This is a genomic window from Methyloversatilis sp. XJ19-49 (assembly GCF_024580145.1).
Taxonomy (GTDB): Bacteria; Pseudomonadota; Gammaproteobacteria; order Burkholderiales; family Rhodocyclaceae; genus Methyloversatilis.
In genome coordinates, this window is sequence record NZ_JANINI010000005.1 from 1 (window position 1) to 57177 (window position 57177).

52 protein-coding genes and 1 tRNA gene (1 of these 53 only partly in view) are annotated in these 57177 nt (G+C 66.4%); 32 read left to right on the plus strand and 21 right to left on the minus strand.

Going from position 1 to position 57177, the window contains the following annotated elements:
* From NMQ16_RS07360 to NMQ16_RS07370, 3 genes are all read right to left on the minus strand, one after another.
* The coding region (locus NMQ16_RS07360; RefSeq protein ID WP_257079890.1) for a hypothetical protein at window positions 1–209 on the minus strand (209 nt) is incomplete at its 3' end.
* Window positions 210–355: 146 nt separating this feature from the next.
* Window positions 356–916 (minus strand): PEP-CTERM sorting domain-containing protein, encoded by a 561-nt coding sequence (locus NMQ16_RS07365; RefSeq protein WP_257079891.1) that lies wholly within the window; start codon window positions 914–916, stop codon window positions 356–358.
* Between the two features lie 305 nt (window positions 917–1221).
* Window positions 1222–1854 (minus strand): response regulator transcription factor, encoded by a 633-nt coding sequence (locus NMQ16_RS07370; RefSeq protein WP_257079892.1) that lies wholly within the window; start codon window positions 1852–1854, stop codon window positions 1222–1224.
* 15 nt (window positions 1855–1869) lie between these two features.
* Here NMQ16_RS07370 and NMQ16_RS07375 point away from each other — a divergent pair, with 15 nt between their 5' ends.
* The 5 genes from NMQ16_RS07375 to NMQ16_RS07395 all read left to right on the plus strand — a co-directional run bounded on the left by NMQ16_RS07375 (window position 1870) and on the right by NMQ16_RS07395 (window position 11774).
* Complete coding sequence (locus NMQ16_RS07375) at window positions 1870–3240, plus strand: HAMP domain-containing sensor histidine kinase (RefSeq protein WP_257079893.1); 1371 nt, start codon at window positions 1870–1872, stop codon at window positions 3238–3240.
* 415 nt (window positions 3241–3655) lie between these two features.
* Window positions 3656–6544, plus strand: coding sequence for an adenosylcobalamin-dependent ribonucleoside-diphosphate reductase (locus tag NMQ16_RS07380; protein WP_257079894.1), 2889 nt, complete (start codon window positions 3656–3658; stop codon window positions 6542–6544).
* A gap of 147 nt (window positions 6545–6691) precedes the next feature.
* Entirely contained in the window at window positions 6692–7579 is an 888-nt protein-coding gene (locus NMQ16_RS07385; protein WP_257079895.1) for a transporter substrate-binding domain-containing protein, read from the plus strand.
* A 13-nt stretch (window positions 7580–7592) separates the two neighbouring features.
* Window positions 7593–10346: a bifunctional diguanylate cyclase/phosphodiesterase gene (locus tag NMQ16_RS07390; protein WP_257079896.1), complete on the plus strand. Its 2754-nt coding sequence runs from the start codon at window positions 7593–7595 to the stop codon at window positions 10344–10346.
* A gap of 99 nt (window positions 10347–10445) precedes the next feature.
* Window positions 10446–11774: a DASS family sodium-coupled anion symporter gene (locus tag NMQ16_RS07395; protein ID WP_257079897.1), complete on the plus strand. Its 1329-nt coding sequence runs from the start codon at window positions 10446–10448 to the stop codon at window positions 11772–11774.
* 61 nt (window positions 11775–11835) lie between these two features.
* Here NMQ16_RS07395 and NMQ16_RS07400 read toward each other — a convergent pair whose 3' ends face one another.
* Both NMQ16_RS07400 and NMQ16_RS07405 read right to left on the minus strand, forming a co-directional pair.
* Complete coding sequence (locus tag NMQ16_RS07400) at window positions 11836–14040, minus strand: VIT and VWA domain-containing protein (protein ID WP_257079898.1); 2205 nt, start codon at window positions 14038–14040, stop codon at window positions 11836–11838.
* Window positions 14024–14443 (minus strand): helix-turn-helix domain-containing protein, encoded by a 420-nt coding sequence (locus NMQ16_RS07405; RefSeq protein ID WP_257079899.1) that lies wholly within the window; start codon window positions 14441–14443, stop codon window positions 14024–14026. The genes NMQ16_RS07400 and NMQ16_RS07405 overlap by 17 nt, the downstream gene beginning before the upstream one ends.
* A 483-nt stretch (window positions 14444–14926) precedes the next feature.
* Here NMQ16_RS07405 and NMQ16_RS07410 point away from each other — a divergent pair, with 483 nt between their 5' ends.
* Genes NMQ16_RS07410 through NMQ16_RS07455 form a run of 10 tightly spaced genes read left to right on the plus strand, consistent with a single transcriptional unit; the run spans window position 14927 to window position 25437 of the window.
* Entirely contained in the window at window positions 14927–16696 is a 1770-nt protein-coding gene (locus NMQ16_RS07410; protein WP_257079900.1) for a DUF2341 domain-containing protein, read from the plus strand.
* A gap of 35 nt (window positions 16697–16731) precedes the next feature.
* The gene (locus tag NMQ16_RS07415) at window positions 16732–17136 is read left to right on the plus strand and encodes a biopolymer transporter ExbD (protein ID WP_257079901.1); all 405 of its coding nucleotides are present in this window, start codon (window positions 16732–16734) and stop codon (window positions 17134–17136) included.
* A complete protein-coding gene (locus tag NMQ16_RS07420; RefSeq protein WP_257079902.1) occupies window positions 17136–17933 on the plus strand; it encodes an energy transducer TonB in 798 nt (265 codons plus the stop codon). The genes NMQ16_RS07415 and NMQ16_RS07420 overlap by 1 nt, the downstream gene beginning before the upstream one ends.
* Window positions 17920–19287 (plus strand): V-type ATP synthase subunit B, encoded by a 1368-nt coding sequence (locus tag NMQ16_RS07425; RefSeq protein ID WP_257079903.1) that lies wholly within the window; start codon window positions 17920–17922, stop codon window positions 19285–19287. The genes NMQ16_RS07420 and NMQ16_RS07425 overlap by 14 nt, the downstream gene beginning before the upstream one ends.
* Before the next feature lie 5 nt (window positions 19288–19292).
* Window positions 19293–19907 carry a V-type ATP synthase subunit D gene (locus NMQ16_RS07430; RefSeq protein ID WP_257080124.1) on the plus strand — a complete coding sequence of 205 codons (615 nt, stop codon included), beginning with the start codon at window positions 19293–19295 and terminating at the stop codon, window positions 19905–19907.
* Window positions 19904–21703 carry a hypothetical protein gene (locus NMQ16_RS07435; protein WP_257079904.1) on the plus strand — a complete coding sequence of 600 codons (1800 nt, stop codon included), beginning with the start codon at window positions 19904–19906 and terminating at the stop codon, window positions 21701–21703. The genes NMQ16_RS07430 and NMQ16_RS07435 overlap by 4 nt, the downstream gene beginning before the upstream one ends.
* Window positions 21682–22149, plus strand: coding sequence for an ATP synthase subunit C (locus NMQ16_RS07440; RefSeq protein WP_257079905.1), 468 nt, complete (start codon window positions 21682–21684; stop codon window positions 22147–22149). The genes NMQ16_RS07435 and NMQ16_RS07440 overlap by 22 nt, the downstream gene beginning before the upstream one ends.
* Complete coding sequence (locus NMQ16_RS07445) at window positions 22146–22907, plus strand: hypothetical protein (RefSeq protein WP_257079906.1); 762 nt, start codon at window positions 22146–22148, stop codon at window positions 22905–22907. Before NMQ16_RS07440 ends, NMQ16_RS07445 begins: the two co-directional genes overlap by 4 nt.
* A complete protein-coding gene (locus tag NMQ16_RS07450; RefSeq protein ID WP_257079907.1) occupies window positions 22904–23617 on the plus strand; it encodes a hypothetical protein in 714 nt (237 codons plus the stop codon). The genes NMQ16_RS07445 and NMQ16_RS07450 overlap by 4 nt, the downstream gene beginning before the upstream one ends.
* The gene (locus NMQ16_RS07455) at window positions 23614–25437 is read left to right on the plus strand and encodes a V-type ATP synthase subunit A (protein ID WP_257079908.1); all 1824 of its coding nucleotides are present in this window, start codon (window positions 23614–23616) and stop codon (window positions 25435–25437) included. Before NMQ16_RS07450 ends, NMQ16_RS07455 begins: the two co-directional genes overlap by 4 nt.
* A 70-nt stretch (window positions 25438–25507) precedes the next feature.
* On the opposite strand, the gene NMQ16_RS07460 is transcribed toward NMQ16_RS07455, so the two are convergent.
* Window positions 25508–25595 (minus strand) — tRNA-Ser (locus NMQ16_RS07460).
* Window positions 25596–25743: 148 nt separating this feature from the next.
* Here NMQ16_RS07460 and NMQ16_RS07465 point away from each other — a divergent pair.
* Window positions 25744–26433: a Bax inhibitor-1/YccA family protein gene (locus NMQ16_RS07465; RefSeq protein ID WP_257079909.1), complete on the plus strand. Its 690-nt coding sequence runs from the start codon at window positions 25744–25746 to the stop codon at window positions 26431–26433.
* 70 nt (window positions 26434–26503) lie between these two features.
* Here the strand turns inward: NMQ16_RS07465 and rlmD are convergent, their stop codons facing one another.
* Complete coding sequence (gene rlmD / locus NMQ16_RS07470) at window positions 26504–27823, minus strand: 23S rRNA (uracil(1939)-C(5))-methyltransferase RlmD (protein ID WP_257079910.1); 1320 nt, start codon at window positions 27821–27823, stop codon at window positions 26504–26506.
* Window positions 27824–27907: 84 nt separating this feature from the next.
* Between rlmD and NMQ16_RS07475 the strand changes: the two genes are divergently transcribed.
* From NMQ16_RS07475 to NMQ16_RS07485, 3 genes are all read left to right on the plus strand, one after another.
* Window positions 27908–29035, plus strand: a complete 1128-nt coding sequence (locus tag NMQ16_RS07475) for a cupin domain-containing protein (RefSeq protein WP_257079911.1) — start codon at window positions 27908–27910, stop codon at window positions 29033–29035.
* A complete protein-coding gene (locus NMQ16_RS07480) occupies window positions 29028–29516 on the plus strand; it encodes a hypothetical protein (RefSeq protein ID WP_257079912.1) in 489 nt (162 codons plus the stop codon). The genes NMQ16_RS07475 and NMQ16_RS07480 overlap by 8 nt, the downstream gene beginning before the upstream one ends.
* 62 nt (window positions 29517–29578) lie before the next feature.
* On the plus strand, window positions 29579–29962 hold the full coding sequence (locus tag NMQ16_RS07485; RefSeq protein WP_257079913.1) for a hypothetical protein: 384 nt from the start codon (window positions 29579–29581) through the stop codon (window positions 29960–29962).
* Window positions 29963–30107: 145 nt separating this feature from the next.
* On the opposite strand, the gene ccmI is transcribed toward NMQ16_RS07485, so the two are convergent.
* The 9 genes from ccmI to ccmA all read right to left on the minus strand — a co-directional run bounded on the left by ccmI (window position 30108) and on the right by ccmA (window position 36946).
* Window positions 30108–30959 (minus strand): c-type cytochrome biogenesis protein CcmI, encoded by an 852-nt coding sequence (gene ccmI / locus NMQ16_RS07490; RefSeq protein WP_257079914.1) that lies wholly within the window; start codon window positions 30957–30959, stop codon window positions 30108–30110.
* Window positions 30956–31429 (minus strand): cytochrome c-type biogenesis protein, encoded by a 474-nt coding sequence (locus NMQ16_RS07495; RefSeq protein WP_257079915.1) that lies wholly within the window; start codon window positions 31427–31429, stop codon window positions 30956–30958. The genes ccmI and NMQ16_RS07495 overlap by 4 nt, the downstream gene beginning before the upstream one ends.
* 1 nt (window position 31430) lies before the next feature.
* Complete coding sequence (locus NMQ16_RS07500; RefSeq protein ID WP_257079916.1) at window positions 31431–31958, minus strand: DsbE family thiol:disulfide interchange protein; 528 nt, start codon at window positions 31956–31958, stop codon at window positions 31431–31433.
* Entirely contained in the window at window positions 31955–33970 is a 2016-nt protein-coding gene (locus NMQ16_RS07505; protein ID WP_257079917.1) for a heme lyase CcmF/NrfE family subunit, read from the minus strand. The genes NMQ16_RS07500 and NMQ16_RS07505 overlap by 4 nt, the downstream gene beginning before the upstream one ends.
* Window positions 33971–34021: 51 nt before the next feature.
* A complete protein-coding gene (gene ccmE / locus NMQ16_RS07510) occupies window positions 34022–34468 on the minus strand; it encodes a cytochrome c maturation protein CcmE (RefSeq protein WP_257079918.1) in 447 nt (148 codons plus the stop codon).
* Window positions 34465–34662 carry a heme exporter protein CcmD gene (gene ccmD / locus NMQ16_RS07515; RefSeq protein WP_257079919.1) on the minus strand — a complete coding sequence of 66 codons (198 nt, stop codon included), beginning with the start codon at window positions 34660–34662 and terminating at the stop codon, window positions 34465–34467. The genes ccmE and ccmD overlap by 4 nt, the downstream gene beginning before the upstream one ends.
* Window positions 34659–35456 (minus strand): heme ABC transporter permease CcmC, encoded by a 798-nt coding sequence (gene ccmC / locus NMQ16_RS07520; RefSeq protein WP_257079920.1) that lies wholly within the window; start codon window positions 35454–35456, stop codon window positions 34659–34661. Before ccmC ends, ccmD begins: the two co-directional genes overlap by 4 nt.
* Before the next feature lie 177 nt (window positions 35457–35633).
* Complete coding sequence (gene ccmB, locus NMQ16_RS07525; RefSeq protein ID WP_069039838.1) at window positions 35634–36302, minus strand: heme exporter protein CcmB; 669 nt, start codon at window positions 36300–36302, stop codon at window positions 35634–35636.
* Complete coding sequence (ccmA, locus tag NMQ16_RS07530) at window positions 36296–36946, minus strand: cytochrome c biogenesis heme-transporting ATPase CcmA (RefSeq protein ID WP_257079921.1); 651 nt, start codon at window positions 36944–36946, stop codon at window positions 36296–36298. The genes ccmB and ccmA overlap by 7 nt, the downstream gene beginning before the upstream one ends.
* A 528-nt stretch (window positions 36947–37474) precedes the next feature.
* On the opposite strand from ccmA, the gene NMQ16_RS07535 reads away from it, so the two are divergent.
* The 5 genes from NMQ16_RS07535 (at window position 37475) to NMQ16_RS07555 (ending at window position 43330) form a co-directional block, all read left to right on the plus strand.
* Window positions 37475–38911, plus strand: coding sequence for an ATP-binding protein (locus NMQ16_RS07535; RefSeq protein WP_257079922.1), 1437 nt, complete (start codon window positions 37475–37477; stop codon window positions 38909–38911).
* Entirely contained in the window at window positions 38908–40320 is a 1413-nt protein-coding gene (locus tag NMQ16_RS07540; RefSeq protein ID WP_257079923.1) for a sigma-54 dependent transcriptional regulator, read from the plus strand. Before NMQ16_RS07535 ends, NMQ16_RS07540 begins: the two co-directional genes overlap by 4 nt.
* A 139-nt stretch (window positions 40321–40459) precedes the next feature.
* Entirely contained in the window at window positions 40460–41623 is a 1164-nt protein-coding gene (locus NMQ16_RS07545) for a PAS domain-containing sensor histidine kinase (protein WP_257079924.1), read from the plus strand.
* Entirely contained in the window at window positions 41620–42282 is a 663-nt protein-coding gene (locus NMQ16_RS07550; RefSeq protein WP_257079925.1) for a response regulator transcription factor, read from the plus strand. Before NMQ16_RS07545 ends, NMQ16_RS07550 begins: the two co-directional genes overlap by 4 nt.
* Window positions 42283–42565: 283 nt before the next feature.
* Window positions 42566–43330 (plus strand): TIGR01458 family HAD-type hydrolase, encoded by a 765-nt coding sequence (locus tag NMQ16_RS07555; protein WP_257079926.1) that lies wholly within the window; start codon window positions 42566–42568, stop codon window positions 43328–43330.
* 319 nt (window positions 43331–43649) lie between these two features.
* On the opposite strand, the gene NMQ16_RS07560 is transcribed toward NMQ16_RS07555, so the two are convergent.
* The 4 genes from NMQ16_RS07560 to NMQ16_RS07580 form a co-directional block, all read right to left on the minus strand.
* Window positions 43650–45014, minus strand: a complete 1365-nt coding sequence (locus tag NMQ16_RS07560) for a replication-associated recombination protein A (RefSeq protein WP_257079927.1) — start codon at window positions 45012–45014, stop codon at window positions 43650–43652.
* A 23-nt stretch (window positions 45015–45037) separates the two neighbouring features.
* Entirely contained in the window at window positions 45038–45676 is a 639-nt protein-coding gene (gene lolA / locus NMQ16_RS07565) for an outer membrane lipoprotein chaperone LolA (RefSeq protein ID WP_257079928.1), read from the minus strand.
* Window positions 45677–45678: 2 nt separating this feature from the next.
* On the minus strand, window positions 45679–47907 hold the full coding sequence (locus NMQ16_RS07570) for a DNA translocase FtsK (RefSeq protein ID WP_373566767.1): 2229 nt from the start codon (window positions 47905–47907) through the stop codon (window positions 45679–45681).
* Window positions 47908–48050: 143 nt separating this feature from the next.
* Window positions 48051–48674 (minus strand): Crp/Fnr family transcriptional regulator, encoded by a 624-nt coding sequence (locus NMQ16_RS07580; RefSeq protein ID WP_257079929.1) that lies wholly within the window; start codon window positions 48672–48674, stop codon window positions 48051–48053.
* A gap of 416 nt (window positions 48675–49090) precedes the next feature.
* Between NMQ16_RS07580 and trxB the strand changes: the two genes are divergently transcribed.
* Together trxB and NMQ16_RS07590 are read left to right on the plus strand one after the other, a co-directional pair.
* Entirely contained in the window at window positions 49091–50047 is a 957-nt protein-coding gene (gene trxB / locus NMQ16_RS07585; RefSeq protein ID WP_257079930.1) for a thioredoxin-disulfide reductase, read from the plus strand.
* 22 nt (window positions 50048–50069) lie between these two features.
* Window positions 50070–50648, plus strand: a complete 579-nt coding sequence (locus NMQ16_RS07590) for a Smr/MutS family protein (protein WP_069039829.1) — start codon at window positions 50070–50072, stop codon at window positions 50646–50648.
* 31 nt (window positions 50649–50679) lie between these two features.
* Here NMQ16_RS07590 and NMQ16_RS07595 read toward each other — a convergent pair whose 3' ends face one another.
* Window positions 50680–51018, minus strand: a complete 339-nt coding sequence (locus tag NMQ16_RS07595) for a P-II family nitrogen regulator (RefSeq protein WP_069039828.1) — start codon at window positions 51016–51018, stop codon at window positions 50680–50682.
* A 100-nt stretch (window positions 51019–51118) separates the two neighbouring features.
* Between NMQ16_RS07595 and NMQ16_RS07600 the strand changes: the two genes are divergently transcribed.
* The 6 genes from NMQ16_RS07600 to NMQ16_RS07625 form a co-directional block, all read left to right on the plus strand.
* Window positions 51119–51667: a heme NO-binding domain-containing protein gene (locus tag NMQ16_RS07600; protein ID WP_257079931.1), complete on the plus strand. Its 549-nt coding sequence runs from the start codon at window positions 51119–51121 to the stop codon at window positions 51665–51667.
* Window positions 51664–53028, plus strand: coding sequence for an ATP-binding protein (locus NMQ16_RS07605; RefSeq protein ID WP_257079932.1), 1365 nt, complete (start codon window positions 51664–51666; stop codon window positions 53026–53028). Before NMQ16_RS07600 ends, NMQ16_RS07605 begins: the two co-directional genes overlap by 4 nt.
* Before the next feature lie 94 nt (window positions 53029–53122).
* Window positions 53123–53956 carry a DNRLRE domain-containing protein gene (locus NMQ16_RS07610; protein ID WP_257079933.1) on the plus strand — a complete coding sequence of 278 codons (834 nt, stop codon included), beginning with the start codon at window positions 53123–53125 and terminating at the stop codon, window positions 53954–53956.
* Window positions 53953–54501 carry an exosortase/archaeosortase family protein gene (locus NMQ16_RS07615; RefSeq protein ID WP_257079934.1) on the plus strand — a complete coding sequence of 183 codons (549 nt, stop codon included), beginning with the start codon at window positions 53953–53955 and terminating at the stop codon, window positions 54499–54501. The genes NMQ16_RS07610 and NMQ16_RS07615 overlap by 4 nt, the downstream gene beginning before the upstream one ends.
* Window positions 54498–55127 carry a hypothetical protein gene (locus tag NMQ16_RS07620; RefSeq protein WP_257079935.1) on the plus strand — a complete coding sequence of 210 codons (630 nt, stop codon included), beginning with the start codon at window positions 54498–54500 and terminating at the stop codon, window positions 55125–55127. The genes NMQ16_RS07615 and NMQ16_RS07620 overlap by 4 nt, the downstream gene beginning before the upstream one ends.
* Window positions 55128–55401: 274 nt before the next feature.
* Window positions 55402–57177 carry the 5' portion of a hypothetical protein gene (locus NMQ16_RS07625; RefSeq protein WP_257079936.1) on the plus strand. 1638 nt of this gene lie beyond the right edge of the window, so 1776 of the gene's 3414 nt are visible here — the first part of the coding sequence; the start codon lies at window positions 55402–55404; its stop codon lies off the right edge, out of view.

A 57177-nucleotide genomic window follows, 5' to 3' on the forward strand; every position in this document is an offset into this window, starting at 1 on the left:
ATCGTGCCGGTCCGGATGTCCGTCACCGCTCCGGCCGTGCTCACCGTCGTCAGCGTCCGGCCATCGGCCTGGATCGCCTGCGCCCACGCCGCCGGTGACATCAGCAGCGGCAGGCTCGCCATGCCGATCGCAAGTCCGTGCGGGCGATGCAGATTGGCCACCAGAGTGCGCAACCTTGGCAGGTTGCGACGACGTTGCGTACTTTTCATGGTGTGGCTCCCGGTTACTGCCGCGACCATGCTTTGCGGTCGCTCGTAGGAATAATTCCTACATGATTGTAAGCTGATGTGACAGTGGTGGTGCTCAATACATCACGTCGGGTTTTCGACGACACCGCATCCCGACGCCGTATATGTCAATTTCTGCAAGGTGGCCCTCTGCGTCGCCGCATCGCCTGAAGCGCCGCGACCGCGAGCCCCGTCAATTGCAGTGAGCCTGGTTCGGGCACGGTCGTCACGAGCGGATCGGCCAGCTCGAAGGTCGCGCGCACATCGCGGAAGTGGTACAGGGGTGTGTTGGCCAGAAACTGCACCGACTGGGTGCGCAGCGGGTCCGGTGTCACAGTGAGCACGCCGGTTGCCCCCAGGTCGAAGGTCAGGGTCGGCAGATCGAAGGCATAAAGCTGGTACTGGCCATTGGCGATTTCCTGCATGCCGATATCGACCTCGAACGATCGGTTGACGCCCATGACGGTCATGCTCAGCGCGTGGGTCCGGTACTGGATGCCGCTCATGCCGGATTCGTCCGCCGGCCCGGTGCCCGCGAACAGCTTGAAGTAGTTGGCCAGCACCGGAGTGTCGCGCGTGAGATCGAGTGCGCCGCTCAGCCCGTCAAGGCGCGAACGCGCGGTGGCCAGCGGATGTCCCTCGAAATAGGTCTGCTCGGACGAACCGGTCGTCACGAAGCTGATCGGCACGGCGCACGCAGCACCGGCCCACAGACCCAGGAAAAGAACGGCACATCGCAGCGCGCCGCCAGCGGGAATGCTCATCTGAACCTCCTTGTTGTGGATCGCGGCGGGCGACTGCCCGTACGCGACGTCCGGACCATCACCGCTTCGAATCGGGCACCCGGACGCAGCTCACGGGGCGGAATTCGGCACAGGCACAGCCGGAAATTTCAGGAGGGAATTAGGCGCGCGGCCCAGTGGTCGGTAAATACGAACAAGCGCGTAGCGGGCCGCCGGAAATGCGGGCGGGCAGGAACTGGATCACGGCTCGATCAAGCGGGGGGCAGGCGCTGACGGATCGACCAGGCGACGAGTTCGGCCGCATTGCGCAGACCGAGCTTGCGGGCGATGTTTTCGCGGTGCTTGCGCACCGTATGTTCGGAAATGCCCAGTTCGGCGCCGATCTGCTTGCTCGACAGGCCACGTCCGACCCGGCTGGCAATATCCATTTCCCGGCCGGTCAGGCCTTCGTGTTCGGCCGCCGTTCCATGGCCGAACAAGGTCGCCAGTTCCGGGCTGACATGGTAGCCGCCGTCGCCCACGGTATGGATGGCCGCCTCCAGCGCGTCGGCATCGTCGGTCTTCAGCATGTAGCCATGGGCACCGAAGGACAGCGCGGCCTGCACGGTGGCGGCATCCTGACGCGCCGTCACGACCAGCACGCGGGTAGGCAGATGGGTCGCGGCGATGGCCTGCATCACTTCGAGCCCGTCGAGCCGCGGCAGGCCGAGATCGAGCAGCAAGACGTCCGGCTTGAGCTCACGGGCGAGCCGCAGCGCGCCTTCGCCATCGCCCGTTTCGCCCAGCCAGCGCACGCGCGGCGCACGCGACAGCATCAGACGCAGGCCCTGGCGCACCAGGGCGTGGTCTTCGGCAACGACGATGCTAATCTCGCGGGCTTCCATGCGCCGGAAAATACCATGGCGATGACGTCGATACCGCTCGACGCACACGACTGCTCGGATGACAGCGCGGACGAGCGCGAGGCGGTCCGGCGCGATCTGCTGGGCGTGCTGTTCGGCCATACGCCCACCATCGTTGCCGGCAACGTTGCCGTGGCCAGCACCGCTGCGGCGGTGCTGGTCAGCGCCGAGGGACACTCGGCGGTCTGGGTATGGCTGGCCATCGTCTGCCTGCTGGTCGCGCTGCGCGCCCTCTACGTGCGCTGGATGCAACCGCAACTGCCCGGATTGGCGGGTCATCAGCTCGACCACACCGAGCGCGTCTACACGGCGATCGCCGCGCTGACCGGTCTGGCGTGGGGTGTGCTGCCCTGGCTGGGTTACGAAGGGCGCGACCCGTTCATGGACTTCTTCAGCGTTGCCATGCTGGTGGGCATGGCCGGCGGCGCCGTCACCGCCACCACGGCGCTGCCGCCTGCGCTCAATCTGTATCTGGTGTGCGCGCTGGTGCCGTTCGTCGTGAAGTCGTGGCTGATCGGCGGCGCCATCAGCATCGCCGGTGGCGTGACCATCGTGTTCTACCTCGCGGTACTCATTTCATTCGGCCGCAATGCGCACGCCACGATGCGCGATGCCCTGCTGCTGACGCGTCAGAACGCCCGCCTGGCCGACACCCTGCGACGCGAGCGCGACGCTGTGCAGGCGGCAATGCGCGCCAAGAATCTGTTTCTCGCCGGCGTGACGCACGACCTGCGCCAGCCGGTGCATGCCGTCGGCCTGCACATGCGATATCTGCGCTCGCTGCGCGCCGACGAAGTGAGCCACGCGACGGTGAATGAAGCCTGCGCCGGCGTCGACGAGGCGGTGCGCGCGATGAGCAACCAGTTGTCGCGTCTGATCGAGCTGTCGCGACTGGAAGCCGGCGAGGCGCGTGTGCTGCGTCGGGCATTGCCGCTGGCCGAGGTGTTCGCGTCATGCGCCGCCCAGTTCGGCCCGCTGGCGCGCGACAAGGGCATCGAACTGGTGATCAGGCCGAGTCGGGCCATTGTGGACAGCGACCCGATGATGCTGCGTTCCATTCTTGACAATCTGGTGTCAAACGCGGTGCGCTACACCGACCGCGGGCGCGTACTGGTCGCCGCCCGCGCGCGCGGCAAGGATGTGGAACTGCAGGTGTGGGACACCGGCCCGGGCATTGCCGAAGACCTCATCCCGCAGATCTTCATACCCTATCGCCGCTTTGACGACCGCCAGACGAGGCACGATGAAGGTCAGGGTCTGGGACTGGCACTGGCGCGCAAGCAGGCCGAACTGCTGGGGCACCCACTGACCGTGCGCTCGCGCGTCGGCCACGGCAGCGTGTTCGCGCTGAGGGTGCCGAAGGCGTAGCTCGCAGAGCCGGTGGGGAGTGTCCCTGTGGGAGCGGCGATCCACTGCTGGCCCTGCATGGCCAGCCGGCTCTGCGGGCGGCGAGCAGTGCTCGCCGAAACCCCCGCGCCGCCCTCGCCGCGATACGCACGTTGCACAGCGACCATCGCTGCACTGATCGCGGCGAGGCCGCCGCTCCCACAGCGCCGCCTCTCTAAAGCGCCGCCGCTCCCACAGGGGCCGATCAAGAAAGGGCCCTTTCCTTGGCCAGACCGGCTTTCCGGGTCATGTTGCAGTGCAATCGCGCAGCGCGCCGTCGCCATCGACCGCAAGACCAGACGGCAGGCGGACGACCGCCCGGCAGGCTGACTGTCAAGGCTGTTGCGGCGTGTCACCGAAGCGTAAAGTTCGGTGAAACGACGTCAGGAGACACCCCATGCAACAGATCGATCTGGTCCCGCTGACCGAAGAAGAAAAAATCGCCTGCCTGCCCGAGCAGGAAATTTCCAGCGAAGTGCTGATAGAGAAGTACGCCAAGGGCGGCGAAACGACGGTAGCCGAAGTGCGCCGTCGTGTGGCGAGGGCGCTTGCGCAGGCCGAGGCGGAAGACCGCCGCGCGCACTGGGAGGCGAAATTCCTCGACGCGCAGGAGCGGGGCTTCGTGCCCGCCGGACGCATCAGTTCGGCCGCCGGCACCCAGCTCACCGCGACCTTGATCAACTGCTTCGTGCAGCCGGTCGGCGACTCGATCACCGAAATCGAAGACCAGCGCCCGGGCATCTACACGGCGCTTGCGCAGGCCGCGGAAACCATGCGTCGCGGCGGCGGCGTCGGTTACGACTTTTCCAGCATCCGCCCGGTCGGCGCCCGCGTGCGAGGCACGCAGTCGCGCGCGTCCGGCCCGGTGAGCTACATGCGGGTGTTCGACCGCTCGTGCGAAACGGTCGAATCGGCCGGCAGCCGTCGCGGCGCACAGATGGGCGTGCTGCGTTGCGATCACCCGGACATCGAGCAGTTCATCCACGCCAAGGACAGCGGCGACCTGACCAACTTCAACGTATCGGTCGGCGTCACCGACACCTTCATGAAGGCGGTCGAAGCCGACGGCACGGTCGAACTGGTGCACAAGGCCGAACCGGCCAGCGACATCAAGGCGGACGGCGCATATCAGCGCGAAGACGGCCTGTGGGTCTATGCCAAGCCGCGGGCGCGCGAACTGTGGGACCAGATCATGCGCTCGACCTACGACCATGCGGAGCCGGGCATCCTGTTCCTCGACCGCATCAACCGCGACAACAACCTTTACTACTGCGAAAGCATCGAGGCGACCAACCCATGCGCCGAACAGCCGCTGCCGCCCTATGGCTGCTGCGATCTGGGGTCGATCAACCTGACCCGTTTCGTGAAGAAGCCGTTCAGCGAAACGGCCGAATTCGATTTCGACGGCTTCGCCGAAGTGTGCGCGGTGGCCATCCGCATGCTGGACAACGTGCTCGAAGTGACGCACTGGCCGCTGCCGCAGCAGCACGACGAAGCCATGGCCAAGCGCCGTGTCGGCCTCGGCTTCACCGGTCTGGGCGACGCGCTCATCATGCTGCGCCAGCGCTACGACACGCAGGAAGCGCGACTGATGGCCTCGCGCATTTCCGAAGTCATGCGTGACGCGTCCTATCTCGCGTCGGTCGAACTGGCGAAGGAGCGCGGCAGCTTTCCGCTGTTCAACGCCGACATGTACCTGTCCGGCGGCAACTTTGCGTCGCGCCTGCCGGCCGACGTGAAGGAGCAGATCCGCAAGCACGGCCTGCGCAATTCGCACCTGCTGTCGATCGCGCCCACAGGCACCATTTCGCTGGCCTTCGCCGACAACGCGAGCAACGGCATCGAGCCGCCGTTCTCCTGGACCTACACGCGCAAGAAGCGCATGGCCGACGGAACCTTCAAGGAATACGCGGTCGAGGACTACGCCTGGCGCATGTACCGGCACCTCGGCGGCGACGTGACGAAACTGCCGCCCTGGTTCGTGACCGCGCTGGAAATTTCCGCCGCCGCGCACAAGGACATGGTCGCAGCGGTCGCCCCTTATGTAGATACGTCGATTTCCAAGACGGTGAACGTGCCGGCCGACTATCCGTACGCTGACTTCGAGGATCTGTACCTTGCCGCCTGGAAGGCCGGCCTGAAGGGTCTCGCGACCTACCGGCCGAACAGCGTGCTGGGCAGCGTGCTGTCGGTCGACGCGCCGAAGACGGAAGAAAAGAAGCAGCCGCATGACGTCGAAATCATCACCGGCACCAACCAGCGCCTGTCGATCGGCGCGCTGCCGGCGCCGGTGCTGTCCAGCCTGCGCTGGCCCGGCCGGCCCGACATGCCGGATGGCAACCCGAGCTGGACCTACATGCTGAAGACGCCGGGCGGCGAATTCGCGCTGTTCGTCGGCCATATCGAGAACGAAGGCCCGGACGGTCGCATGCAGACCCTGCCGTTCGAGGTGTGGGTCAATGGCGCCGACCAGCCGCGCGGTCTGGGTGCGGTCGCCAAGACGCTGTCGATGGACATGCGTGCCAACGACCCGGGCTGGCTCAAGCTCAAGCTCGACGTGCTGGCGCGCACCGCCAGCGATCAGGGTTTCGACATGCCGCTGCCGCCCAGCGGCGAGCACCGCCGCATGCCCGGCGTGGTGGCCGCGTTCGCCAACGTGATCCGCTACCGCTGCGACAAGCTCGGTGCCCTCGAACGCGAAGCGCCAACACCGGTGCTCGACACGCTGTTCGCGCTGCAGGAGCCGAAGACCGGCACCGACGGCACGCTGAGCTGGACGGTGGACATCAGCAACCCGGCCACCGGCGAGGATTTCGTGCTGGGCCTGAAGGAAATCACGCTGCCGGGCGGCGAAACGCGTCCTTACTCGGTGTGGCTGTCGGGCAATTACCCGCGCGCGCTCGACGGGCTCACGCGCATCCTCGCGCTCGACATGCGTGTGATGGACCCGGCCTGGATCGGCATGAAGCTGCGCAAGCTCATCAGCTATCCGGAACCGCTGGGCGACTTCATGGCCTTCGTGCCCGGTACCCGCCGCCAGCAGAACTGGCCGTCGACGGTCGCCTACGTCGCGCGGCTCATCATCCACCGCTACGCCATGCTGGGCATCCTCGACGAAGCCGGCTTCCCGATGCGCGAAATGGGCATCCTCGAATCGCCGCGCGGCGACGACGAACCGAAACTGATGCAGGGCGCGCTGTGCGGCGAATGCGGCAATCAGTCGGTCATCCGCAAGGACGGCTGCGATTTCTGCACCGCCTGCGGTGCGGTGGGGAGCTGCGGCTGACGCAGCCCGCCCGGTCGGCACGCGCGCGCCGCGCCGCGCCGACCGCATCAAACCTCGCTAAAGATTGTCCTGCATCAGTCGAAACTGACGGAAGCGGATCACGATGAATGTGTTCGCATTCTTCGATGCAGGTCAAGAGGTGATGTCATGAGACACCGGGTGGGGCGCCTGTGCGCCGGGTTGTTTCTCGCCGTTATGGTTTCAGTCAGCAGCGCGGCAGATCTTGCGGATATTCGTGCGCGGGGCGAGTTGCGCCACCTCGGCGTCCGCTACGCCAACTTCGTGACCGGTGCGGGCGACGGTTTCGACGTCGAACTGGTACAGGGCTTCGCGCGCCACATCGGGGTCCGTTACCGGCTGGTCTACAGCGATTTCTATTCGGTGATCCGCGACCTGCTCGGCCAGGACGTGGTGCGCGATGGCAAGGCGGTACGACTGACCGGCAAGCACCCGGTACGCGGCGACATGATTGCCACGGGGCTGACGGTGCTGCCCTGGCGCGAACAGGTACTGCTGTTTTCGGCCCCCACCTTCCCCTCGCAGGTCGTGCTGATCGCGCGGGCGGATTCGCGCATCCGGCCGATCCGTGGCAGCGAGGACCTGCGCCGCGACATCGAAGAGACGCGGGCACTGGCGGTGGGTCACAGTCTGCTGGTGATGGAAAGGACCTGTCTCGATCCGGCCAACTACGACCTCAAGGGCCGCAACATCGAGCTGCGCGCCTGGACGCAGAGCACGAACATCAACGAGATGGTGCCGGCACTGCTGAATCGTGACGCCGATCTGTCACTGCTCGACGTCCCGGATCTGCTGCTGGACATGAAGAAGTGGCCGGGCCAGTTCAAGGTGCTCGGCCCGATCTCGGACGTGCAGGATCTGGCCGCTGCCTTTCCGAAGGATGCCCCGGAACTGCGAAAGGCTTTCGATGACTATCTGCGCAGGGTCCGCGCGGACGGAAGCTATGACCGGCTGGTCATCAAGTATTACCCGGGTGTGCAGCGCCATTTCCCGGAATTCTTCGCTCAATCCCATTGAGCTGCCCGCGATCATGCCGCCCGTCGTGAGTGCCTGGCTGACCTGGCAACGCATGGCGCAACTGGCGACCGCCCTCTTTTCGGTGTCGGTCGGCGCTCTGCTGGTGCACTCGCATGACTCGCAGCAGAAACTGAAGTCATCGGAAGAAGCACGGCTGCTTGCCGACGCGCGCCAGACGGCCAGCCTGCTGGCCGACTTCATGGCGGAGCAGCGGCATTTCGTGCGCAACCTTGCCGACAGCCACGAAATCGATGTCTTCCTGACCAATCGAGCTTTGGGCATGTCGATGCGGTATGGCCTGGGCGCCAACCTGTACGAAGTCGAGAGCAGCCTGCGGCGTGCCATCGAGCGCCGGCAGGCGCTGGGCAGCCCGGTCTATTCGCGGATCCGTTATGTCGATGAATCCGGCGAGGTACTGGCCGACACCTCACCCGGCGCGCTTGAGCTGCCGCCGATCAAGATAGCCGGCCCGGATCCGCTACTCGAAATCGATGTCGCTCACCACCGCATCCTCGCGTCGGCGACGGTGGGCTACCGTGGCACGCCTGGCGGTACGGTCACGACGGTGACCGATCTGGCGCTGCTGTCGCGCTATCTGTCCTCGCCGATCGACGACCAGGGGCCGCGGCAGCTGCTGATCGATGAGGGCGGGCGGCCGCTGACGGCCAGCCTGGCCATGGCGCTTGAAGCGGCTCCGCTCCCTGCGTTGGTCAAGCTGCCGGAAGGCCATCCAACACCGGCTGGCCGCTTGCCGGCGGGTTTTTCCCTGCCGGTGCAGGCGGGCGATCTGGTCCTGCGCACAGCCGTCGGCGACACCGGCCTGTCGCTGGTGACGCTGGTACCGGAATCCCGACTGCACGGACCGCCCGCCGCCCGGATCTTTCCCTATGTCGCGGTAGCCGGCCCCCTGCTGCTGCTGCTCGTGCTGCTGGCAACGCACAGCACACGCCAGCGTGCGCGACAACTGGAAGCAGATGTGCTCGAGTCCAACCGCGACCGCTCCGAGTTGAAGGACAAGAACGACGCGCTGGTTCGCGAAGTCACGCGCCGGGAGGCGCTGGAGCGGGAGCTGCGCGAGAGCGAGGAACGCTATCGCACCTATATAGAACATGCACCGGAAGGTGTTTTCGTGACCGATGCGGAAGGTCGCTTCATCGACGCGAATCCGTCCGCGTGTGCGATGGTTGGCTACTCACGCGACGAATTGCTGACCCTGTCTGCGGCGGCACTGTCGCCGTCCGGACTTCCCGCCGAACATGCCGAACTGCACCGGAACATCCTCGAAGGCGGCAGCCAGACGGCGGAAATCACCTTGCGCCGCAAGGATGGGCAGGTGCTGGTCGCCGAGCTGCACGCCATCGCGCTGCCGGGCGACCGGATGATGGGCTTCTGCGTCGACATCACCGAGCAGAAGCAGGCTGAGGAGCAAATCCTGCAGCTTGCGTACTACGACCCTCTCACCGCCCTGCCCAATCGACGACTGCTGATGGACCGCCTGCAGAGGGCCATGGCGGCGAGTGGCAGAAGCCAGCAATTCGGCGCACTTTTCATCCTCGATCTGGATCACTTCAAGAACCTCAATGACACCCAGGGGCATGATTTCGGTGATCGATTGCTGATCGAGGTGGCCACGCGGCTCACGTCAGCCCTGCGTCAGGAGGATACCGTGGCCCGCCTGGGCGGCGATGAATACGTGATGGTCATCGAAGGCCTGGGGCTGGATGCCGCCACCGCGACGAGACAGGCTGAAGCGGTCGCCGACAAGGTGCGCAGCGCACTGGCGCAGCCTTTCATCCTGCAGGCAGACCGGCCGCCTCACCACAGCACCACCAGCATCGGCGTGACACTTTTCCAGGCCCACGAGACGGCCGCGGAACTGCTGTTGAAGCAGGCGGACGTTGCGCTCTACCAGGCCAAGAACGCCGGTCGCAATACGTCGCGCTTCTTCAATCCGGACATGCAGGCAGCCATCGACGCCCGCGCCGCGATGGAAGCGGCACTGCGACGCGGCATCGCACAGCACGAATTGAAGCTCTATTGCCAGCCGCAGGTGGATGCAAACCAATGCGTGACGGGCGCCGAGGCGCTGCTGCGCTGGCTGCCGTCCGACTCACCGCCAATACCACCGCTGCAGTTCATTCCGCTGGCCGAGGAGACCGGCCTCATCGTCGAGATCGGCGAATGGGTGATCGAGCAGGCCTGCATCTGGCTGAAGAACTGGCAGAGCGATGCCACCATGGCCGCGCTCTGCCTGTCGGTGAACGTGAGTGCCCGCCAGTTCCACCAGCCGAACTTCGTTGATTGCGTGCTGGACGCCGTTCACCGCCACGGCGTCGACGCCAGCCGCCTCACGCTGGAACTGACCGAGAGCGTGGTGCTCGACCGCGTCGAGGAAGTGATCGAACGCATGTTGCGACTGAAGGCGGTCGGCATCCGCTTTTCGATCGATGATTTCGGCACCGGTTACTCGTCGCTGTCCTATCTCAAGCGCCTGCCCGTCGACGAGGTGAAGATAGACCGCACCTTCATCCGCGACATCACGCTCGACCAGAACGATCTGGCCATCGTGCGCGCCATCCTGGCCATGAGCCACTCACTGGGCTTGTCCGTGATCGCCGAAGGCGTGGAAACCGATGCCCAGCATGCGCTGCTGATGCAGCATGGTTGCGCTGGCTTCCAGGGCTACCTTTTCGGCCGGCCGGAGCCGGTAGATGCGCTGGTCGCCCGATCGCACCTGGACGCACGCGGCCGCATCACGGCGATGTAGCAAAGGCTCGTTCACTGCACGCTGCGGGGCGTCCAAGGGCTTACACGGATGCGCGCACCGGTATCCTTGCGTCCGGTCCGCACTTCCCTCGATCTTGAAATGACCGTTTCCCTGTTGCGTATGAGCGCCTGCGTGGGGCTGGCCATCGCCGTGGCGCTGTTCGCACCCGACGACCCCGGATTGCGCGCCGCACTGGCGATCTTTGCGCTGGCCGGGTCACTGTGGATGACGCAGGCCCTGCCGCTGACCCTGACCGCGCTGCTGGTGCCGCTGCTGGCGGTGCTGTTTGCCGGTGTGACGCCATCGAAGGCGCTGGCATCGTTCGCACACCCCATCATCTTCCTGTTCCTCGGCGGCTTTGCGCTGGCGGCGGCGCTCGCGCGGCATGGGCTGGACCGCTGGCTCGCCCGCCGGGTGCTCGCACTGTCCGGCGGGCGCAGGGTGATATCGCTGGCCCTGCTGTTTGCACTGACCGCACTGCTGTCGATGTGGATCAGCAATACCGCCACCGCAGCCATGATGCTGCCGCTGGCACTCGGTCTGCTGGGCCCCGATGCCGATCCGCGCGAACGCACCTTCGTGCTGCTGGGCGTGGCCTACAGCGCCAGCATCGGCGGCATCGGCACGCTGGTCGGCAGTCCGCCCAACGCCATCGCTGCCGCCCAGGCCGGCATCGGCTTTGCGGAATGGATGCGCTTCGGTCTGCCGCTGGTCGTCGTGCTGATGCCGCTGATGGCGGCAACGCTGTGGCTGGTGCTGCGTCCGGCGCTCGGCGGACGCATCGAACTTCCGGCAGCCGAAGCGGACGACGGATGGACGCCCGGTCGCATCGCCACGGCTTCGGTTTTTGCATTCGCCGTAGCCGGCTGGGTGTTCGGTGCGCCGCTGGCGCGCGCGCTGGGCGTCGAACAGGACATCGACGCCGTGGTCGCGCTGGCCGCCATCGCACTGCTGGTGGCAAGCCGCGCCATCGACTGGCCGGACATCGAATCGCATACGCAGTGGGGCGTGCTGCTGCTGTTCGGCGGCGGCCTGGCGCTGAGCGCCCTGATGGGTTCGAGTGGCGCGAGCCGCTTTCTGGCCGACGCGCTGACCGACCTGCTGCGCGGCACGCCCGACTGGCTGGTGCTGCTGGGCATCATCGCCTTCGTGGTCATGCTGACCGAGTTGGTCAGCAACACCGCCAGTGCCGCGCTGCTTGTTCCGGTCTTCGCCGTGCTGGCTCCCGACTTCGGCCTCGATCCGCGCGCGCTGTCGGCGGCCATTGCGATTTCGGCCTCCTGTGCCTTCATGCTTCCGGTCGCCACCCCTCCGAACGCGCTGGTATTCGGTACCGGCCACGTGTCAGCAGCATCGATGATGCGCTGCGGGCTGCTGCTGAACGCGGTGTGCATCGGTGTCATCACGCTTTACGCGCGGGTGCTGTGACGGCAGCGGCCCGCGTGCGCTGTGCTACCTGTTGAGCCACACCGGCCATCCCCGGACTTCTCTAAGGCGCAGACGACTCGGCCGGGCGGCAGTAATCGAGCCATCGTTGCAGATCTGCCCGATGCATGCCGTTCAGCCCCTTGTCGAGTTGGTCGAGTACCCGGCGCACATGTCGGGTGAGCGTCTTGTCGCCACACAGCACGCGAAGGATGAGCAGCACGATCTGCCAGAATGCAGGGTCGGTGCGCTGGATGGCTGACAGATTCTGCAGCGCTTCCGACTGCGCCGAGCGAAGAAGCAGCAAGGGCAGGCGGTCAAGGTCGCGGATGTCGACGATGTGCTGGTTCAGCAGCGCACGCACAATGGCGACTTCCCGATCCGTGAGGTGACGCAACCGGTTGGCGGTTTCGCGATGCGACAGATCCTGGGCGATGCGACCGGGTCCTGTTTCGCACATCCGGGGCGCGTCGTCCGGCGAGTGGCGGAGCCCAGCTCTCCACATCGCGTACACGCTCTCTGCTGCAGGCATCTCTTGTTTGAAGGATTCGTGAGGAAAAGGTGCAAATTCAGCTTGGCGCACCGCCGCCTGGGTATGCCGGACGCGCTCGAGCGTCGGCATGGTGATCGACTTGACCTCACGTTGGGCGGTCAGCACCAGGTTCGAGTCCACGCTGACCAGCTGGTAACGCACCGCCCAGTCGCTGCGCGCGCGTTCCGGCAAGGTGGCGAGCCGGCGTGCTGCGGCGAGTCGGCTCAGTCCGGAATTGTCGAGTGACTGCAACGGCGGCGCAGCGCAGGAGATGGCAAGGTCGCCGGACTGCAATTGCAGCACCGGCCGCACCGGGCAGCCGTGCGGGAAGGCTGCCATCAGGTGCACCGTATCGCCCGGGTAGATCGCCGGCGGCAGCGGCACCTGCCACAAGGGCTCGGCGCCCCACTCGACCGACAGCCGGGCGTGCGTCTGATGGCGGATGCGCTGGAACATGCGCAGGATGGCTTCGTGAAGGTCCTCGCCCGGGGGCACGATGTCGCAGGCACCGCCGGTCTCGTCGGCCAGCCGGCGCAGCAGCGCCTCGGAAGGCGAATGGCCGACGCCGATGACGAAGATGCGTTGTCCGCTGCGCCTGGCTGCTTCTACTACCGCGTCGACCGCCCACACCTGGCCATCAGTGATCAGCAGCACGCAGGCGCCACCCTCGGCGCCCGGCAACGTCAGCGTCTGCTGCAATGCCTGCTCCATCTCGGTGCCGCCCATGTCGGACAACAGCGAACGTACGTGGTCGCGCGCACGCGTGAGCGAAGCGCCAAACGCAGGCTGAAGGGCATCGAACAGGTGAAGCGTGTGAGTGCCGAAACAGCTCAGGCTGAAGCGATCGGGCGGCTCAAGCTCGGACAGGATCGCCGCAAGTGCGGCCCGTGACGACTCGATGCTGGCGCCGGCCATCGACCCGGAGCAGTCGGCCAGCAGCTTCAGATTGACCGCCGCCGGGCGGGCATCGCCGAAGCGCGGGCACAGGCTGGCAATGACCACCTCGGCCGCCGCCTCGCCCTCGGCGGTTGCGTAGTCGGGTACGCGCACTGCAGACGACCAGTCCGGCAGACCGGACAGCGTGAACACGAAATCACGGTCGAGCCAGGCCCGTGCGCGCAGCGCGGCCTGCAGCCTTGCCTCGCCGCGCTCGATCGACAGCGCGTGCGTCGTGCATTCGGCCTGCGCCGATGCCAGCGGGCCATTCACGGTCAATTCGATCGAGAAAGGATAGTCGTCCAGACCGCCTGTCAGCGGCACCTGGTGGGGCGCGAGGCCGCCGTCGCGGATCGGGTCGCCATACCAGGTGCCCAGCGTGGTCGGCAGCGTGACGCGGATGATGCCCTGTTCGAAACGCAGCAGCTGGCCGTAGCGCACCGTGACGCGGAACGTGTCGCCGGGGAGCAGGTTGCCGAGGTTGAGGGTGTATCGCCCGTCCCCCGCCGATTCCACCATCACCGCACTGTCGCCCGATGCCACCGCCCCCTCATAGACTCCCTCGGCCCGGCGGCGCGACAGCACCTGTGCCGCGAGCTTGCGGCCCCCGATATCGACATCCAACCCGAGCAGCGTCGCCGCGAGCGGCACCGGAAAGGTGTAGATCACCTCAAGCGGCTCGGTGCCGGCGTTGGCATAAGTCTGCTCGAGTGCCATGTCGAGCATCAGCCCGTCGATGCGACCGCGCGCATGTACACCGCGCAGGCTGGGCCGGTGGCCGGCTTCAGGGGGTAGGTTCATCGGGTTTCTCCTGTTGGATCCGTTCGTACAGCGCGATGACTTCTCGGGCGAAACGGCGCAACTGCTCCGGGCCGATGCCCAGCCGCGACGTTTCGATCTGGATGTCCACACCGTCGGCCACCGTGATGTGCGCACGTACCTCGACCGTGCCCGGCGCCCGCCTGGGCTCGATCACTGCGTCGATGTCGCCCTTGAGCACCGCCGCGATGCGATCCAGCGACAGGCCGCCCTCGGACAGCCGGCGCACCGTGAGCAACTGCTCGAGGTGACGCTGGAAGTAGCGCGCCGCACGCGTTTCGCCCTCGGGCCGATCGACCAGGCCGAGCTGCACGTAGTAACGCACCGTGCGTTTGGGCAGCGCGCTCAGCGCGCACAGTTCATCGAGGGTGTAGGTCGTGTTCATGGGGTAACCGGGTAGGGACACGTACTTTTTAACATCTTAACTGTCTTTGTCAACTGTCTCTTAAAGACAGCTCCACGACCCGCCATTTACGGCCATGGACACCCGCCAGGAACGTGCCGAGAACCGCCGTCGGGGGCGTCCGGGCGACGCTCGGGTAGCTCTCTTTCGGGCAGAGGTCTTGCCGCGTCGTCGTGATCGGGCGAGGTGACCCAGGGCCGGTTAGCCCGCTTCATTACAGTTCTTGTCGCTCAAGAATGATCCGAACAGATCATTGAAATTGCGCGTCTTTCATATCTGTATGGTCGAACTTGGGTGCAGTTGACGTGTATCAATGGCACGGCCGCACCGGCCACTGAAGCTCGGACACATGTACATGCTGGCAGGCGGCCCACGGCCGGGAGAGCAGAAATGAACGAATCGTTGCAGACACGGTGTGCGAGGATGCTGCGGCACCTCCTCGTCGGCGCAGTGGGACTGAGTCTTTTGATCAGTCCACTCTCGGCTTCGGCCTGGTGGAATGCCGAATGGCCTTATCGCAAGCAGATCGGACTGAGCGGTGCGGAAACGCCCGCACTCGGCGGACAGGTTCAGCAGGTGCTGGTGCCGATCCGTCTGCATGCCGGCAACTTCCCCTTTGTGGATGCCCAAGAAGGCGGCAGCGATTTGCGCTTCATGGCCGCCGACGACAAGACGCCCCTGAATTTTCATTTCGAGCAGTTCGACGGAGTCGACGAAGTCGCCATCGCCTGGGTGCAGGTGCCCTCGGTGGGGGGCAAGGACTCCGCCATCCTGATGTATTACGGCAACATCGATGCGCCCGCAGCCGGCAGCACGAAGGCCAGCTTCGATCCGCTGACTGTGCTGGCCATGCACTTTGCGGAACGTGACGGCCTGCCGCGCGATTCGACCGGCTACGGCAACTCGGTGCTGAAGAGCAGCGGCCAGTTCGGCGCCAATGGCGCGGTGGGCTTCGGCATGGCGCTGGCGGCCGATCAGTCGATGCAGATTGCCGGCGCCCCGTCGCTGAGCACGCCCGCCGGCACCGGCTGGACCGTTGCAGTCTGGGTCAAGGCAGCACAGGCCGCCGCCAGCGGAACGCTGCTCGTCAGACAGGAGAACGGCCGGCGACTGGTGCTCGGTCTGGAGGACGGCAAGCCCTACCTTGCCGTGGATGATGCAGCGCGCGCCGGCAGCAGCGGGCGCATCGCCGCGCAGGCGCCGATCGATGGCGCGTCCTGGCACCACATCGCCTTCGTGCTCGGCGACTCGGCGGCCCTCTTCGTCGACGGTGTGGAGGTCGCACAGGGCACGCTGCGTCTTCCCGAATTCAGCGGCGACGTGATCATCGGCGACGCCGGCGGGGCGACCGGCTTCGCAGGAGAGATCGACGAACTGCAGATTTCCAACCGGATGCGCGCAGCGGAGTGGATACGCGCCGCCGCCATCGCGCAGGATCCGCAGAGCCGGCTGGCCGACTACGGTGGTGACGAAAGCGGTGGCGGCAGCGACTATGTGGAAGTGATGCGCACGCTGGCGGCGGCGGTCAGCGCCGAAGGCTGGGTGATCATCGCGCTGATCTGCCTGATGGGCCTGATCAGCGGCGAGGTGATGATCGTGAAGTCGAGGCTGCTCAACCGCATGCGCACCCAGAACGAGGCCTTCCTGGATGCCTACCGTCAGTCCGACACGCCGCTCGCCCGCATGGATCCGCAGGCGGTCGCGGAAGCCGGCGAAACGTGGCGCGATTCGCCGCTGCTGCACCTCTACATGTCGGCGTCGAATGAAATGCACGGGCTGCTGGCCGCCGGACATTCCGGTGCGCTGAGCCCGCAGGCGCTGGAAGTCATCCGCTCCGGCATCGATGCCGGCATGGTGGGCGAGGCGCACCGCATGAACGACCGGATGGTGACGCTGACGCTGGCGGTGTCCGGCGCGCCCTTCCTCGGCCTGCTCGGCACGGTGGTCGGCATCATGATCACCTTCGGCGCCATCGCCATGGCAGGCGACGTGAATGTGAACACCATCGCGCCGGGCGTGGCCGCGGCACTCGCCACGACGGTGGCCGGCCTGCTGGTCGCGATCCCTGTGATGTTCGGCTACAACCAGCTCGCCACGCGCATCAAGGAACTGACTGCCGGCATGGAGGTATTCGCCAGCGGTCTGGTGGGCAGGATCGCGCTGCGTTCGACACAGCCGGTTCCGCCCGGCCCGATTGCAGCCGCCGATGCACAGGACCTGCTGGCCGCAGCCTGACGCACATCCCGACAGATCATGCATGCGAGACAGTCATGAGAATGCGCACCGAATACAAGCTTTACGATGATGTGAACCTGACGCCGCTGATGGATCTGGCGTGGAATCTGCTCATCGTGTTCATCATCATGGCCACTGCCACGGTGCAGGGCATCATGGTCGACCTGCCGCGCGCCAGCGCTGCACCGAGCATGAGCAAGCCCAAGACCAAGGCGGTCACGATCACGTCGGATGGCCGCATCTATCTCGACACCGCGCTGGTCAGCGTGGGCGAACTCGAAATGCGTCTGCGCCAGTTCAAGGCGGCCGACCCCAGCCTGCCCGTGGTGGTGAAGGGCGATGCCAGCATCCAGTACTACAAGGTGATCGAGGTGCTTGACGTGATGAAGCGCCTGCAGATCACGCAACTCGGCCTGGTCACCGACCGGCTCGTGAAGTGATGACAACCCGCGCTTCCGGTGCTGCCACCTTCCCGGAGCAGTCGACCTCGCACGCCGCGCGTCTCGTCCCCGGCCGCAGCCGGCGCCAGGCCGAAGCCGCCGCCCGGCGCCAGACCCTCCTGTGGCGTCTGGTCGCCGTGCTGCTGGTGCTTGCCACGGCTTATCTCGCCCGCAGCCAGCTTCTCGATGCGGGTGCCCACCCGCGCAGCCGTGTGCAGCGCATCACCCTCATCCACGCCCCGAAACCGCTGCCGCCCAAGCCGCTCGAAAAGCCGCCCGAAGTGCAGGTGCAGAAAAATGATGTGGACGTGCAGTCGCAACCCATCCCCGACCCTTCGCCGAGCCAGCAGCCCGATGACCATCTGGGCGTCGACACCGACGGCGAAGGCGCGGGCGATGGCTTCGGCCTGGTCGGCAAGCGGGGCGGTCAGGACATCACCACACTGGGCGCTGCCTCGGGGGGCGCTGGACGGCCGGCATCCGGAAATCGCCCGACAACTGCACAGCAGTTCAATTTCCGCAATTACGGCGGTCTGATCGGACAGCGGCTGCAGAGTGAGCTGATGGCACGCTCCGCGCTGCGCGGACGCGACTATGTGAGCGTGGTGCTGCTCTGGATCGATGCGCACGGCCGCATCGAGCGGGTGGAACTCCAGCGCGGCAGCGGCTACGCCGACATCGACTCGACGCTCAGACAGTCGTTCGCGGACATGCCGTTGCTACCCGAGCCGCCTGCAGGCCTGCCGCAACCGCTGAGCTATCGCGTCGCGTCGAGGGATCTGAATGCGCTCCGCTGACGCCCGCAGTACCGGGCCGGTACCGGCCTCCCACCCGCTGGCCCGTCATACCCGACTGATCGACATCGTCGGCGACACGGCTCGCGTGCGCGCGCGCGGTGTGGCGCTCGGAGAACTTGCGCGGATAGACAATGAGGATGGCGAAAGGCTGCTTGCACGCGCCATCGAGCTCGACGGCGATCTGGTGACGCTGCAGGTGCTCGGCGGCGGCAAGGGACTGTCTTCCCACGCCGACGTGCGTTTCCTCGGCCGGCCGCTGGACACCGTGTGTTCCACCAGCCTTCTTGGCCGGGTGTTCGACGGCACCGGACTGCCGCGCGACGGCGGGCCTGAACTCACCGGGGAGCGCCGCGTGCCGGTCGATGGTGCGCAGATCAATCCGGTGCGACGACGCCTGCCGCAGAACATGATCCGCACCGACATCCCGATGATCGACGTGTTCAACTGCCTGGTTGAGAGCCAGAAGATTCCGGTGTTCTCCATCGCCGGCGAACCCTACAACGCACTGCTGGCGCGCATCGGCTTCCAGGCCGACGCCGATGTGGTGGTGTTCGGCGGCATCGGTCTGGTGTTCGACGACTTCCATTTTTTCCGCCGCAGCTTCGAGGACCAGGGTGTTTTCCACCGCACCGTGATGTTCGTGGCGCTGGCCGGTGACCCGGTCACCGAGCGACTGCCCGTGCCCGATCTGGCGCTCGCCGTGGCCGAGCGCTTCGCGGTGGAGGAAGGGCAGCGCGTGCTGGTGCTGCTGACCGACATGACCGCCTGGGCCGATGCGCTGAAGGAGGAAGGCATCACGCTGGAGCGCATTCCGGCCAACCGCGGCTATATGGGCGACCTCTACACCCAGCTCGCCCAGCGCTACGAGCGCGCCTGCCAGTTCCTGGATGGCGGTTCGGTCACCGTACTCACCGTCACCACGATTCCCGGCAACGACATCACGCACCCGGTGCCGGACAACACGGGCTACATCACCGAAGGGCAGTTCTACCTGCACGACGGCATGATCGATCCCTTCGGCTCGCTTTCGCGCCTGAAGCAGCGGGTGATCGGCAGCAGCACGCGCGAAGATCACGGCCAGGTCATGAACGCCATGATCCGGCTGTATGCACAGGCGGAGGAAGCGGCGCGCAAGCAGGCCATGGCCTTCGACCTGTCGGACTTCGACCGGCGACTGCTGCACTTCGGCATGCTCTTCCGCAGCCGCTTCATGGCCATCGACGTGTCCATGCCGCTGGAGGCTGCGCTCGACGCATGCTGGCAGAGCATGGCCGAGTGCTTCCGGCCCGGTGAGCTGCCGATTCGCCCGTCGCTGGTTCAGCGCTACTTCCCGCATCCGGAGGCCGGCCCGTGACGGCAATGAACAAGGGCGCACTGGCGCGCTGCCGGCACGAACTGGACACCTATGCCCGCGTGCTGCCCTCGCTCGACCTCAAGCGCAGGCAGCTGGCGATGATGCTGGCCGCAGAGCGCAGGCTGCTCGACGAGGCGGCGGCCCGCTTCGAGTCGGTGCTGACGCATCACGCCACGCGGCTTCCCATGCTCGCGCTGGACGAACTGCCGTTCGATGGCATCTGGCATGCAGGACTCGAGCACGCGGAAGAGCGGCTGCTCGGGCTGCGAATGCCGGCGCTGGTCACGCCTTCATGGGAGCTGTCGCGCCAGACCCTCACCGGACTTCCGGCCTGGAGCGACGAAGTGGCCGATGCGGTGCGGGAACTGGTCGGCCTGCAAGTGGAAAGAGGCCTGCGCTCGAAGCGCGTGCAGGTCCTGGAAGCCGGCGTCCGGCACGCGCTGCAGAAGGTGAATCTGTTCGAGCGGGTGCTGATTCCGCGCGCCCGCGACCGCATCCGGGCCATCCGCGTCTTCCTCGCCGATGGCGAGCGCACGGCCATCGTGCAGGCCAAACAGGCGCGTGCGCTGCTGCACCGGCGAACGCAGCCCGAGGCGCAACGCACGGAGCAGCGCCCGTGAGCATCGCTCCGGTCATCCGGCTGACCCTGTTCGGGCCGACGCACGCGAAGGACGCGACGCTGCTGCAGGCACAGGAACTGGGCTGCCTGCACATCGAGCCACTGGACCGCCGGGAGGACGTCGTCGCCGACCGTCCGCAGGCGCGCCGGGCACTGGCCTTCCTGCTCGCTTCGCCAGTGCGTCGCCATGCCGCGCACAGTGCCGAGCGCTTCGATGCGGAAGCGGTGGAGGCCGCTGCCCTGCGCATCGAGGCTCGACTGCGTGCGCTCGATGAGGAAAAACGCACGCTGATCAAGCGCCTGCGTGTGCTCGCCCCGTGGGGCGACTATCCGCTCGACCCCGATCTGCTCGCGCGCGGTCTGCGGCTGTGGTTCTACGTGCTGCCGCACTGGCGGCTCGCACAGATGCCGGAGTATCTGACCGCGTGGAAAGTGGTCGCGCACGATCAGCGCAACTGCTGGGTGGCCGTCGTGCACCCCGACGAGCCACACGACATGCCGGTGCCGCGCGAGCACACCGGCAGCGTGGCACTGCACGCACTGCAACACCGGCTGCACGACCTGGACGCCGAGCACGACGACCTGCTGGCCGAACGCATAGCGCTGACGCGCTGGTGCGACGCGCTGGCGCACAGCCTCACCCGGCTGGAAGACCAGGCCGAACGCAAGCGCGCGGCCGGGCTGACCCGGGAGGTCGACGGGCTGTTCGCGCTCAGCGCCTGGGCACCTGCCGCCGCACTGCCTGACCTGCAGGCGATGGCCGGGCGCATCGGACTGGCGATGGTGACGCACCGGGCGCCACCGGCCGAGCTGCCGCCAACCTGGCTCGACAACAGCGGCATCGCTCGAAGCGGCCAGAACCTGCTCGGCATCTTCCTGACACCGGGCTACCGGAGCTGGGATCCCTCGACCTGGGTGCTGGTCTCCTTCGTGGTGTTCTTCGGCATGGTGATGGCAGACGCCGGCTATGCGCTGGTGATGCTGTTCGTGCTGCTGGCCCTGCGCCTGAGGCGCCGACCGGCGGCGGGCGAGGCGCCGGGCGCAGCCGGCGTCTGGCCGCTGGCGTGGCTGCTGGCCGCCTCGACCGGCGCATGGGGTCTGGGCACCGGCACCTGGTTCGGCTCCGCGTTGCCGGCCTCTCATCCAATGGCCGCGCTGCGGCTGCTCGACGGCACTGATTTCAGGCTGATGATGAGGCTGTCGCTGCTTATCGGCGTCCTGCATCTGACGCTGGCCAGTCTGGCGCAGGCCCGCCTCGCACGGGGCTGGTCGCGCATCGCGGCAGCCGGCTGGAGCGCCGTGCTGGCGGGCGGCGGACTGGCCGGATTCAGTATCGATCAGGGCTGGGGCGACGGACTGCGCTGGACCGGGCAGAGCCTGCTGGGGGCCGGACTGCTCGCCGCACTCACCGCCGCCGTGATGCAGGGCCGGGGGCTCGGCGGACGCGCTGCCGCACTGCTGGCCGGGCTGATGAGGCTGCCCGCTGCGCTCGGCGACACGCTGAGCTATCTGCGGCTGTTCGCACTCGGCTTTGCCGGCGCATCGTTGGCCACGGCCTTCAACGATCTGGCGCGCCAGACCCTGCATGGCGTACCCGGCTTCGGCGTGCTGCTGGCCGGGCTGCTGCTGCTGCTGGGCCACACCCTCAACCTCGTGCTGGGCATCGCCGGCGGCCTGGTGCACGGGCTGCGCCTGAATTTCATCGAGTTCCTGAACTGGAGCGGCGTCGAAGAAGGTCGCCCGTTCAAGCCTTTCAAACTGAAGGACGCCCCGCCATGGATGCATCGATCGCGATGAATGACACCCTCACCCAACTGCTCGGCATGGCCGGCATCTACGCACCTCTGGCCCTCGGCGCGCTGGGCAGCATCGTCGGCTGCGCACGGGCCGGTCAGGCCGCCTGCGGCGCCATGCTGGAAACCGAATCCGGTCACGGCCGCTTCGTCGGCGTGGCGGCGATGCCGGCGTCACAGACCATCTACGGCATCGTCATCATGCTGGCGCTCAATCGCGATGTGACGGCATCGAACGCCGGCTTGCTCTTTGCGCTGGGCGTGCTGGCCGGTCTGATACAGCTGGCGTCGGCCACCTACCAGGGCAGTTGCGCCGCGGCGGCAATCGACGCCACCAAGAACAAGCCGGAAATTCTCGGTCTGGCGGTGGCACCGGCAGCAATCGTGGAAGGCTTTGCAGTGTTCGGCTTCGCATTCGCATTGCTGCTGGGCGCCGGCATTCCGAAATGAAGGACGCACAGATGATGAACACGACACCGCAGGAAGACAGCACTGCCGGCCCGCCGATGGGGCATGGCATTGAATCGCTGATCGAGCGCCTGCGCACTGAAGGCATCGATGCCGGTCGCCAGCAGGCGCAGCAGTTCATTGCCCAGGCACAGGCCGAGATCGACGCACTCCGCGCGGGCGCCCGCGCAGAAGCCGAAGGGCTGCTGGAGGCGGCACGCGAGCGCATCCGCATCGAGCAGGAGGCATCGCTCGGTGCCATCCGGCTCGCCTTCCGCGACAGCGTGCTGAGACTGAAGGAGGATTTCCTGCAACAGTTCGGCGAGCGGCTGCAACGCCACGTACAGACAGAACTGGCCGATCCGGAACTGTTGCGCCGACTGCTGATTGCCCTTGTGCAACCGATGTTCCCGGACCCCGCGCAGCCGTCGGACCGGACCCCGCAAACCATGAGCATGCCGAGCGAAGCCGACCTGGAAGCCCTGGCACGGGACGGCGAGGCCCGGCTGCTGTCAGAAGGGCTGGAGCTGCTGCCGGCCGCTCAAGGCAGCGGGCTGCGCATCTGCATGGTGGCCGGCGACATGGAAGTGCATGTCACCGACGAAGCACTCAGCGCGCTGCTGCTGGAACACTTGCTGCCCAAGGTGCGCCGACACCTCGACGGCGGTCCGGTCGTGCATGCCAACCCGCAGGCCGGGGGACCGGGCACGCCGGACGACGCGACCCGCACCGCTGTCACGCGACAGGAGCCCGGAACATGATCGACCTGCTGCGAAGCGCATCGTCCCCTCGCTATGTGATGCTTGCGGCCAGCCTGCCCCATCTGCCCCACTTCGAACGCACGAAGCGCCTTCCCATCGGCCCCGAACGGCTGGAATCGCGGATGCGACTGCTCGACGCAGCCGATCTTGACCGCCTGCAAAAGGTGCGCGAACTGCTGTCCTGGCAGCGCCGCTCGGACGATGAGGCCGCCGCCATGGCGGACTGGTGCGCAAGCATCGACCGCTGGCAGGCCGGGGAACCGGATGCGCAGGTACGCGAGTTGATCGGCGACATGATGTCCCGGCGCAGCTTGCTGGCAGCGCTGCGCCGCCGCCGCGCCGGGCTGCCCGCCCCTGGCCGTCGCGAGCGCTGGGGCTACGGCCCCTGGATGGACAAGGTGCGGCGTTGCTGGCACGAAGCGCATTTCGGCCTGGCCTACCGGCAGCCCTGGCTGGTCCGTGCGCGCGAACTGATGGAAGGCGGCGATGCACTCGAGCTGCAGCGCCTGAGCGCCCGGCTCGACTGGGACGGTGCGAGCAAACTGCGCCGCCGGCAGCCGAACGGCTATGCGGGTGTGCTGGCCTATCACCTGCACTGGGATGTACTTCACGACTGGCTGCGTCACGATGCCGAGGGTGCCCGCAGACGACTGGAAGCACTGGTCGCCTTGGCCTGCCCGACCGGATTTGCGGTGGGTGAGGACGCATGAACCGCGCCACCCCGGCCACACCGAAAACCACGGCGCAACGCGCTCGTGCCACCGTGACCGCAGTGCGGCCGAATCTGGTCACCGTGCAACTTGACGACGGACCGGTCGCCCGAAACGAGGTCGGACATGTATGCACCGGGCGCGCCCGGCTCAAGGCCGAGGTACTGCGCGTGCGCGGACGTCTGGCCGACATGCAGGTCTTCGAGGACACCCGGGGGGTTCGCGTCGGCGACACGGTGGAACTGAGCGGCGAACTGCTGTCGGTCACGCTCGGACCGGGATTGCTGACCCAGGTTTTCGACGGACTGCAGAACCCGCTCGATGCGCTGGCCGCGGAACATGGCGTGTTCCTGCCACGGGGTCATGCGGCCCCGCCGCTGCCGGACCGGACGTGGTCGTTCGAGCCGGTGGTGCGCGAGGGCGTCCGGCTCTGGCCAGGCGATGTGCTCGGTCACGTCATGGAAGGCCGGCTGCGGCACGACATCTGCGTGCCCTTCGATGAAGCCGGTCCGGTGCAGCTCGGCTGGCTCGAAAGCGGCCGTTGCGACGTGCATGCCGTGATCGGCGAAATCCGGCGCACCGACGGCAGCGCGCGTGCGCTGCATCTGGCACAGCGCTGGCCTGTGCGGCGCCCGCTGCCGCAGCGCCTTCTGCGCAGGCGCTGGGCCGAACAACTCTTTCCGCACGCACCGCTGCTGACCACGATACGACTGATAGACAGCTTCTTCCCGATCGCGCGGGGTGGCACGGCCTGCATCCCCGGCCCGTTCGGCGCCGGCAAGACCGTGCTGCAGAATCTGATCGCGCGCTTTGCCGCGGTCGACGTCGTCATCATCGTCGCCTGCGGGGAGCGCGCGGGTGAGGTGGTCGAGACGCTGACCGAGTTTCCGCAGCTGCAGGATCCGCGCACCGGCGGTTCGCTGATGGACCGCACCGTCATCGTCTGCAACACCTCAGCGATGCCGGTGGCGGCGCGCGAATCGTCGATCTACACCGGCGTGACGATGGGCGAGTACTACCGGCACATGGGTTACGACGTGCTGGTCATCGCCGATTCGACCTCGCGCTGGGCGCAGGCCATGCGCGAAACATCCGGCCGCATGGAAGAGATTCCGGGCGAGGAGGCCTATCCGGGCTACCTCGACTCATCGATCCGGGCGCTCTACGAGCGTGCCGGCATCATCAGGCGGCGCGATGGCACAGCCGGCAGCCTGACGTTGATCGGCACCGTATCGCCGGCCGGCGGCAATCTCGAAGAACCGGTCACCCAAGCCACGCTGGCCTCGGTCAAGACCTTCCTCGGTCTGACCGCGGAACGCGCTTATCGACGCTGCTATCCGGCCATCGATCCGCTGCGCAGCTGGTCGCGCTATCACCAGCAATTGCGGGCCTGGCAGGAATCGGAACTGGGGCCCGAGTGGCCGCTCATCGTCGAGCGGCTGGGCGGCCTGCTGCGCGACGCGCAGCGCGTCGCGCAGATGGTGCAGGTGACAGGCGAGGAAGGCATCACCGAAGACGACTACCTGCTGTGGCAACGCGCGGAACTGATCGACAACATCTATCTGCAGCAGGACGCCTTCGATCCGGTCGATGTCAGCACGCCACTCGCGCGTCAGCGCGAAATGCTGGTGCTGCTGGCAGAAGTGATCGATGTGCAGCCGGAAGTGGCCGGACGCGAGGCGCTACGGGAGTGGTTTCTGAATCTGACTGCGCTGCTGCGCGACCTGAACTGCGCGGCGACCGGATCGGGCGCCTTCCTGCAGTGCCTGCAAGCTGTCAGGATATTGCTCGCTCCGCAGCAGACTGCTTCCCGAGAGTGAAGCTGAACCTTTCCGGCGGACACCGGACCCTTACCGGAGCAGCATCTTTCGGGCGGCGTCTGCCCAAGGCTGGCGGAAGCTCAGGGATTCGAACCCTGGATACCTTGCGGTATGCCGGTTTTCAAGACCGGTGCAATCGACCACTCTGCCAAGCTTCCGCTGATCTGCTCGCGATGAACACCGGGTATCCGGCGTGCAGCACCCGGTTTTTGTCCGGGGCCGGATATTAACACGCGTCCAATGCGTTGAAACTTAACGACCTGTGCGATAGTCTTTAGTGTGTTAATCATCCTTCGGGGTTACGCCATGCAACCGCAATTCCAGACCATACAGACTGCCGGCACCGCAAGTGCCGGACAGAATCGCGTACTGCGCAACACCTACATGATGCTGGCCGCGTCGATGGTTCCGACACTGCTCGGCGCCGTCGTGGGCATCCAGATGAACTTCTCGTTCATGGCGGGTAGCCCGTTCATCGCGTTCGCATTGTTCATGGGCGTCGCGTGGGGCTTCATGTGGGCGATAGAGAAGAACAAGAACAGCGGGCTGGGCGTCGCCCTGCTGCTCGGCTTCACCTTCTTCATGGGCCTGATGCTGAGCCGCATCCTTCAGGTCGCGCTGGGCTTTTCGAACGGTGGATCGCTGATTGCAATGGCGGCCGGCGGCACGGCAGTCACCTTCTTCACACTGGCGTCGATCGCCAGCACGACGAAGCGCGACTTCTCGAACATGGGCAGCTTCCTGATGGTCGGCATGATCGTGCTGCTGCTCGCCATCGTCGCCAACATCTTCCTGAAGATGCCGGTGCTTTCGCTGGCGATTTCCGGCGGCATCGTGATGATCTCGGCAGCCTGGATGCTCTATGACGTACAGCGCATCGTGCGCGGCGGCGAAACCAACTACGTGTCGGCATCGCTGTCGGTGTATCTGAACCTGTACAACATGTTCGTCAGCCTGCTGCACCTGCTGATGGCGCTGACCGGCCAGCGCGACTGACCCGGGCTGTACAGAATGAAAGAGGCGGCTGTGGCCGCCTTTTTCGTTTCTGCCGTCGCACGCGACCGGATCAGCGCTCGATCAGCGCGATCGACTCGACGTGCGAAGTCTGCGGAAACATGTTGGCAATGCCGGCGCCACGGAATCGATAACCCTTGTCGTTGATCAGCACGGCCAGGTCGCGCGCCAGCGTGGCCGGACTGCAAGACACATAAACGATGCGCTGCACCGCCCCTGCGGCATCTGCCCGGGGCAGCGCCTTGACCAGATCGAAAGCGCCTTCGCGCGGCGGATCGATCAGCATCTTGTCGAAGTGGCCAAGCGCAGCGAGGCTCTCGGGTGTCGCCTTGAACAGGTTGGCGACGCGAAAGCTCGCGCGCGACGCCAGACCGTTCGCTTCGGCGTTGCGCGCGGCGCGCTGCACCAGCGCTTCGGCGCCCTCGATACCGACCACGTCGGCGCCGAGCGCCGCAATCGGCAGCGAAAAGTTGCCCAGACCGCAGAACATGTCGGCGATGCGTTCGCCCGGTTGCGGCGCCAGCATCGACATGGCGCGACGCAGCAGCGAGCGGTTGATACCGTGATTCACCTGGGTGAATTCCGACGGTGCGAAGGCCAGTCGAACGCCGAAATCCGGCAGCTCATAGGCGAGTTCAGGCATCGGCAGCGGCCAGAACGGCGCCAGCGTGTCAGGGCCGCCCGGCTGCACATAGATGGATACCCGCTGCGTGTCGGCAAACGCACGCAGCGCGGTTTCGTCTTGCGCCGACAACGGCGCGAGCACGCGAAACACCAGCACCGTCATCTGCTGCGCACCCTCGCCGCCGATTGCCACCTCGACCTGCGGCACTCGATCACAGATCGAAAAGCCGTTTATCAGTCCGCGCAGCGGCAAAAGCAGTGCCGACATGTGTGGCGGCAGCACCTCGCACGACGACATGTTCGTCACATGGCTCGACTTGCGTTCCCGAAAGCCCACCAGCACGCCGCCCTTGCGCGACACGTGACGCACCGACAGGCGTGCCCTGTAACGGTAACCCCAGCCGGGGCCTATCAGCGGCGTGAATACTGTTTCCGGCTTCACGCGGCCGACATGCCACAGCGCGTCTTCCAGCACGCGCTGCTTGACCGATGCCTGCGCGACCACGTCGAGGTGCTGCATGCTGCAGCCGCCGCAGGTGCCAAAATAACGGCAGCGCGGCTGCACGCGCTGCGGACTGTGCTTCAGGATGCGGCTGATCTGTGCCAGTTCGTACGACGGCTTGCGGACATAGGGCGAAAAATCGATCTGCTCGCCCGTCAGCGCACCATCCACGAAGATCACCTTGCCTTCGAAGTGCGCGACGCCGCGACCTTCGTGGTCCATCGACTCGATACGGACAACCGGCATGGTTCAACCTTGCATGATTCTGGGCGGACGAGGATTTTACCCGCTGCGCGCACGCTTTCCGGCGCATCGGAGATAATCCGCGCGATGGACAAGACACTGCTCGGCGGGTTGAGCCCGCGTACATTCCTGCGCGACCACTGGCAGAAGAAGCCGCTGCTGGTGCGTGGCGCGATCCCCGGCTTCGACGGTCTGCTGAGCCGCGACGCGCTGTTCGATCTGGCGCGCGACGAAGACGTCGAATCGCGCTTCATCGCGCATGACGCCTCAGGCTGGCAACTCGAACGCGGCCCGCTGCCGAAGCACCTGTTGAAGCGGCCGAAGTCGAAGCCCTGGACAGTGCTGGTACAGGGCCTGAATCTGTTGCTGCCACAGGCCGATGCCCTGATGCGGCGCTTCGCGTTCATCCCGTATGCGCGGCTCGACGACGTCATGGTGAGCTACGCCACCGACGGCGGCGGCGTCGGGCCGCACTTCGATTCCTACGACGTGTTCCTGCTGCAGGGCAGTGGCCGGCGACGCTGGCAGATCAGCGCGCAGAAGGACCTGACGCTGGTCGATGGCGCACCGCTGCGCATCCTGCGCGACTTCGTACCCGAGCAGGAGTGGCTGCTCGAACCCGGCGACCTGCTCTACCTGCCGCCGCACTACGCGCACAACGGTGTCGCCGAAGGCGAATGCACCACCTATTCGATCGGTTTCCGCGCCCCGTCGGCGCAGGAACTGGGCACCGCCTTCCTGGACCACCTGCGCGACCGGCTGCGCCTCGACGGCATGTACGCCGACCCGGATCTCGCGTTGCAGGACGACCCGGCCAGACTGCCGCCGGCCATGATCGATCATGTTGCCGACATGCTCGGCGCCATCCGCTGGTCGCGCAGCGACGTCGAACAGTTCCTCGGCAGCTACCTGTCGGAACCGAAGCAGCACGTGTTCTTCGACCCGCCCGACGACACGCTGAGTCTGAAACGCTTCGCACAGAAGGTGTCGAAGCACGGTGTGCGGCTCGACACCCGCACGCAGCTGCTGCGCAGCGGCCGCCATGTCTGGATCAATGGCGAGGCGGTCGATGTGCCGCAAGGCAGCACCGAGACGCTCGCAGCGCTCGCTCGAGATCGACTGCTGGCCGTCGTGCCTGACCATGCCGGGACGCTGGCACTGCTGCACGACTGGTATGGCGACGGCTTCCTGTACCCGGGTGCCGACGGTGACTGATGCTGCCGAGCCGCTGCGCTTCGCCGACCGCGCGGGCTACCAGGCTGCAGTGGTGCAGCAGATCGAACACAGCCGACTCAGCCTCGACATTTTCGACGTCGATCTGGTCGACACCGCGCTGGCCAGCTCACCACGCGTGACACAGTTGTCGGACGCGCTGACGCGCGACCCGGCAATGACCGTGCGCATCGTGCTTCATGACGCCGACGCGCTTCAGCATCGCATGCCGAGGCTGTGGAATTTGTGCACCGCGCAATCACACCGGATGCATATCCGGCAGACCCCGCGCACCCTGCGCCACCTGACTGAAACCTTCATGCTCAGCGCAGGCGGTTGCCTGTTGATTCGTACGCACAGCAAGCATTTCCGCGGCAAGCTGCTGATCGGCGATGCGCTGGAAAACGCCGGATACAAGCAGCGCTTCAGCGAACTGTGGGATGCCTGTTCATGTTGCATCAGCACAACAAAGTTCGGCCTGTAAGGTCATGTTTCCCGCGCGCCACCTTGATACATGATGCCCGTGCTACTATTTTGGGCTGATCGATGCTGCACGTTCGATCTTGTCAGACAGAATTTTTGTTGTCGCCATCAGCCAAGGAAATCAAAATGAAACAGTCCCTCCTCGCCGCCGCCCTGCTCGCCCTGACTCTCGCCGCCTGCTCGAAGCCGGAAGAAGCACCGGCTCCGGTTGCCGAACCCGCTCCGGCCGCTGCCCCGGCTGACGCTGCCGCTGCACCTGCTGATGCAGCCCCGGCCGCCGCCGCCGCTGATGCAGCTGCTTCGACCGCCACGGATGCTGCAGCCACCGCAACCGACGCAGCCGCCACCGCAACCGACGCCGCTGGCGAAGCTGCCAAGGCTGCCGGCGAAGCCGTTGATGCCGCTGCCGATGCTGCAAAGGCTGCTGCTGAAGAAATGAAGAAGTAATTCTTCGCTTCGAAATGAAAAAGCCGGCGAGATGCCGGCTTTTTTTCGTCTGTCTTTTCGTATGTCGGGTTCAGAACTCGCAGCGATTCACGATCCGGGCTGATCCTTGCGGATCGGCGCGTAAGGACAGCTCCGTCCTGACAGCTCAGTTCGCCGGCACCTCCGCAGCATCCTGCAGGCTTTCGGTCAGCGGCTGGATCAACGGAGACTCGGGCGGCAGCAACTTCAGCAGTCGCTCCCAGTGCTTGCGCGCACCCGCCTTGTCGCCGCGCTGCATCGCAGCACTGCCGGCGAGCGCCAGGGCCTTCGGATGGTCCGGATCGATGGCCAGCGCCTTCGCCAGCATGGCTTCCGGCTCGCCGGACAATTGTCGGCCCTTGCTCATCGCGAGCACATCGGCGTAGTCGGTCCATACCTGCGCGTCGCCGCTGACGATCTTCACCAGATTCGCATACGCCGCGCTCGCCTCGTCGAAGCGCTCCATGGCGCTGTACGAGCGCGCCAGCATCTGCCAGCCATCGGCGTTGTCCGGCTCGCTCTTCATGCGCTCGGCGAGTTGCTCCACCATCGCCCTGATGCGCTCCGGGGTGATTTCCTCCTGCCCCATGGCCTGCTGTTCGCTCGGGCTGCTGCGCGGCGCATCCACGGCCTCGGGGTTGCCGAGCGCAAGATAGACCGGCACGGCGAAGACCGGCACGGCGAGAGCCGACACGATGGCCACCCAGCGGCCGGAACTGCGCACCGACGTCGGTGCGGCGCCCGCTTCGTCGAGTACCCGACGCTCCAGCTCCGCGCAGGAAATGCGGTACTGCGCATCGTCGATCAGGCCGGCCGCCAGATCGCGGTCGAGTTCGGCCAGGGCGTCGCGGTGAATGGCAAGCGTCAGCGCACGCTGCGCTTCGGGGACTGCGCCGGAACGCCCGCGCAACAACGGGGCGAGCACGAAAGCGAGCGCCAGGGCGAGCATCAGCCCGGCGCCTATCAAGAACTGCGTCAAACCTGTTTCTCCTCGCCGGCCAGCAGCGCGCGCGCGCGCTGCTGCTCATCGGCACTCAATGTATTGGCGGCAGCCGCCTGTACCGTGCGACGGCGCAGGCGACGGCCGAGCAGCAGCACGACCACCCCAAGCAGCACGAACGGCCCTGCCCAGAGCAGCACCGTGCTGGCCTTGAGCGGTGGTCGGTACAGCACGAAGTCGCCGTAGCGCTCGACCATGTAGTCGAGAATTTCGCGGTCGCTGCGACCGGCGGCGATCTGCTCGCGCACCTGCTTCTTCAGGTCCATCGCCAGATCGGCGTGCGAATCGGCGATGTTCTGGTTCTGGCAGACGAGGCAGCGCAGTTCTTCACCCAGATGCTGCACGCGCGCCTCGATCGCCGGATCGTCGGCCAGCGTCGGCGCCTGCTCGGCGTGCGCAGGCAGCAGCGCGCAGATCGACAGCGCGATCGACAGGAACAGATGGCGCATGTCAGGAGGCCTCGAGTTGCCGGATGCGCGGCAGGATGTCGTCGCGCAGAAGCGCAGGCGTCAGCGGCCCGGTGTGCTTGTGGCGGATCACGCCCTGGCGGTCGATGATGAAGGTTTCGGGCGTGCCATAGACGCCGAAGTCGATCGCGATGCGGCCGTCGCGGTCATGCGCCGACAGCAGGTAGGGATCGCCGTAGTCGGCCAGCCACTTCAGGCCCGCGTCGCGTTCGTCCTTGTAGTGCAGGCCGACCATCGTGACCGTGCCGGTCTTCGCGAGTTCGACAAGCAGCGGGTGTTCCTGCCGGCACGACACGCACCACGAGGCCCACACATTCATCAGCCACACCTTGCCCTTCATGTCGGCCGGCGAGAAGGTCTTGTCCGGCGCCCCCAGCTGGGCGACGCTGAAAGCCGGCACTGCGCGGCCGATCAGCGGGCTGGGTACCTCGCGCGGATTCAAGAACAATCCGGCAAACAGGAAGCCGGCCAGCACGACGAACAGGCCGAGCGGCCACAGATAGCGACTCATGCGTGCTGTTCCTGCGCCGGCCCGGGTTTCACTGCGGGTGCCGGCGCTTCGGCAGGTTGCTTGCCATCACGTTGCGCGAGCTTGCGGTAGCGCCGATCGGCCGCCGCAAGCACACCACCGAAGGCCATGATGAGCGCGCCGACCCAGATCCAGTTGATGAAGGGCTTGTAGAAGATGCGCACGATCCATGCGCTGCCGTCGGGCAGCGGCTCGCCCATCGACACATAGATGTCGCGCGTGATGCCCGAATCGATCGCCGCTTCGGTCATCGGCATCTGAGACACGCGGTACATGCGCTTCTCCGGGTACATCATCGCGACCGACCGGCCGTCCCGCGTCATTTCGATGCGTCCGCGCGCGGCGTCGTAGTTCGGCCCCTCATGCGCGAACGCGCCGTCGAAACGGAAGGTGTAGCCGGCCAGCGTCGCCGTCTGCCCCGGCGCCATCTTCAGGTCGATGTTCTGCTCGAAGCCCTTGACCAGCGTGATGCCGACGATGGTGACTGCAATGCCGAGGTGGGCGAACCACATGCCCCACCAGCCGCCGGGCAGTGCCCTTGCGCGGGCGAACCAGTTGCCGTCACCGGTGCGGCCGCGCAGCCGCTCGACCAGGTGCTGCACGCTGGTGGCGACGATCCAAACCACGATGAAAGTGCCCAGACCGAGCATCGGTGAAAACCCGCCCGACATGACCATCATGATGACCGTGCTGACCACGCTGACCGCGAACGCCCAGCGCAGGCGGGTCACCAGACCCGGTGCGCCGTCCTTCTTCCAGCGCACGAAGGGCCCGATCGCCATCAGGAAGGCGACCGGCGTCATCAGCGGCACGAACACCGCATCGAAATACGGCGCGCCGACCGAAATCTTGCCCATGCCGAGCGCATCGAGAAACAGCGGATACAGCGTGCCCAGCAGCACTGCCGACGTGGCCACCGCCAGCAGCACATTGTTGCCGAGCAGCGCGGTTTCACGCGAAATGAGCGCGAAGCCGCCGCCCAGGCCGACCGACGGCGCACGTATCGCGAACAGCAGCAGCGACGTGCCGATGACGAACACCAGCAGCGCGAGGATGAACACGCCGCGTTCCGGGTCGGTGGCGAAGGCATGCACCGAAGTCAGCACGCCGGAGCGCACGAGGAAGGTGCCGAGCAGCGACAGCGAAAAGGCCGAAATCGCGAGCAGCACCGTCCAGCTCTTGAAGGCGCCGCGCTTTTCGGTCACCGCCAGCGAGTGGATCAGCGCCGTGCCGACCAGCCAGGGCATGAAGGACGCGTTTTCGACCGGGTCCCAGAACCACCAGCCGCCCCAGCCGAGTTCGTAATACGCCCAGTAGCTGCCGAGCGCGATCCCCAGCGTCAGGAACACCCATGCCACGGTGGTCCACGGTCTCGACCAGCGCGCCCAGGCAGCGTCGAGGCGACCGCCGATCAGCGCCGCGATCGCGAAGGCGAAGGCGACCGAGAAGCCGACGTAGCCCATGTAGAGCATCGGCGGATGGAAGATCATGCCCGGATCCTGCAGCAGCGGATTCAGATCGCGACCATCGACCGCGGCCGGCAACAGGCGGTCGAACGGGTTCGAACTGGCCAGCATAAAGGCAAGAAAGCCGACCGTGATCAGGCCGAGCACGGCGAGAACGCGCGCCACCATGTCCGGCGGCAGGCGGCGCGAGAACACGCTGACCGCCAGCGCCCAGCCCGCCAGCATGAACACCCACAGCAGCAGCGAGCCTTCGTGGCTGCCCCAGGAGGCGGCGATGCGGTATTCCAGCGGCAGTGTGGAATTCGAGTTGGTGGCGACGTTCAGCACCGAAAAGTCATTCAGGATGAAGGACTGGATCTGGCACACGAAGGCAAACGCGACGAACACGAACACACCCTGGGTCAGCGGGCGTGCTGCCGCCATCAGCCGTGCGTCGCCGCGCTGCGCGCCGACCAGCGGCAGGATGCCCAGCAGCAGCGAAAGTACCAACGCGATGGACAGCGAAAAATTACCTAATTCGGGATACATGCTTGCTCAACCCCTGAAACCGGGCGCGCCAGGGCGCGCCGGTGTTGGACTTCACTGGACGACCGTGCCCTGCGCCTTCTTTGCCTGTTCGAGCGCGTGCGCCGCTTCCGGCGGCATGTAGTTTTCGTCGTGCTTGGCCAGCACTTCGCTGGCAGCGAACACGCCGCCATCGTTCAGCTTGCCCTGTGCGACCACGCCCTTGCCCTCCTTGAAGAGGTCGGGCAGTGCGCCGGTGTAGGTCACCGGAATCTTGTTCACCGTGTCGGTCACCAGGAATTTCACCGACGTACCATCCGCACCGCGCTCAAGACTGCCTTCCTCGACCATGCCGCCAATGCGGAAGGTGCGGCCCTGCGGCGCTTCGCGCGACGCCACCTGGGTCGGCGTGAAGAAGAACACCATGTTGTCCTCGAACGCGGTCAGCACTAGCGTGGCTGCGCCGGCCAGCGCGATCACGCCGACTGCGATCAGGGCGAAGCGTTTCTGCCGTGGTTTCATGCGCGCCCCCGCCGATCGGCATCGATGCGTTCGAGCGCCACGTCGCGCGCCGCGCCGGCACGCGCCGCACGCATGCGCCGCGCAACCAGCGCCAGTTCGGCCGCGATCAACACGGCGGTCACCGCGTACGAGCCCCACACGAAAAATCCGTAACCGCCCATCGCCCAGAAATGGCTGGCGCTTTCCCAGTTCATGCCTTGATGTCTCCTGCCTGTGCTGCGTTGCCGAGCTGTCGCACCCAGTCTGTGTGCCGCTCGCGTTCTATCATGATGGCGCGCACGCGCACCAGCGCGACGCCTATCGTGTAAGCCCACGCCGCCAGCGCCATCAGCAGCATGCCGGTGAGCATGGTGCTGGCCATCGACGGTGACTGCGTCAGGCTTACAGACGCCCCCTGATGCAGGGTGTTCCACCACTTCACCGAAAAATAGATGATCGGCACGTTGATCGCACCGACGATGGCGATCAGCGCACCTGCGCGATCAGCCCGGCGCGGGTCGTCGATGGCCGCCTGCAGCGCCATGTAGCCGCAATAAAGGAAGAACAGGATGAGTTCTGACGTGAGTCGCGCGTCCCACACCCAGTAGGTGCCCCAGGTCGGCTTGCCCCACAGCGCACCGGTCCACAGCGCGATGAAGGCCCACAGCGCGCCGGTCGGCGCCAGCGCGCTCGACATCATGAAGGACAGCCGGGTGTTGAAGATGAGCCCGACGGCGCACCAGAAAGCCATCACCAGATAGACCACCATGGACATCCAGGCTGCCGGCACGTGGATGAAAATGATGCGGTAGCTGTCGCCCTGGGTGGCATCGGTCGGCGCGATGAAGAAGCCGGTATAGAGGCCGGCAATCGTCAGCACGATGGCGATGATCCAGGTCGGCCACAGCAGCTTGCCGGCGAGCGGGAAGAAGGTTTGCGGACTGGCGTAGTGGAACAGGCTGAAGCCGGACGACGGTGCGCGCGTTGCAGTAAGCGGTGAGTCAGACATCAGCGGTTTTCGGGTTGATCCGGATTCGGGTTGCTCGACGGTTTGACCGGGGTGTCGGCGGAAGCGGTACTCACACGGAGGGGCGTCGGTCGCATTCAAAAAAGCGACAACACCGCACTATCAGCGCCCGACAGTTTAACCGACTGTCTGCTTTGGCCCGAATGGCGCCTGAACAGTTCAATCCTGGGCGATCCGCAGCGCGGTCGCACTGGCCAGCGGGCACACCGCCAGCGCCACCAGCAGCACCGCCGACAGCAGCGCCAGATGTGACTGTATGCCCAGCCCCGCCCGCCAGGCGTCGAGTGCGCCGGCGCCGAAGATCAGCACCGGCACGTACAGCGGCAGCACCAGCAAAGCGATCAGCGCACCGCCGCCGCGCAGGCCCAGCGTCAGCGACGCGCCGACTGCGCCGAGCAGAGACAGCGACGGCGTGCCGACCAGCAGCGTGGCACACACGATCAGGGTTTCGTCGGCCGACAGGTTGAACTGCAGGCCGATCAGCGGCGCAATCACCACCAGCGGCAGGCCTGTCAGCAGCCAGTAGGCGCACACCTTGCCCAGTACGATGACCGGCAGGGGCTCGACCGACAGCAGCATCTGTTCCAGCGTGCCGTCGGCTTCGTCCGATTCGAACAGCCGGCTGACCGACAGCAGCGTCGCCAGCAGCGCGGCGACCCACATGACACCGGCCGCGATGTGGCTCAACTGCTCCGGCTCAGGCCCGACGCCGAGCGGAAAAAGGCTGGTCACCAGCAGGAAGAAGCCGAGCGCGGTCAGCACGTCGGAGCGCCGTCGCCAGGCCAGCAGCAGGTCGCGGCGCACCACCGACACGAACAGGCTCAGCATGCGTAGTCGTCCAGATTGAGCGTCTGCCGGCGCTCGGCATCGATGTCCACCGGCTGATGCGTGGTGTAGATCAGCGCGCCGCCACGCCGCAGATGCGCCGCCATGGCCGCCGCGAGCACCGCGACGGCGCGCACGTCGAGCGCGGTGAAAGGTTCGTCGAGTATCCACAGCGCGCTGCGCGTATCGGCCAGCAGTCGCGCCAGCGCCACGCGGCGGCGCTGGCCCTGCGACAGGCTGCGCGCAGGCACATCGAGACGCGCGGCCAGACCGATGTCGACCAGCGCTTCAAGCAGCACCGTGTCGGCGATGCGCTCGCCGGCGATGGCCGCACTCGCGTGCAGGTTCTCGAGTGGCGTGAAATCGTCCTTCACGCCGTTGCGGTGACCCAGATACAGCATGCCGCCGCGCCAGTCGTCACGCACCGACCGGGCCGGCTGGCCCCGCCAGCGCACCTCCCCCGATTCCGGTTCGGACAGGCCGCACAGGATGCGCAGCAGGCTGGTCTTGCCGCTGCCGTTGGCACCGGCGACATGCACCAGCTCGCCCTCGCAGACGGTCAGGTCGAGCCCGGCGAACAGCCGCGCGCGACCGCGCACGCAGGTCAGGGCACGGGTTTCGAGCAACGGGGCGGACGGTTCGGGCATCGATGTTTCGGACAGCGGGAACGGAGGCGTGACGACGGGTGGGCAGCCGCGAATTATCCGTTAAACCGGCGCGCGAAGGTCTGGTGATGTGAGCCGGCCGGAAGGCCGGCATCACTTCGCGGCGTGGAGAGCGACAAGGCACGTCGCGAGAACACGGAAAGGACAACGACAAACAAAGAAAAACGGCTCGCGAAGGAGTCGCGAGCCGCACAAAAGAACCGGTTCAGTCCGCTGGCAAACCGGCCTCCCCATTGCCCCCCTGCCACCGGCCACCGTCCGAGGAGCCGTCGGGCGGTGGCCACAGAGCTGGCATGGAAGTTCTAGCAGGGGATGTGCCAGTTCAAACCAAGATTTCAAGTCATTGATTTCATTATGTTCGCCCATCCAGCCCCGGAGTACGCATTCAGCGGACGTTGCACAATGCAGCGACCCGGGCTATTCATGCCTGTCCGATCGACGAAAACCCGCATGAAACCGACCGATGCGCCGTTCGCATTACCGTTGAAATCCGCAACGCAACGTTTCAACATGCAATTGATGAAACTGTTGCCCCGATCGCTGCACGGCAAGATCCTGCTCGGCTACATCGTGCTCGGCGGCCTGTTCGTGCTGCTGGTGTTCGCCGCGCTTGAACAGGTGCGCGACCTGCTCTCGCATGTCGACGACGAATACAAGGTCACGCGCATGCACGACGTGGTGCGCGAGGCGCGCCGGCTGGAGAAGAATTACCTGCTGTTCCGCAAGCCATCCGAACTGAAGGCAGCGGTCAGCAAGGCGGAAGAGGCGCTGGCGCTGATCGAGCGCGACCGCCCGCTGATGCAGCGTGCCGCGCCCGGTTTTGCGCTTGACGAACTGCAGCAGTCGCTGTCCGATTGGCGCGACCTGCTGGACGACCGCCTGCAGCGACGCATCAAGCCGACCGACCCGATCTCGCCGCTGGAAGAGCGCATGGAGGCGGTCGGCAAGCAGGTGTTCGACAGCAGCGAGCGCCTGTCCGACCAGGCGCGCGAGGCGATGCGCAGTGCGCTGACCGGTCAGGAATCGCGGCTGTACGTGATCATGTTCGCCGCCATCGTGCTGGTGCTGGGCATCGGTCAGCTGGTGACACGGCGCGTCGTGGTGCCTTTGCGCGAGGTCGAAAGCGATCTGGCGCGCGTCGGTACCGGCAATCTGGCGCGTCTCACGCCACGCGATCACGACGACGAGATCGCGGCGCTGGTCGATGCCTTCAACCGCGCGCTCGGCGACCTCGAAGAACGCCAGCTGGCCGTGCTGCGCACCGCGCGCCTGGCGTCGCTGGGCACCATGCTGTCCGGCGTGGCGCACGAACTGAACAACCCTCTTTCCAATATTTCGCTCAACGCGCAGTTGCTGCTCGAAGAACCCGAGCGTGGCGACGCCGCCCCGCTCAATGCCTTCGTCGAACAGATCGATGATCAGGTGCAGCGTGCCCAGCGCATCGTGCGCACACTGCTCGCCTTCGCGCGCGACAGCCACTTCGCACTGGTGCGCCAGCCACTGCGGCCGCTGGTCGAGGAAACCATCGCGCTGCTGCGCGCCGAACAGCCGGACGCCGGCGATGCAGTCACGCTGCACATCGACCCGGCGCTGGAAATTCACGCCGACGGCCAGCGCATCCAGCAGGCGCTGCTCAACCTGATCCGCAACGCGCTCGAAGCGTGTGACGAAACCGCGACCACGCCGCACATCGTGGTCAGCGGCACGCAGCGTGACGGCGGCACGGCGATCGACGTGTGCGACAACGGCCCCGGCATCGCGCCGGGAAATCTGCAGCGCGTGTTCGACCCGTTCTTCACGACCAAACCGGTCGGCAAGGGCTCCGGACTCGGGCTGTTCGTGGTGCATGAAATCGCGGCCGAACACGGCGGCCGGGTCAGCATCGCGCGCGAACCGGACGGCGGCGCCTGCGTCACGGTCTGGATACCGGCGGAGGAAGCATCATGAGTGGAGCACGCGTACTGCTGGTCGATGACGAGGCGGTCGCCCGCGAGGGACTGGCCACTGCACTGCGGCGCGACGGCTTCGACGTCACGACGGCCGACAACGGCGACAGCGCGCTGGCGCTGCTGCGCGCGCGCGACTTCGAGGTGATGCTGACCGACGTGCGCATGCCCGGCATGGACGGGCTCGATCTGCTGCGCCGCGCGCGCGAGGCATGGCCCGACATGGAGGTGCTCGTGGTGACAGGCTTCGCGACCACCGAATCGGCGGTCGAGGCGATGCGCACCGGTGCCTTCTATTACATTTCCAAGCCGTTCCGGCTGGGCGAGGTGCGCAAGCTGGTCCGCGAAGCCGCCGACAAGGCGCAGTTGCGCGCCGAGAACCACCGCCTGCGCCAGCTGGTCGAGCAGGCTGCCGAAGAACGCATCATCACGCGCGACGGCGGCATGCGCGCCATTCTCGACATCGCGCGCGGCGTCGCGCCGACCGACTGCAATGTGCTCATCGTCGGCGAAACCGGCACCGGCAAGGAGTTGCTGGCGCGCCACCTGCACGCGCACAGCCGACGCGCCGGCGGGCCGTTCGTGGCGGTCAATTGCGGCGCCCTGACCGAAGAGCTGCTGGCCAACGAACTGTTCGGTCACGAAAAGGGCGCCTACACGGGTGCCCAGCACTCCCGCGGCGGCCTGGTCGAAGCGGCGCAGTGCGGCACGCTGTTTCTCGACGAAGTGACGGAAATGTCGGCGGCGATGCAGGTCAAGCTGCTGCGCCTGCTGCAGGAGCGCGAATACATGCGGGTCGGCGGCACCGAACCGGTGCGCGCCGATGTGCGCTTTCTCGCGGCCACCAATCGCGAGCCGCGCAGCGCGGTCGATGCCGGCACGTTCCGGCAGGACATCTATTTCCGGCTCAATGTGGTCACGCTGCAGTTGCCGCCGCTGCGCGCCCGGCGCGAGGACATCCCGCTGCTGGCGCAGCAGTTCCTGCGCCGCGCCGCCCTGGCGATGGGCAAGCCGGTGACGGCCATCGCCCCGTCGGCGATGCAGAAGCTGTGCGCCTACGACTACCCGGGCAATGTGCGCGAACTCGAAAACCTGATCGAGCGGGGCGTGGCACTGGCCAGCGGCAGCATGCTGGGCGAGGCGGACCTGCCGGCCGGATTTGCCGCGTCGGCGGTTCACCGCGATGCGGGCAGCCGCGTCGGCGGCGAGATCCGCACGCTGGAAAGTGTCGAGCGCTCGCACATTCTCGACGTGCTGGCCGAAGTCGGCGGCAACCGCGCCATGGCAGCACGCCTGCTCGGCATCGACCGCGTGTCGTTATGGCGCAAGTTGCGTCGCTATGAAGAGCTGGGGCTGATCGAAGCGGGCGACACCGAAGGCGCACTGCGGGTGCGCGACGCGCCCGCCTGATTGCACCATATCGGTGCGCGCACCGTCTGCGTGCATCGGTCGATCGCAGTCAAACCCGCGCCGGTGCATGGAAAGTGGCCGCGACGCCTTTTGGCACGCTTGATGCAGGGCTGCCGCATCGCTTCATCGTGCGCGCACCGTGTTCGCCAACCTCCACCACCTGTCGCATCACGCTGCCTGGCGGCATCAGCTCGAAATGCTGCTGGAGTCGGCCGGCGAAGGCATCTATGGCATCGACCAGCGCGGCCGCTGCATCTTCATCAATCGTGCCGGCGCCGAACTGATCGGCTTCGACGCCGACGAAGTGCTCGGCCGCAACATGCACTACCTGATCCATCACGCGCATTCCGACGGCCGCTGCTATGAGGTCGAAGACTGCCCGATCTTCCGTGCCTTCCAGGAAGGGCGCGGCGTGCGGGTCGAATCCGAAGTGCTGTGGCGGCGCGACGGTAGCGCCTTTCCGGCCGAATACACCTCCTACCCGATCCGTGACGCCGGCCAGATCGTCGGCGCCGTGGTCACCTTCGCCGACATCAGCGAACGCAAGCAGGCAGAGGCGGTGCTGCGCGCCAACCATGCCGAACTGGAACGGCGCGTATCGGAACGTACCGCCGCGCTGTCGCAGGCCAACGCCCGGCTGCAGCAATCGCACGGCGCTCTGCAGCGGCTGTCGGCCCACCTGCAGCAGGTGCGCGAGGACGAGCGCGCCCATATCGCGCGCGAAATCCACGACGAACTGGGCGCGTCGCTGACCGCGCTGCAGTTCGACCTGAACTGGCTGCGCGCCAAGGTGGCGCACGACGACACGCTCGAGCGCAAGTTCGACGACATGGTCGGCGTGACCCGGCAGGCGCTGGGCGCCGTGCGGCGCATCCTGACCGACCTGCGACCTGGTGTGCTCGACCACCTCGGTCTGTGGGCGGCGATCGAATGGCAACTGCAGGAAATGCAGGCGCGCAGCGGCGTGCGCTGCACGCTGAACGTGCGCGACACCGGGCCGGAGCGCCGCCTGGGGCGCAGCGCCGAAGTGGCGGTGTATCGCATCGTGCAGGAGGTGCTGACCAACATCGCGCGCCATGCCGGCGCCACCGAAGTGCAGGTGGACGTGACCGGCGCAGCCAGCCACATCGAACTGCGCATTCGCGACAACGGGCGCGGCATGCAGGTGCCGGCGCAACCCACCTCGTTCGGCCTGCTCGGCATGTACGAACGCACCCGCGTGCTGGGGGGCGAATTGCAGATCGACAGCGCACCGGGTGCCGGCACGACGATCACGCTGCGCGTACCGGATTCGACCCGATGAATTCCTTCACGGACGCCAGCCGCCCCACGCGCGTCGTCATCGTCGATGACCACCTGATGCTGCGCCGGGGCATCGCACAGATCCTCGGCGAAAACCCGGCCATCGCAGTCGTCGGCGAAGCGGCTGGCGGACCGGATCTGATGCGTCTGTTGCGCACCGACGGTGCCGACGTGGTACTGCTCGACATCGCGCTGAACGATCGCGATGGCTTCGACGTGCTGAAACAGCTGCGCAGCGAATTCCCGCAGGTCGCGGTGCTGATGCTGTCCACCTATCCGGAATCGCAGTTCGGCGTGCGCGCGCTCAAGAGCGGCGCGGCCGGATACCTGAACAAGGGCTGTTCGACCGAACAGCTGTTCGAAGCGATCGCCCGCGTCGCGCGCGGCGGCCTGTTCGTGACACCCGAACTGGCCGAGCGGCTGGCTTTCGGCGTGCGCAGCGACACCCCCGCCAGCCCGCTCGACAGCCTGTCCAACCGCGAAATGCAGGTGCTCAAGCTGCTCGCGAGCGGCCACAGCGTGGGCGACATCGCACGCGAACTGTCGCTGTCGGCCAACACCATCAGCACCTATCGGGCACGATTGTTCGAAAAACTCGACATCAAGAACCCGGTCGAACTGGTGAGCTTTGCCGCCCGCCATCAACTGGTGACACTGTGATCCTGCGCGCCTGACCGGCAGCCAAGGGAGGCTTGCCGAGGCGCTGTGGGACGGGTGCAATGGGAGCTGTCCTTGTGGGAGCGGCAGAGGTTTTGTGGGAGCGGCGGCCTCGCCGCGATACGCACGCTGCACAACGATGGTCGCGGCACGATCGCGGCGAGGCCGCCGCTCCCACAGGCCGCTGCTCGCACAGGGTGGCTCCTTCAGGAGCCACCCCCATGGCAGGCCGCAGCCCGGGGCTGTTCGCCTGCGCCCGCCAGCACCGACTCATCCGGGAGACCTCATGCCACTGCCCGCCCACCCCAAGGCCCTGCTGATCGATCTGGCGGGCGTGCTGCATGTCGGCGACCAGATCATCCCCGGTTCGGTCGAAGCACTCGCCCGGCTGCGCGCCGCCGGTCTGCCGCTGCTGTTCCTGACGAACACGACGCGCACGCCGCTGCGCACACTGGTCGCGAAGATGAATGCGCTCGGCTTCGCGATGCAGGAAGACGATCTGCTGACCGCGCCGGGCGCCACGCTGAATCTGGTGCGTTCGCGCGGGCTGCATCCGCACTGGGTCGTGCACCCCGACCTGCGCAGCGAAGTCGGGCCCGATGCCGCAGAGCCTGATGCGGTCGTGCTGGGCGATGCCGGCCCCTGCTTCGACTATGCAACGCTGAACGCCGCCTTCCGTCTGATCCAGCGCGGCCTGCCCTTCATCGCGATGGCGCGCAACCGGACCTTCAAGGAAGAAGACGGCCTGTCGCTCGACATGGGCGCCTTCGTTGCTGCACTCGAATACAGCACCGGCGTCACGGCGGAGATTGCCGGCAAACCGGCGGCGCCCTTTTTCCAGGCCGCGCTCGATCGCCTCGGCGTGGCGGCCGCCGACACCATCATGGTCGGCGACGACCTGCGCGACGACATCGGCGGGGCACAGGCGCTGGGTATTGCCGGCGTGCTGGTGCGCACCGGCAAGTATTCACCCGCTGACGAAAGTCACCCGGACATCCGCCCGGACGCCATCCACGACGATTTCGCCCGTCTCGCCGAGCGCCTCATTTAGGGCCCGCCTGCGGGCAACGAGCAGCGCGTCTTCTGCGGGAGCGGTACCTGTGGGGTGCATCCTGTGGGAGCGGCGGCCTCGCTGTGGGAGCTGGCTTTGGCTGTGGGAGCTGGCTTTGGCTGTGGGAGCTGGCTTTGGCTGTGGGAGCTGGCTTTGGCTGTGGGAGCTGGCTTTGGCTGTGGGAGCGGCGGCCTCGCCGCGATCAGTGCAGCGATGGTCACATTGCAGCGTGCGGATCGCGGCGAGGCCGCCGCTCCCACAGGCCGCCGCACACAGGCCGCCGCCCGAGGAGCGACGCTTGCCCGCGATGCATGCGCGGTCAATCGCCGCGCGCCTTGCGGTCCCGCTCGCGCAGTGCGGCCAGTTTTTCGGCGATCTTCGCCTCCATGCCGCGGTCGGTCGGCTGGTACCACTGCGGCTCGGGCATGCCGTCGGGCAGGTAGCGCTCGCCGGCCGCATAACCGTCCTGCTCGCTGTGCGCATAGCGGTACTCGGCGCCGAAGCCCATGTTCTTCATCATCTTTGTCGGCGCGTTGCGCAGATGCATCGGCACCGGGCGCGAACCGTCTTCGGACACGAAGCGGCGGGCGGCGTTGTACGCCATGTAGACCGCGTTCGACTTGGCGGCGCAGGCGAGAAAGATGACCGCCTGGGCGAGCGCCAGTTCGCCTTCGGGCGAGCCCAGCCGCTCGTAGGTCTGGCAGGCCTGCAGCGACAGCTCCAGACCGCGCGGGTCGGCCAGGCCGATGTCCTCGACCGCCATGCGCACGATGCGCCGGCCCAGGTAGAGCGGATCGGCACCGCCGTCGAGCATGCGCACGAACCAGTACAGCGCGGCATCGGGGTTGGAGCCGCGCACCGACTTGTGCAGCGCAGAAATCTGGTCGTAGAAGGCGTCGCCGCCCTTGTCGAAGCGGCGCAGATTGCGCGACAGCGTGCTGTCGACAAAGGCGGCGGTGACCGGATCGACTTTGGCGGTGCGCGCAGCGGTATCGAGTTGCTCCAGCAGATTCAGCAACTTGCGTGCGTCACCATCCGCGAAACCGATCAGTCGTGCCCGGGCATCATCATCGAAGGCGAGGCCCTTCAGGGCACCGGTGCGGGCGCGCTCGAACAGCGCCTGCAATTCGTCTTCGTTCAGGCTCTGCAATATGTATACAGCGGCGCGCGACAGCAGCGCGGAATTGACCTCGAAGCTCGGGTTTTCGGTCGTTGCCCCGATGAACGTAACGGTGCCCGATTCGACGTACGGCAGGAAGGCGTCCTGCTGCGCCTTGTTGAAGCGGTGCACCTCATCGACGAACAGGATGGTGCGCCGGCCGGTGCTGGCTGCGACCCCTTCGGCGCGCTGCATGGCTTCGCGGATGTCCTTCACGCCGGCAAACACCGCCGACAGCGCGGTGAACTCGGCGTCGAAGGCGGTCGCCATCAGGCGCGCCAGCGTGGTCTTGCCGACCCCCGGCGGACCCCACAGGATCATCGAGTGCGGAATGCCGGATTCGAAGGCGAGGCGCAGCGGCTTGCCGGGTCCGAGCAGATGCTGCTGGCCGATCACCTCGTCCGGCGTGCGCGGGCGCAGCAGCTCTGCCAGCGGTGCGTGGGCCGGGCTTTTCGCTTCGCCCGGCACTGCCGCTGCGCGCGCGGGCGGCACCGGCTCGTCCGGCATGCCGAAAAGGTCAGCCATGCGCTCGGGTCACGACGGCCGGCTCACTTCTTCGCGTCGTCGCCGATTACATCGGCGCCGGCGGGTGGCGTGAAACGGAACTGCGCTTCGTCGAGCTTCGGATTGCGTTCGAAGCTGTTGAAACGCAGCAAGGTGGTCTGACCGAAGCTGTCGCGCAGCACCATGCCGCGCAGCATGCCGTCGGCGAAACCGATGCGCACCGACTCGAAACCGCCCTCCGCTGCGTTGGGTTTGGCGTCCACCCAGGTCAGCCCGTCCTCGACACCGCCTTCGCGCAATTCGAAATTGCGTTCGAGTTCGTTGCGACCGGCCAGCAGCGCAGCGGGCGTCGACGCCAGGGCGTCGCCGAGTGTCTTCACGGTGACCTGATTGAGGTCGCGGTCATGCACCCACAACTTGTCGCCGTCACCCACCAGCAACTGGTAGTAGGGCTTGTCGTAGGTCCAGCGGAACTTGCCCGGGCGCGAAAACGCCATCGTGCCGCTCGCTTCCTGCGGCTTGCGACCGGACTTCGCCGTCACCCGCTGTTCGAAGCTCGCACGGCCCGACTGGGTCGATTCGATGAAAGACCGCAATTGCTCGATGCCGCTGGCGGCAGAAACCGACAACGACGCCAGCAGGCACAACGCGGCTACGCCGGATGCCCGCCATGGATGCACCATGATCATTCCTCCCGCACCGGCGCCAGCACTTCGCGACCGCCGGTGGCATTCATGGGTGACACGAGCCCGGACTTTTCCATCTGCTCGATCAGGCGCGCGGCGCGGTTGTAGCCGATGCGCAGGTGACGCTGCACCAGCGAAATCGACGGCCGGCGCGTCTTGACGACCACTTCGACCGCCTGATCGTACAAAGGGTCCGCTTCGCCGCCGGCACCGCCCCCCGCGCCTTCGAGCTGCAGCTCGCCGCCGTCGTCATCGGTCGCTCCGGTCAGCAGGCCTTCGATGTAATCCGGCGCGCCGGTGCTCTTCAGGTGATCGACCACCTTGTGCACCTCGCCGTCGGCGACGAAGGCGCCATGCACACGCGTCGGCAGCCCGGTACCGGGCGCGAGGTAGAGCATGTCGCCCTGGCCGAGCAGCGCCTCGGCACCCATCTGGTCGAGGATGGTGCGCGAATCGATCTTGCTCGACACCTGGAAGGCGATGCGGGTCGGAATGTTTGCCTTGATCAGGCCGGTGATCACATCGACGCTCGGCCGCTGTGTCGCAAGTATCAGATGAATGCCGGCCGCGCGCGCCTTCTGTGCCAGCCGGGCGATCAGTTCCTCGATCTTCTTGCCGGCCACCATCATCAGGTCGGCCAGTTCGTCGATGACGACGACGATCATCGGCATGGTCTGCAGCGGTTCCGGCGTGTCCGGCGTGATCGAGAACGGATTGTTCAGCGCCATGCCGGCCTTTTCGGCTTCGATCAGCCGGGCGTTGAAGCCGGCCAGATTGCGCACGCCGAGCGTCGACATCAGCTTGTAGCGACGGTCCATCTCGCCGACGCACCAGTTGAGTGCGTTTGCGGCATGGCGCATGTCGGTCACGACTGGCGCCAGCAGATGCGGAATGCCTTCGTAAACAGACAGTTCCAGCATTTTCGGGTCGATCATGATGAGCCGTACGCGACTCGGATCGGCCTTGTAGAGCAAGGACAGGATCATCGCATTGATCGCCACCGACTTGCCCGAGCCGGTCGTGCCGGCGACCAGCACATGCGGCATGCGTGCCAGATCGGCCACCACGGGCAGGCCGCCGATGTCCTTGCCGAGCGCCATCGTCAGCGGGCTCGCCATGTCGTGATAGGCGACCGAACCGAGGATTTCCGACAGCCGCACGATCTGCCGGCGTGCGTTCGGGATTTCCAGCCCCATGCAGCTCTTGCCCGGAATCGTTTCGACCACGCGGATGCTGGTGACCGACAGCGCGCGCGCCAGATCCTTCACCAGGCCGACGATCTGGCTGCCCTTGACGCCGGTCGCCGGCTCGATTTCGTAGCGTGTGACGACCGGGCCCGGATAGGCGGCCAGCACCTTCACCTCGACGTTGAAATCGGCCAGCTTGCGTTCGATCTGGCGCGAAATGAGTTCCAGCGTTTCCGGACTGGGCGGTTCGATGTCCGGCTTCGCTTCGTCAAGCAGGGCGAGCGGCGGCAGCGATCCGGGCAAGTTGGCGAACAGTGTCTGCTGGCGCTCCTGATTGACCCGTTCCGACTGCTGCACCTCGACTTCGGGCACTTCGATGCGGATCGGTTCACGCCGGCGCGACGGCTTGCGTCGCTCGGCTTCGACCACCGCCTCGCGCTGTTCCGCCACCTGCTGGCCGACCCGGCGGTCGCGCCAGGTGGTGAAGGCGCGCACGCTGCCGAACCACACCAGTTCCAGCGCCCTGCCGACCGCTTCGGCCGCACCGAGCCAGGTGACGCCGGTCATGCCGCTCAGCCCGACGCCGAGCGACACCAGCAGCAACAAGGTGCTGCCGGTGAAGCCGAATCCGCTGCTCAGCAGTTGACCGAGTTCGTTGCCCAGCATGCCGCCCGGCCCGACCGGCAGATCGGCCGACAGGCTGTGAAAGCGCACGGCTTCGAGCGCGCTGCTCGACAGCAGCACCAGCAGGAAACCGCCGAGCGCGACGTAGAGCGGGCGGCGATCGAGCCGACGCTCGCTCGCGCGCGACAGCCAGACGCAGCCGCCGATCAACAGGGCCACCCACCACCAGGCCGACAGCCCGAACAGGAATAGCGCCAGATCGGCCAGCCAGGCACCGAAACGACCGGCCGGGTTGGACAGCCCTTCGGACGCGGCGGCGTGTGACCAGCCCGGATCGGCGCGGTCGTAACCGCCCAGCGCCATGACGAGATAGAGCGCAAGTGCCGCAAGGACGAGCCAGCGGGCCTCGTGCAGCACGGCAGCGATGCGTTCGGGAAGGGGAAGTTGCTGAGCGTCTTTCGCCACAGGGGAGATGGCGCGGGGCCGGGGTGAAAACAGGCCCGATTATAAGACGCGGGCCGCATCAGCGGCCCGTGTCGGAAAGCGGCAACCTGGAAGCGTCAAACCGTTTCGAGGCGTTCGCGCAGGTGGATCTTGCCGTTGGCTTCTTCGATCAGGCCCTGCAGGTGCAGGTCCTTCATGACGCGCGACACCATCTCGCGCGACGCGCCGATCATCTTGGCGATGTCCTGCTTGGAAATCTTGCGGTTCACGACCTTCTGGCCATCCACCTCGTCAGCCATTTCGAGCAGCAGGCGCGCCACGCGACCATACACGTCCATCAGTGCGAGGCTTTCGATCTTGCGGTCGGCGGTGCGCAGGCGCGCCACCAGATTGCGCATGATGAACATCGACACGTCGAAGTTCTCCTGCAGCACGCGCTTGAAGTCGCTCTTGGCAATGACGATCAGGTCGCTCGGCACAACCGATACCACGGTGGCTGAACGCGGATTGTCATCCAGCACGCCCATTTCGCCGAACAACTCGCCCGGGCCGAGCATCGACAGGATGACTTCTCGGCCCTCCTCGTCACTCACCAGCACCTTCAGGCTGCCGGACAGGATGAGGTAGACGAAGTCAGTCTTGTCGCCGGCGCGGACCACGATGGAACCACGCGGCACGCGCCGCATGTTGGATACCTTGGCGACCGGGTCGAGCGAGCTGTCGGGCAGCCCGCTGAACATCGAAAACGTGCGCAAAGCCGTAACTGAAACGGGGTGAGCCGTTACCATCTCAAGACCTCCTGATGCGAGCATGCCTGACAGGAACAGGCTGCGCCGCTTTGAATGGATCGTCGCGCCTGTGGTCATTCTCCGGGCCACAGCGTCGTCGCCGGAGAGGGGGTTGAGCCACAAACACTGATGCGGCCCTGATTATAGGGACTTTTCCACACTGGAAACAAATTGCCCCAATATCTGTCTTGTTTATCGGGCGGATGACACAAGAACTTGAGAGCGATGGTGCGCGGGCGCGATCGCTATAATCCGTCGCTCAGGCGCCCCGTCAATTCCGGAGCGCCCGGGTTCGTCGGGCGTCCACGGTTTCCGGGCGCAGTCAGTTCTCGAGCTTCGTCGTTCTTCCACCTCACCGGAATCAAGTCATGGCTTCACGGCACTCGCGTCTTCTCATTCTGGGCTCCGGCCCCGCCGGCTACACCGCTGCGGTCTACGCCGCGCGCGCCAATCTCAAACCCGTGCTGATCACCGGCATGGCCCAGGGCGGCCAGCTGATGACCACGACCGATGTCGACAACTGGCCGGCCGATGCCGAAGGCGTGCAGGGCCCGGACCTGATGGCGCGTTTCCAGCGCCACGCCGAACGCTTCGAAACCGAACTGCTGTTCGACCACATCCACACCGCCCACCTGACCGAAAAGCCGATCCGGCTGGTCGGCGACAACGGCGAGTACACCTGTGACGCACTGATCATCGCGACCGGCGCCAGCGCCAAATACCTCGGTCTGCCGTCGGAAGAGAAGTTCGCCGGAAAGGGCGTGTCGGCCTGCGCGACCTGCGACGGCTTCTTCTACCGCAACCAGGATGTCGCGGTCATAGGCGGCGGCAACACCGCGGTCGAAGAGGCGCTGTACCTGTCCAACATCGCACGCCACGTGACCGTGGTGCACCGTCGCGACAAGTTCAAGTCCGAGAAAATCCTGCAGGACAAGCTGTTCGACAAGCAGAAGCAGGGCAAGGTGACGATCCGCTGGCACAGCACGCTGGACGAGGTGCTGGGCGACAAGACCGGCGTGACCGGCATGCGCGTCAAATCGACACTCGACGGCGCGACCGAAGACGTACAGCTGTCCGGCGTGTTCATCGCGATCGGCCACCAGCCGAACACCTCGCTGTTCGAAGGCCAGCTCGACATGGAAGGCGGCTACATCGTCACCAAGGCCGGGCGTCAGGGCGATTTCACGGCCACCAGCATCGCCGGCGTATTCGCTGCCGGCGACGTGCAGGACCACATCTACCGTCAGGCGGTCACCAGCGCCGGCACCGGCTGCATGGCTGCGCTCGATGCCGAGCGCTACCTTGACAGCATCGGTCTGGCCTGATTCCGGTTGGACATGACGCGCGATGTCTTCGAACAAGAGGCGGCGCCACCCGGCGCCGGCGCTGCCCGACGCTGAAGACATCGCGCTGTTCAGACAGGCGGTGGAAGGCGTGCATCGTCTGTACACCGACCGCATCCTGCTCGAAACCCCGCCGCCGCGCGCCTGGCCGGTGCAGCGTGAAGCGGACGACCGGTCGGTGCTGGCCGAATCGATACGCGGGCCGCTATCGACCGATCTGCGTCTGGAAGGCGGCGAAGAGCCGTCATTCCTGCGCGCCGGCCTGGGCAAGCAGGTGCTGCGCGACCTGCGACGCGGCCGCTGGGTGTCGCAGGGGCAGATCGACCTGCACGGCGCCACGCGCGATGCCGCGCACGATCTGGTGGTCGGTTTCATGCACGACGCGCACCGGCGCGGCCTGCGCTGCGTGCGGGTCATTCACGGCAAGGGACTGGGTTCGCCCGGTCGGGAGCCGGTACTGAAAGGATTGGTGCTGGGCTGGCTGATGCACCGCCAGGAGGTGCTTGCCTTTTGTCAGGCCCGACCGCACGAAGGCGGCGCGGGGGCCCTGATGGTGCTGCTCAAACCGATGTCCGGCCAGTAGTTCCGGGGTGCCCCGGAAACCGGGCGGGCCGTCAGATGGCTTCTTCGCCCGACTCGCCGGTACGGATGCGGATGACCTGCTCGACCGACATGACGAAAATCTTGCCGTCACCGATCTTGCCGGTGCGGGCGGCCTTGATGATGGCCTCGACTGCGCGGTCGACGGTCTCGTCGGCCACGATGACCTCAATCTTGATCTTGGGCAGGAAATCGACAACGTACTCGGCGCCCCGGTACAGCTCGGTATGGCCCTTCTGCCGGCCGAAACCCTTCACCTCGGTCACCGTCAGGCCGGTCACGCCCACTTCGGACAACCCTTCGCGGACTTCGTCGAGCTTGAATGGCTTGATGACGGCTTCGATTTTTTTCATGGTGCTTTCTCCTCGCTAAGGCCGCGAAGTATAAAGGCTTCAGGCCTCACTGACAGCGCCGTTAACCGGGCATCGTCAGCGCGTCGCGGGGAGGTTCAGCATGAAGGGCATGGTATTCACGGAATTCATCGACATGGTCGAGGCACGTTACTCGCCCGAATTGATGGACGAAGTCATCGAGGCGGCTGCGCCGCCGAATGGCGGCGCCTACACCGCAGTGGGTCAATACGACCATCATGAACTGGTAAAGATGGTGGTCGAACTGTCGGCACGCACCGGCAAGACCGTGCCAGAGCTCGTGCGCACCTTCGGCGAATACCTGTTCGGCCGCTTCCACAAGGGCTACGGCCACCTGTTCGAAGGCATGGAAGACTCCTTCCACATGCTGTCGAGCATCGAATCCATCATCCACCCCGAAGTGCGCAAGCTCTACCCGGACGCACGGCCACCGCGCTTCGACATCGGCGGCGACGGCATCAACACGCTGGAAATGACCTACCGCTCGGACCGCCACTTCGGCGACCTCGCGGAAGGCTTGATCACCGCCTGCATCGCGCACTTCAACGAGAACATCGGCATCCGCCGCGAAGACATTTCGGATGCCCCCGGCAGCGTCATCCGCTTCACGCTCACCCGCAGCACGGCATGAGCGACCCGGGCAACGCGACGCCGGACGACAGGCAGATCGCGCTGTACGAGCGCAGACTGGCGCGCGAACGCGCGGCCCGGCACGCGGCGGAAAAACTGCTGGAAGACAAGGCGCGCGAGCTGTTCGACAGCAACGAGGCGCTGCGCGCCCTCGCCGCCTCTCTTGAATCGCAGGTCATCGAACGGACTGCCAGGCTGTCCGAAGCGCTGGCGCAGGCCGAACAGGCCGACCGCGCGAAGTCCGATTTCCTCGCCACGATGAGCCACGAAATCCGCACGCCGATGAATGGCGTGATCGGCATGGCCCAGTTGCTGGCGGCGTCCGACCTGGATGCGGATCAGACACAGTACGTCGACACCCTTCTCGAGTGCGGTGATTCGCTGCTCGGCCTGATCAGCGACATCCTCGATTTCAGCAAGATCGAGGCGGGCCGCCTGGAGCTGGACATCCACGCCAGCACGCTGTCCGACCTGCACGACAGCGTGCTGTCGATCACCCGGCCGCAGGCGCGGGCGAAGTCGCTGTCACTTGAACTCGACTCGGCGGTCGCACCGGACACCCACGCCATGATCGACGCGGGCCGGCTGCGTCAGGTGCTGGTCAATCTGGTCGGCAACGCCATCAAGTTCACTGCCGCCGGATCGGTCGTGCTGCGCGTGCGGCCGGCACCGATGGCGGACGGCACACCGGGCGTTGAATGGGCCGTCATCGACACCGGTATCGGCATCGCGGACGACAAGCGCGCCCGGCTGTTCCGCCCGTTCTCCCAGGTCGACACCTCCACCACCCGCCACTTCGGCGGCACCGGCCTCGGGCTGGCGATCAGCCAGCGCCTGGTGCAGGCCATGGGCGGCCTGATCGTCGTCGACAGCACGCCCGGCGCGGGCAGTACCTTCAGCTTCGTGCTGCCACTCACCGAAGCCGGCGCCAGCAGCCCGCCGGCAGCCGTGACGGTTGACGCAGCGCCACGCCTGCCGGCCGATCTGCGTGTGCTGGTGGCCGACGACAATCTGGTCAACCGCCTGCTGGTGCAGCGGCTGCTGCAGCGTCTCGGGGTCGAACCCGATCTCGCGAACGACGGCGCCGAAGCACTCAGACTGTGGTCGGAACGTGGCTACGATGTGATCCTGATGGACATGAGCATGCCGGTGATGGACGGCCTCGAAGCGACGCGCGCGATCCGCTGCGGCCCGGGGCACCAGCCGCAGATCATCGCACTCACCGCGAATGCCTTCGAAACCGACCGGCGCCATTGCCTGGACGCCGGCATGGACGACTTTCTCGCCAAGCCGATCAACTTTGCGCATTTGATGGAAAAGCTGAAGGCATTGTCACCGAGCGCACGGCGCAGCGCTCCTTGATCCCGCGCACCGCGCGGCACAGGCGCACCCACGCATCACGAAATCATCACGTTTCGTACCTAGACTCCGTTGCACATCCTTCCGGAGCCGTCGCATGAGTGCCATGTCGCGATATGTGGTGGTTCCCCATGTGCGACCGTGGTGTCTCTCGCTCGTGCTGATCGCTTTCGCCGGTGCGGCGCAAGGTGTCGAAATGCAGCGCGCGCCGGCAGCCGATGCGACCCTGTTCGGCGACGAGCCGGGTCTGGCCAACGGTTCCGGTTCCCATCTGTTCATCGGTGCCACGGCGGCCGGTTTTTCAAGACGCGCCCTGGTGCGCTTCGACCTCTCCGAAATTCCGCCTGGATCGACCGTCCGGTCTGCTTCACTGCGTGTGGTGATCGACCGCATCGCAAATGGCGCGCCCGCCGACAGTGTTGCGAGCCTGCACCGGGCGCTCGCCTCATGGGGTGAGGGCGCTTCGGGTTCCGGCGGCGGTGGCAACGGCGGCGGCGAGGTTGCCGTACCGGGCGACGTCACCTGGACGCAGCGCTACCATGCGGCTGCCCCGCCCCAGAGCTGGAGCACACCGGGTGGCGACTTTGCGGTGGAAAGCGCATCGATTCCGATGGTTTCGACCGGCGCCTTCGTCTGGGCAGGCACGCCGGAAATGCTGGCCGACATTCAGGGATGGGTGAATGATCCTGCGTCGAACCACGGCTGGTTGATCCGCGGTTCCGAAGCGACGACGCGCTCCGCCAAGCGCATGGTCAGTCGGGAAGGCGGGGTGAATGTGCCGCTGCTGACCCTCGAGTATGATCCGCCGGTTGCCGAGTCGGGTGATGTGCCGCTTCCCGCCTGGGCCCTGGGCGCACTGGCTGCTTCACTGCTTGGCGCTGCGGTCAGGCCACGACTGCGCAAACGTGAATCGGAAACTTTGAAACCGTGACGGAAGGCAAGCCCGCAGATGACACGGTCGGCACCATGGCGTTCTGGCGGGTCGGCCTGTTCGCGCTGATTTTCGCCGCGCTGCAGTGGGGCTGGTCGGTGCAGCAGGACAGCGCGCTGTTCCGGCTCTGGGTCGAGGATCTCAATGTGCGCGCCGCCGTCGTGCTGATCGCCGCCGTTCAGCCGGACAGCGGCGCCGCGGCGGCCGGACCGCGCGTGCAGGCACCGGGTGGCGGCATCAATGTGCTGCAGGGTTGCGACGGTGCAGAGTTGCTGTGGCTGATGACTGCCGCCTTCGCCGTGGCGCCGCTCGCCTGGCGCTGGCGACTGGGTGGCTGGCTGGCCGGACTGCTGCTCGTGTGGCTGCTCAACGTCACACGCATCACGGCGCTGTTCTTCGCCTGGCGCAGTGATCCGCACTGGTTCGACTGGCTGCACAACTACATCGGGCCCATCGTGCTGGTGGCGCTGCTGGCGCTGTATTTCCAGTGGATCATGCACCGCGCGCCCGTTGCCGAACCTGAACCGGACATCGGCTACCGATGAATCCGGGCCGTCTCGCGCTGCGCTTCGTCGCAGCGCTGTGCCTCATCGGCGCGCTCGTGCTGTGGCAGGGCGAGGCACTGATGCAACATCTGCTGCCCTCGATCGCGCTGACGATGGACCTCATCGATCGTCATCACAACGTGCTGTCTCTCGACATCACGAAAACCGGCGCCGACACGGTGATCCGCCTCGAAGCCGGCATCCGTCAGCTGATCCTGACCGGCACCCATGTGACCTACGCCGACCCGCGCGCCCGCGCCGTCATCACCACGCCGCTGGCGACCTTCTGGCTCGCACCGACGCTGTTCATTGCCCTGCTCGCCGCCTGGCCGGCACAGCGCACCGCCGAATGGCTACTGCGCGCGCTGTGCGCCCTGCCCGCCCTGGCCCTGCTGCTCGCGCTCGACGCCCCCTTCGTGCTCGACGCACTGCTGTGGGCACTGCATCGCGACGCGCACGACCCGGGCGGCAGTTCGCCGATTCTGGCCTGGTCAGCCTTCCTGAAATCGGGCGGACGATTCGTGCTGGCTGGACTGTTGGCGGTGATGCTTTTGGGATTGACGAGGCGCGTCACGTCGCGAAGCGCCTGCGGCACGGAGCGCGAACGCGCCACTGGCGCGCCATGACCGAATGGACTGACGTAAATGACTGTCCATGAAATTTTCGTTACACCGCCGGCGCCATTCCATGCACATGGATGGAATCAACTAGCATCATTCCCGAAGCATTCGCGTACCAAATGCGGACGTCGTGATCGGCGAAATCACGTCATATCGCCCTCATCTTTTTGGCCCTGACTTCAACGGCCGGTCGTTCTCCATGCGACATGCGGTCGAACACAGTGGTTCGATGCAACAAGGACGCCCGGCATCCATCGGGATGAACGGGGAAATGACAAAAATGGCAATCCAGACCCTGCGTCGTGCGTGTGCCGCCTTGCGCACATCGCTTGCATCCATGTGCGTACTGCATGCGGCGCTGTTCAGCCTTCCTGCACAAGCCGCCACCCCGGGCGAAGGGGTGGCCGAGCCGGACACGGCGCCCAGCGCCCAGACGCTGGACTTCGCGCCGCTGACCGACCGCGCGCGGGTGCTGCCGGCCTTCAACCTAAGCGCCACCGCCTCGTCCGGGCTGGCGGCGACTTTCGAAAGCAGCACACCTGCGGTGTGTTCAGTGTCGGGCAACACGGTCACGACGTTCCGCGTCGGGCGCTGCTCGATCACGGCGACTCAGGCGGGCGACGACGACTTCCTGCCGGTGAGCGTGACGCGCAGTTTCGAGGTGACGGCGGCGCTGGCGGCGGGCGGCGGGCATTCGCTGGAAATCCGGGCGGACGGAACGCTGCATGGCTGGGGCGCCAATGCCTCGGGTCAGCTCGGCGACGGCAGCACCATGACTCGCCCGACACCGGTTCCGGTGAGCCTGCCCGCCGGCGTGACCGCTCTCGCCGTCGCGGCTGGCGGCGGCCACAGCCTGGCCCTGGGTTCGGATGGCGAGCTCTATGCGTGGGGCGACAACAGCCGTGGCCAGATCGGTGACGGGAGCACGCTACAGCGCACGGCACCCGTACAGGTGAGCCTGCCGGCTGGCGTATCTGCCCTCGCCATCGCAGCCGGCAATGGCCACAGTCTGGCCATGGGCTCGGATGGCACGCTGTACGCATGGGGGAACAACGACTCCGGGCAGCTTGGCGACGGCAGCACCCAACAGCGCCCGACACCGGTACAGGTAAGCCTGCCGGTCGGGGTGAGCGCACTCAGCGTTTCGGCGGGTCGAGCCCACAGCCTGGCCACGGGCTCGGACGGCAGGCTGTATGCGTGGGGGAGCAACAGCTTCCGCCAGATCAGCGACGGCAGCCTTGCCTCGCTGCGCGCGACACCTGTTCAGGTGAGGCTGAGTACCGGAGTATCTGCGCTCAGCGTCACCGCTGGCGACGATCACAGTCTGGCGGTGGGCTCGGATGGCAACCTCTACGCATGGGGAAGCAATTCCGACGGCCAGCGTGGCGACGGCAGTACCTTTCCGCCGGGGAGACCGGTGCAGGTGAGCCTGCCCGCTGGCGTGTCTGCGCGCAGCCTCGCCGCGGGCGCCACCCACAGCCTTGCGATGGGTTCGGACGGCATGTTGTACGCCTGGGGCGGCAATTCGGACGGCCAGCTCGGCGACGGCAGCTACACCGGGCGCGCCACACGCCTGCAGGTGAGTCTGCCCGCCGGCGTGTCTGCGCTCGGTGTTGCCGCGGGCGGTGTCCACACGCTTGCGATGGGCTCGAACGGCACGCTGTACGCGTGGGGCGGCAACGAGTACGGTCAGCTCGGCGACGGCAGCGCTGCATTTCGGACACCACCGGTGCGGGTGAGCCTGCCGGCCGGCGTGTCTGCGCTCGACATCGCAGCCAGCGGCGACCACAGCCTGGCTCTGGCCTCGGATGGCACGCTCTACGCGTGGGGCGGGAACGCCGTCGGCCAGCTGGGCGACGGCAGCACCTCGGATCGCACGACACCGGTGGCGGTGAGCCTGCCGGCGGGCGTGTCCGCGCTCGGCGTCGCAGCCGGCGCATCCCACAGCCTGGTCGCCGCCTCGGACGGCCGATTGTATGCATGGGGGGAAAACAGGTATGGCGAGCTGGGCGACGGCAGCACCTTGCAGCGCACGACGCCGGTTCAGGTGAGTCTG

Excerpts from the sequence above, each read along its gene's own strand:
- NMQ16_RS07370 (WP_257079892.1), bottom strand. The coding sequence starts at position 1,854 with ATGGAAGCCCGCGAGATTAGCATCGTCGTTGCCGAAGACCACGCCCTG.
- NMQ16_RS07375 (WP_257079893.1), top strand. The coding sequence starts at position 1,870 with ATGGCGATGACGTCGATACCGCTCGACGCACACGACTGCTCGGATGAC.
- NMQ16_RS07380 (WP_257079894.1), top strand. The coding sequence starts at position 3,656 with ATGCAACAGATCGATCTGGTCCCGCTGACCGAAGAAGAAAAAATCGCC.
- NMQ16_RS07385 (WP_257079895.1), top strand. The coding sequence starts at position 6,692 with ATGAGACACCGGGTGGGGCGCCTGTGCGCCGGGTTGTTTCTCGCCGTT.
- NMQ16_RS07390 (WP_257079896.1), top strand. The coding sequence starts at position 7,593 with ATGCCGCCCGTCGTGAGTGCCTGGCTGACCTGGCAACGCATGGCGCAA.
- NMQ16_RS07395 (WP_257079897.1), top strand. The coding sequence starts at position 10,446 with ATGACCGTTTCCCTGTTGCGTATGAGCGCCTGCGTGGGGCTGGCCATC.
- NMQ16_RS07400 (WP_257079898.1), bottom strand. The coding sequence starts at position 14,040 with ATGAACCTACCCCCTGAAGCCGGCCACCGGCCCAGCCTGCGCGGTGTA.
- NMQ16_RS07405 (WP_257079899.1), bottom strand. The coding sequence starts at position 14,443 with ATGAACACGACCTACACCCTCGATGAACTGTGCGCGCTGAGCGCGCTG.
- NMQ16_RS07415 (WP_257079901.1), top strand. The coding sequence starts at position 16,732 with ATGAGAATGCGCACCGAATACAAGCTTTACGATGATGTGAACCTGACG.
- NMQ16_RS07420 (WP_257079902.1), top strand. The coding sequence starts at position 17,136 with ATGACAACCCGCGCTTCCGGTGCTGCCACCTTCCCGGAGCAGTCGACC.
- NMQ16_RS07425 (WP_257079903.1), top strand. The coding sequence starts at position 17,920 with ATGCGCTCCGCTGACGCCCGCAGTACCGGGCCGGTACCGGCCTCCCAC.
- NMQ16_RS07430 (WP_257080124.1), top strand. The coding sequence starts at position 19,293 with ATGAACAAGGGCGCACTGGCGCGCTGCCGGCACGAACTGGACACCTAT.
- NMQ16_RS07440 (WP_257079905.1), top strand. The coding sequence starts at position 21,682 with ATGGATGCATCGATCGCGATGAATGACACCCTCACCCAACTGCTCGGC.
- NMQ16_RS07445 (WP_257079906.1), top strand. The coding sequence starts at position 22,146 with ATGAAGGACGCACAGATGATGAACACGACACCGCAGGAAGACAGCACT.
- NMQ16_RS07450 (WP_257079907.1), top strand. The coding sequence starts at position 22,904 with ATGATCGACCTGCTGCGAAGCGCATCGTCCCCTCGCTATGTGATGCTT.
- NMQ16_RS07455 (WP_257079908.1), top strand. The coding sequence starts at position 23,614 with ATGAACCGCGCCACCCCGGCCACACCGAAAACCACGGCGCAACGCGCT.
- NMQ16_RS07465 (WP_257079909.1), top strand. The coding sequence starts at position 25,744 with ATGCAACCGCAATTCCAGACCATACAGACTGCCGGCACCGCAAGTGCC.
- rlmD (WP_257079910.1), bottom strand. The coding sequence starts at position 27,823 with ATGCCGGTTGTCCGTATCGAGTCGATGGACCACGAAGGTCGCGGCGTC.
- NMQ16_RS07475 (WP_257079911.1), top strand. The coding sequence starts at position 27,908 with ATGGACAAGACACTGCTCGGCGGGTTGAGCCCGCGTACATTCCTGCGC.
- NMQ16_RS07485 (WP_257079913.1), top strand. The coding sequence starts at position 29,579 with ATGCTGCACGTTCGATCTTGTCAGACAGAATTTTTGTTGTCGCCATCA.
- NMQ16_RS07495 (WP_257079915.1), bottom strand. The coding sequence starts at position 31,429 with ATGCGCCATCTGTTCCTGTCGATCGCGCTGTCGATCTGCGCGCTGCTG.
- NMQ16_RS07500 (WP_257079916.1), bottom strand. The coding sequence starts at position 31,958 with ATGAGTCGCTATCTGTGGCCGCTCGGCCTGTTCGTCGTGCTGGCCGGC.
- NMQ16_RS07505 (WP_257079917.1), bottom strand. The coding sequence starts at position 33,970 with ATGTATCCCGAATTAGGTAATTTTTCGCTGTCCATCGCGTTGGTACTT.
- ccmE (WP_257079918.1), bottom strand. The coding sequence starts at position 34,468 with ATGAAACCACGGCAGAAACGCTTCGCCCTGATCGCAGTCGGCGTGATC.
- ccmD (WP_257079919.1), bottom strand. The coding sequence starts at position 34,662 with ATGAACTGGGAAAGCGCCAGCCATTTCTGGGCGATGGGCGGTTACGGA.
- ccmC (WP_257079920.1), bottom strand. The coding sequence starts at position 35,456 with ATGTCTGACTCACCGCTTACTGCAACGCGCGCACCGTCGTCCGGCTTC.
- ccmB (WP_069039838.1), bottom strand. The coding sequence starts at position 36,302 with ATGCTGAGCCTGTTCGTGTCGGTGGTGCGCCGCGACCTGCTGCTGGCC.
- ccmA (WP_257079921.1), bottom strand. The coding sequence starts at position 36,946 with ATGCCCGAACCGTCCGCCCCGTTGCTCGAAACCCGTGCCCTGACCTGC.
- NMQ16_RS07535 (WP_257079922.1), top strand. The coding sequence starts at position 37,475 with ATGCAATTGATGAAACTGTTGCCCCGATCGCTGCACGGCAAGATCCTG.
- NMQ16_RS07540 (WP_257079923.1), top strand. The coding sequence starts at position 38,908 with ATGAGTGGAGCACGCGTACTGCTGGTCGATGACGAGGCGGTCGCCCGC.
- NMQ16_RS07550 (WP_257079925.1), top strand. The coding sequence starts at position 41,620 with ATGAATTCCTTCACGGACGCCAGCCGCCCCACGCGCGTCGTCATCGTC.
- NMQ16_RS07555 (WP_257079926.1), top strand. The coding sequence starts at position 42,566 with ATGCCACTGCCCGCCCACCCCAAGGCCCTGCTGATCGATCTGGCGGGC.
- NMQ16_RS07560 (WP_257079927.1), bottom strand. The coding sequence starts at position 45,014 with ATGGCTGACCTTTTCGGCATGCCGGACGAGCCGGTGCCGCCCGCGCGC.
- lolA (WP_257079928.1), bottom strand. The coding sequence starts at position 45,676 with ATGGTGCATCCATGGCGGGCATCCGGCGTAGCCGCGTTGTGCCTGCTG.
- NMQ16_RS07580 (WP_257079929.1), bottom strand. The coding sequence starts at position 48,674 with ATGTTCAGCGGGCTGCCCGACAGCTCGCTCGACCCGGTCGCCAAGGTA.
- trxB (WP_257079930.1), top strand. The coding sequence starts at position 49,091 with ATGGCTTCACGGCACTCGCGTCTTCTCATTCTGGGCTCCGGCCCCGCC.
- NMQ16_RS07590 (WP_069039829.1), top strand. The coding sequence starts at position 50,070 with ATGTCTTCGAACAAGAGGCGGCGCCACCCGGCGCCGGCGCTGCCCGAC.
- NMQ16_RS07595 (WP_069039828.1), bottom strand. The coding sequence starts at position 51,018 with ATGAAAAAAATCGAAGCCGTCATCAAGCCATTCAAGCTCGACGAAGTC.
- NMQ16_RS07600 (WP_257079931.1), top strand. The coding sequence starts at position 51,119 with ATGAAGGGCATGGTATTCACGGAATTCATCGACATGGTCGAGGCACGT.
- NMQ16_RS07605 (WP_257079932.1), top strand. The coding sequence starts at position 51,664 with ATGAGCGACCCGGGCAACGCGACGCCGGACGACAGGCAGATCGCGCTG.
- NMQ16_RS07610 (WP_257079933.1), top strand. The coding sequence starts at position 53,123 with ATGAGTGCCATGTCGCGATATGTGGTGGTTCCCCATGTGCGACCGTGG.
- NMQ16_RS07620 (WP_257079935.1), top strand. The coding sequence starts at position 54,498 with ATGAATCCGGGCCGTCTCGCGCTGCGCTTCGTCGCAGCGCTGTGCCTC.